Here is a 48,271-nt window from a genome sequence, read left to right on the forward strand (position 1 = left end):
CGCCGGCCATGGATACCGCCAGCCGCATATTGCCTGCTTCGAGGGTCCGGACGAGCATCGTCTATCCATTCTCGGGAACTCAGGAGAAAACGATGAGCGAACGAATAGGTTGCCCGACCGGTTCCGCCGGCGTCGCTGCTCACCGCCGCCCGTTCTCCAGCAGTGGCCAGTGCTCAAAGAACCCAGCCTGCTCGCTCAGCCGGCTGGACCGTCACCCGGCGGGAGGAGGGGGCCACTCTCGCCACCGGCCTGTTGGTCCGCCTGGCGGAACAAGCATTTAATCCTGACGTTAAAATGTCGAGCGGTCCCGCAACGGGCGAATGGGCTGTCGCGAAGTCGTCGCGGCGATTTGCAATTAGGACAATGCAGGGAGATCCAGATGCCGCTTACGGCCTTCGCACTCAATTGCTCGCTCAAAGCTTCGAACGACAGAGAAAAATCCTCCACCGATCGGTTGCTCGCCGATGTCCTGGCGGCGCTGATGCAATACGAGGTGAAGGGCGAGATCGTGCGTGCGCTCAGCCACGATATCAAGCCCGGCGTGCTCTCCGACATGGGCGAGGGCGACGATTGGCCGAAACTCAGGAAGAAAATACTGGCGGCCGACATTTTCGTGCTCGGGCTCCCGATCTGGCTTGGCCAGCCCTCGAGTGTGGCCAAGCGCGTCCTGGAGCGGATGGATGCGTTTCTCGATGAGACCGATGACAGAGGGCGCATGCCGGCAGCAGGAAAGGCGGCCTTGGTAGCCATCGTCGGCAATGAGGACGGTGCGCATCACTGCCACGCGGAATGCTTTCAGTCACTGAACGATGTTGGCTTCACCATCCCGGCCAATGGCGGGGTCTATTGGGTTGGCGAGGCCATGCAGGAGGTCAACTACGTCGACCTGCCGGCAACTCCGGAAAAAGTCTCGGGTGCGATCGAAATGGCAGCCTCAAACGCCGCCCATCTCGCTGGATTGCTGAAAGAGCGGGACTACTCGGGCGTCTCGGGGTGACCTTTGTTCGCCTAAACACTACCTTAGCAGCGTCGATGAGGTCTCAGTCGGGAACAGGAAGGCTTGTAGCGAGTTCATATTCTCATCAGCCGGCGATCGCCGCTCCGTCTATACGGCGCGAAGCCGCAAACAGGAGAGCAAGTCATGGGTCTCGGCACGATTCTTATCATTATTCTGGTCATTGCATTGCTTGGCGGTTTTAGTGGTCTTGGCGGCGGGCCTTTCTACGGCACCGGTTACTATGGCGGCGGCGGTCTCGGTCTGCTGCTGCTTGTAGTCATTATCTTAGTCGTGCTCGGGCGTCTCTAGCCGAGTCCGCGATGCGGGTGGCAGAATGTATCACCTGCCGCTTGCGGTCCTTCTGGGTTGCTTTGAATCCATAGCAGTCCAGCAATGACGGTCCGCCCTCTAGAGGGCGGACCACTCGTTGGAGATGTTAGGTCAAAATCAGGACGATCTTGAACGTATCCGGATCAACGATGACGATCCGGCCGTCCGCAAGCACGAAATACTCGTAACTTTCGTAAGCGGGAACGATCTTGACGATGCGAGCCGGCAAACGATGCAGCCTGACCTTCTGCCGTGGGACTTCGACGCCGACGGTGATGTCAAAATCGATATTGGACACAGGCTCGACCTTCGTCTCCCGGATGATCTGAGTGACCTGGGTTTTCTGCTCCACCGTCACGTTGTTGATGGAACCGGTCGACGTCGTATCCTGTGTCGAGGCCTTGCCCTGAGCCTGCTCGTCGGTCTGCATCTTGGTCTTCTCCCGAGCCTGCTGGTCGGTGGTGGTGCCAGCCTTGCCCTGAGCCTGCTCGTCGGTCTGCATCTTGGTCTTGTCCTGAGCCTGCTGGTCGGTGGTGGTGCCGGCCTTGCCCTGCGCCTGCTCGTCGGTCTTCAGCTTGGTCTTGTCCTGAGCCTGCTGGTCGGTGGTGCCGGCTTTGCCCTGCGCCTGCTCGTCGGTCTTCAGCTTGGTCTTGTCCTGAGCCTGTTGGTCGGTGGAGGTGCCGGCCTTGCCCTGCGCCTGCTCGTCGGTCTTCAGCTTGGCTTTGCCCTGGGCCTGCTCGCCCATCTTGGAACCGCCCTGGCAGTCAGCCTGCCCGGAAGCGCAATTGGCGTCTGCGCCAGATTGGCTTTCGAGCTGTTGTGTCTGAGCCATTGCCGTTCCACAGCCGAGCCCGATCGCCAGCATGCTGGTAATGAGAACATGTTTCATGGGGAAATCTCCCTGGGTAAGGTTCGTCCCTTCAGTGCGTAGAACCAGAACCCAAAAAAAATGTTCCGAGATAGTTGAGTGAGGTCTAAAAAAACGACCTCACTCGAGACCACATGATCGCGGGCGGAAGCCGTCGTTATAATGACCTTTTCAACCTTGCCGATTGCCCTAGCTCTCTCCTGAGAGGAGGCCGGATATGGCAATTTATAGTCTGAGGGTGGTCAGCTTCATTTTCGTGGCACTGGCTTTCGTTCCGGCCGCCGCGCATTTCTTCGCGATATTCAACAAGATGAAGCTTGACGGGCCAAACTATCTGGCTGCGCAGCGCGCCTATGATGGATGGAGCCTGTTCGGAATCGTGGTGCTGGGAGCATTGCTCTCTACGGCCGCCCTGGCGATCCTGCTCTACCGAGCGAGTGCATCTTTCGGCTTGGTTGTCGTCGCCTTTCTCAGCATCGGCGCCACGCAATTTGCCTTCTGGACGCTGACCTACCCAATCAATCAGGCGACCCGGAACTGGACTGTCCTGCCTGAAAACTGGGAGCTGCTGCGGCGCCAATGGGAGTATTCACATGCCATCGCCGCCGGCCTCAATGCCTTGGCGTTGCTTGTGCTTTTCCTATCGGCGCTTCGCGCTGCGGTGCGTTGAACGACCACGTCTTCACCAGCACGGCCGCCGAGCGGGCAGGAACCCCAATGAAGCGAAATCACTGACCCGCCCGATGTTTCCAGCGTGGCCCGAAAATGAAGCGGTACTATTTCGATCTTCAAAACGGTGACGGCGCGGTACCCGACGATGACGGGCAGCTGTTCGAATCCCGGGAACAAGCCAGAGCGGAAGCAATTCGTATTTTGCAGGATGTTGCCCAAGACGAAATGCCCGACTGCGATTTCGTCAAGGTAACCGTCAAAGTACGCGATGAGATCGGTGCGCAGATGTTTGAGGCGTCGCTTGTTCTGACCTCCGGATGGAGCGTGTGATGCCGCAGTGCTAGCGGCGATACCGCACCGGGATTTGCACGACGTTCTCCGATCCAGGCAGATCAAAGGCCATGGCCAGTTGACGTACGGAGGCCATCTCCACGATCAGTTCTTCGATCGAAAAATCCGGCAGGCCGGTCTTCACCCTCTGCCTCACCTTGGCCGCAAGTTCATGAACCCGCACCGGGACGAAAAGCGGGCTGTCGTCCAGCAGCTTGCTGATTTCGATGACCACATCGGCGTCGATGTCTTTCGGCAATTCCCGCATGGGCGTCACCTCCTCTCGAAGCAATAGCCCGTCATGTCGATGCGACGGGCGATCAGGCGTTGAGCGCCGGGCAATGGGATCGGAGAGGGACGTGCTCGGCGCTGGCCGATAGCCAGATTCATAAAGCTGCGGGCATCGGTGTGTCACGAAAAAATATCGGTACGAAAATTACCAAGCGGCTCATCCCACGCAATCCACAAGCGCCTTCCCCGAAATCGCGACTCCGGCAGCGCTGTTCCCGACAGAGGAGGAAAAATATGGGGAGGAACAAAAAATATGGCCCGGAATTGAGACTGACGAATTGGAGGATCTAGCCATGGACAGCAGGGAAGAAAAGATCAAACGGCGAGCCCATGAAATCTGGGAGCAAGAGGGCCGGCCGGCTGGCCGCGAGCAGGAGCACTGGGACCAGGCCGTGCAGGAGATCGAGGCTGAGGGTTCGGAGACTGAACGTGGCCCGGTTTTGCCTGATCCGACAGTTGCAGCCGATTCCAATAGCTCAAAGCGTTGATCGTCAAATCCATGGCGTCTTGAGAGTACGATCAGGCAACCAAATTGGTGGAACCTCGTTTGCCGGACAGCAACCAGAGGAGGTTTCGATGAAGAGGTTCTTTTTACTCCTGGTCCTGGCCGCCGTCCTTGCGCTCGGCGCCTGCGACAACAATATCGAGCCGATGAAAGCCAACACCGGCACCATCAACAAGAACCCACAGATTGACCAGGCCGCCAGACCAGAGTCCACGACTGGTGGTGATCAGCCAGCCACTGTGCCTCAGGGCAAATGAACTCGGTCTCACATTGCGACACACCTCTGCTGCGCGTCGCCTATCTCGATGGTGGACCGCGAGACGGCGCCCCGGTTATCCTGCTGCATGGCTGGCCCGACGACGCGACGACATACGCTCGCATTTCGCCAGCCCTTCATGAAGCTGGCTTTCGGACGTTTTCGCCTTGGATTTTGCCGATGCGCTTGGCCTCAGCCGCTTTGCGGTTGTCGGACACGATTGGGGCGCCCGGATATCCTATCTGCTCGCGTCGGTTTTCCCGGACCGCATCAAGTGCTGTGCTGCGCTGTCGCTCGGCTGGCAACCAGGCAAACCAGCAACGCCGGCGCCCGGACAAGCGAAAGCATTTTGGTATCAATGGTTCATGGCGACGGCCCGGGGCGCTGAGTTCGTACGAAACAATGGCAAGAAATTCGCCAGATACCAGTGGGATAGCTGGGGCCCATTAGGCTGGTTCGACGACGCTATTTTCGATGGTGTCGCGAGCTCGTTCGAAAATCCTGACTGGGCGGATGTGACGTTGCATTCCTATCGGGTCAGATGGGAAGAGGCCGAGCCCGATCCACGCTATGCCGAACTCGCCCGCCGGCAAGCAGCGGTCAAGATCATCACGGTGCCAATCCTGACGCTTCATGGTGGCGACGACCGCGTTGTGTTTGCCCAGTCCTCAGAGGGGCTCGAAAAGCATTTCACCGCGTTCTACAGGCGGGTGGTGCTGGATGGCATCGGACACTTCCCGACGCGTGAGGCTTCTGATCAGGTTTCGCGATTGTTGGCTGCGTTTCTCGATAGCCATGGCAAGCGCTGAAGTGGGGTCGTCATTCGACCTCATAGTACAGACCGGAACCTGACGCATCGCCGTGCATTTCGTCTCCATGCATGACGAACCGAAATGCGGTCTCGCAATCAATCGGCAGCCAGGGAGAATTTGAATGCAAGCTTCAGGCGCAATCTCAACACACCATGCTGGCCAACTGGCCATAGAACCGTTTGCCGGCACGGTGACGGTACGATTTTCCGACGCCATAGTCGCTGCCACGGAACGGGCGAAAGTGCTTCAGGAAGAAGGACATGAGCCCGTGTTCTACATCCCTTTCGAAGACATCTATTTCGACCTTTTCGAAAAGACGAACACCACCAGCCGCTCCCCTTTGAAAGGCACCGCGAGCTACTGGCGCGTCCATGCGGTGGGCAGCTCGGCTGACGATGTCATGTGGGCATACGAGACGCCTGAAACCGCGGCGCGGCCCATTGCACGTCATGGTGCATTCGATCCGGAAAAGGCGCGCATCGATGCCGAGCCCGCGGAGGACAGACGGCACACGCCCCACGTCCCGGAGTAGATTGCCCGTTCGCAGCGGGGCGATCTGAATTCAAGGCTGGTGCTGACGGCGCGGAAACTCGTCATCAAGGATGCATAGTGCCTCCTCATATTTGACAGTCGATGCCCCGACCTGTCGTGCCTGCCAGATATTGTCCGCCAGATCCGCGCGCTTCACCGGCAGCGCCAATGGATTCGATGCCGCTCGTCGCACAAACGCGAAGTAATCCTCACCGGACCTGCGCGACATGGCGTCGACGGCCGAAGCGATCGTCGGGCCAAAACCGGCCTCTTCCAACTTGGTCCGGTCCCAGCCTTCGCCCTTTTCGAGGACGTCATGGAGATAGGCGACGACCTTCTGGTCCTTGGTTTCGACCGCGTCAACGATACGGCGGCAGTGCTCGATATACGGTCGCCCGGTCTTGTCGCGCTGTGCTGCGTGGACCTCTTCGGCAATCTTGGCCGCCCGGTAAAACATGCTCATCTGGCTTGTCCTTCAGACCTGGTTTCACCATCGCTCCTCGGTATCGTGGTGCGGCAGGTCTATTCCGCAGCAAACCCAGCCAAGTCGCTGCCTCGATCCATAATTGTAGCGCGGTTCCAGGCGAGCCGGATCGTCGAACGTTCCGATATGCAGCGCGACCTCTCCGGGCGATGCGTCATAGGCAAGGCTGAGCGGTGACCCGCAGGCGGAGCAGAAGCCCCTCCGGGCAATCGGCGAAGACCTGCGATAGGTCGGCATCGCATTGGTCCAGGTCACGCTTTGGGAAGGCACCCAGGCCAGAACCGCGAACGCACTGCCGGTCGCCCGCCGGCACATATCACAATGGCAGTAATGCACTCTCGGTTCGCTTCCAACGCGGAAGCGGATCGTGCCGCAGAGACATCCTCCGCTCAGTTCCATTTTGGCGCCCCGGCTGACTTGCCGCTCCAACGCCTCTCGCGCGGTCTCATGCGAGCACCTCCATTCATCTCAGCGGAAACGCCAGCCATTTACGTCGGTTCCTGTGGCTATCTCAGGAACCAGTGCTTGCGCGCGGCGTTGCGTGTCTTTGCCGACAACGGGAGGAAACAGGGAAAATGCATCGCCGGTCGGAGAAGCGCTGATGTCGATGCCGGGGCTGGCATACGGTCCTCTCGGCGATCGATGCATGCATATCTGCGTGGATATGCAGCGGCTATTTGCAGAGCCGTCTGAATGGGCAACACCCTGGATCACCCGGGTTCTCCCGCAGATCGAGAGGCTGGTCGAAAGACGCGCGCCACAGACGGTCTTTACACGCTTCCTGCCCGCCGGGAAGCCGGGGCAAGGGGTCGGCACATGGAAGCGCTATTATCAGCGCTGGGCTTCCCTGACGATCGAGACGATCGGGCCCGAAATGACCGAATTGTTGCCGTCTTTAGCCGGCTACTGCCCGCCAGCGGCGATCGTCGACAAGCACATCTACTCGCCCTGGTTCGAAGGGCGTCTCAGAGCGCTCCTGGTGGAGCGCGGCATCGATACGCTGGTCATCACCGGCGGCGAAACGGATGTTTGCGTTCTGGCTACGGTGCTCGGGGCCATCGATTTCGGCTATCGCGTGGTTCTCGTCACGGACGCGCTGTGCAGTTCTTCCGACGCAACCCATGATGCACTGCTGACCGTTTACCACCAACGTTTCGCGCAACAGGTCGAGACGGTTGAGATGGAAACGGTTCTCTCGAACTGGACTTGACGTCCGCTAACCCGGCCCGGGTGGGAAGTGTCCATGCTTCCTTGCGCGGTTGGGCTGCCTATCTGTTAAGAGAATGACGGACACCAGAACAGGTAGCAGGACGTGACGCAACGATCGGGAAGTGCTGATCTTCCACTCCATGGCGGGCGCGTGCCAAAATGGCTCGGCGACCGCATGACGCGTCTTGGCGCTGTGATGTGCGAGGCGATCATTCATCACTATGGTCGAGACGAGTTGCTGCGGCGGCTGGCGCATCCATTCTGGTTCCAGTCCTTTGGTGCTGTCATGGGCATGGATTGGCACTCGTCAGGAATCACGACCAGCGTCGTGGGCGCTTTGAAGCGTGGCCTCACGCCGCTTTCCGGCGAGCTCGGCATTCATGTCTGCGGTGGCCGCGGCGCGCATTCGCGCAAAACCCCGCATGAGCTGGAAGCCATCGGCCAACGCGTCGGCTTCGACGGAGCGGGCCTGGCAACCGCCAGCCGGCTGGTCGCCAAGGTCGACAGCGCCGCCGTCCAGGACGGTTTCGATCTCTATCTGCATGGCTTTATCGTCGCCGATGACGGTCACTGGGTTGTGGTGCAGCAAGGCATGAACGGCGACAGCAAGGTGGCGCGCCGCTACCATTGGCTCTCCGAGGGCCTGAAGAGTTTTGTCGACCAGCCGCATGCCGCTATCGAAGGGGCCAATCAAGGCGAGATCGTCAACCTGACCGACCGGCGTGCCGAGGCGTCCCGCCAAGGGCAACTTGACCTTTTGCAGAATCTCGGACCGGATCGCATCCTGGGCGAGCTGGCGGCATTGGAGCGAGGCGCGGAGCCGACGCGCCGGCAGGAACCGGAACAACCGCTGCTGCCGCATTTGGTCATGCCGGCCCACCATGACGTTCGCGAAAGCGATGTCGTCATGCATCGCCTACACGGCAATATCGCAGCCGCCGCGGACCGCGGTCCCACCGATTTCGCCGAGCTCCTTCTGGTCCCCGGCGTCGGCGCACGCACAGTGCGCGCGCTGGCCCTCGTTGCCGAGGTGGTGCATGGCGCTCCTTGCCGTTTTTCCGATCCCGGCCGCTTCTCGCTGGCGCATGGCGGCAAGGACAGGCATCCATTTCCGGTACCGCTGAAGGTCTATGACGAGACGATCGGGGTTCTGAAGTCGGCCGTGCAGAAGGCAAAGCTCGGTCGCGATGAAGAAATCGGCGCCTTGAGGCGGCTCGACGATCAGTCGCGGCAAGTCGAGCGATACGTGACCGGCCCCAGCCTGAAGGAAATTGTCGCGGGAGAATTCGACCAATCGCATCTGCTTGGCGGGCGCAGCGTGTTCGGGTGGGAAGCTGCGCCGGACACAGCGCCTGCTGAGCGGAGCAAAAAAGCGTGAGAACGAGACAGAGGGCTGTAGATCAGTCGGCCAGATCGATCAGCGCGACACCGAGGTCCGGACGCTTGCTGCGGCGCAGATGACCGGGCGCTTCCACCAGGGTGATTTCGAGCGTTGGTCGAACGATGCCGTCAAGCAGATGTCCACCCCGGGTGGTGCCGTCGCTCAATCCAAGCACCGCATGGACGTGCAGGCTGGGCTTGTCATCATCACCCAGTGCAACATCGCCGATCGCGCTCAGAACCTCGCACTGTTCGCCGATGGGGATTTTGCGGTAGGTCTTCGCGGTCGGATCAAACCAGCCCACGGTGGCTTTTTCGAAAGCCCCTATGGCGGTCAAGGACGCACTGCCGATCTCCTGGTCGACCGCGAAGGCGGTCAGTGCCGCGAACGCTTCTTCGCCTGGGTCGAGCACCACGACGAATGTCCGTTGTCCGCCGATCTCATTGACGAGCTGAGATTTCATCCCTGTGCTTCCATCGTTCGGCCCAAGGCCGTCGCCAAGATCAATGGGCGCGGTGTTCCGCATTGCGCTTGCGGGTCGCTGCAGCTTTCTTTGCCGATTCGGATCGGCTTGCGGCAGACCGTGATGCCGATGCCTTGCCGCCGCTTTTACCGCCTTTGTGCGCCGCGAGATGGCCCGTGTGTTTGCCGCGGCCCGAACCGCCTTCCTTCTTGCCACCGCCATCGTCCTTGTTGACGGTAGCCCATGCACGCCGCTCTGCTTCCTTGTCCGAAACCCCGCGCTTCTCGTAGCCTTCGGCAATGTGGTCGGCCTTACGCTCCTGCTTGTCAGTGTATTTCGATTTGTCGCCTCGTGGCATGGCCTGCTCCTATTGAATAAGGGCTGAACGTCGATTTGACGCGCTGGTTCCAACAGAAGTTCGCGTAGCCAATGCCATCGCCCGGCATGGCCAAACACCGCCGCGCGCAGGCTAACGCTTTTCGGGCCGGGGAGAGCGCAGCAGCAGGCGAGGGGAATTGGTTCAGCCGATTGCCAACCTCACGACGAGGGCCAGGATCACGACACCGACCAAGCCGGCTATGAAGATGACCCGACGGGTGCGCGTTCGCAGGATGATCTCGCCTTGTCTCGCCTGCTCCGCAGAGAATACAGGTCCATTGTCGCCGTCCTTGCCATGCCGACCATCGCTCATGATCGCCTCCTTCCGGCTCTTGGCACACAACCATCGCTTGACCGGGGAGGTTCCGATTGCATCGATCCGGCCAGCAGAAAAAGGATCACAGGCTCGTGAGGAGGGAACTTTGCCCTCCGCGAGTGGTTTGGGCCGCTTGAGACCCAGCCAGCCCGGAGCCAGCCATGTCCGATGCCAAAATTTCCAGCGGCTTGAGCAGACGCATGTTCATGACGGCCTCTGTTTCGGCGGCGGCGGTGATGCCGCTTGTGAATTCCCCAACGAGAGCTGCCCAGCCCGCGTCCGCAAAACCGGCCGAACCGCGCGATTTGTCGGCGGTTTCGATGCGTATCAACAAGCAGACCTACAACCTCGCGCTCGACAATCGAACCAGCCTGCTTGACGCGCTGCGCGACCATGTCGGCCTGACCGGCACCAAGAAAGGTTGCGATCACGGTCAGTGTGGTGCCTGCACGGTGCTGATCGACGGAAAGCGGGTACTGTCGTGCTTGAGCTTTGCCGTCATGAACCAGGGCCGGGAGATCACAACGGTGGAAGGCCTGGCTTCGGCGGACGGGGACCTGCATCCGGTCCAGCAGGCCTTCGTCGACCACGATGCCTTTCAATGCGGCTATTGCACACCGGGTCAGATCATGTCCGCCATCGGTTGCATCAACGAAGGCCATGCTGGATCGGAAGATGATATTCGCGAATATATGAGCGGCAATCTATGTCGCTGCGCGGCCTATCCCAACATCGTTGCGGCGATCGTTCAGGCACGCGACGAGACCAGGAGGGCTTAGGATGCGCCCGTTCGTATATGAAAGACCAACCAGCGTCTCCACGGCAATCGCCATGGCGTCCCGTCCCGATGCCGTGCATGTTCCGCCAACCGGCGCCGACACGCAGTTCATCGTCGGCGGCACCAATCTGGCCGACTACATGAAGCTCGGTGTCGCGCGGCCGGAGCGACTGCTCGACCTCAACACTCTTGCCGAGCCGGCCTTGCGGCAGATCAGGATAGACGATGATAAGATCCGGTTTGGTGCGCTGGTCCGTATGGGTGAAGCAGCCGACAACAATGATGTCAGGCGCCGTTGCCCGGTCCTCGCCGACAGCTTGAAATTCGCTGCCAGCGGTCAGCTTCGCAACATGGCGAGCCTGGGCGGCAATGTGCTGCAACGTACGCGCTGCGAGTATTTTCGAGAGATATCTTGGCCGTGCAACAAGCGCGAACCGGGCTCCGGCTGCGCTGCGATGGAAGGGTCCAATCGCCAGCATGCCGTGCTGGGTACGAGCGATGCCTGTATTGCCACGTATCACGGCGATTTCGCGCAGGCGCTGGTTGCGCTGGACGCCACCGTCGATGTCGAAGGTCCGCGGGGAAGGCGCACGCTCACTTTTGCCAAGCTGCATAAACGGCCGGGCGAAACGCCCGACATCGAGACGGATCTGGCCGCCGACGAGCTCATTACCGCCATCGAAGTGCCGCTGGCACAGTGGAGCAGCCGGTCGCGCTATCTGAAGATACGCGATCGCGAATCCTACGCGTTTGCGCTGGCGTCCGCGGCTGTCGCGCTCGACATGGATGGCGAGACGGTAAGGAGCGCGCGCATTGCGCTTGGCGGAGTGGCGACGGTGCCGTGGCGTGCGCGCGAAGCAGAGGACGTGCTACAGGGCAAAGTGCTTGACGAAGCCACGGCGCAGGAGGCCGCCGAGGCTGCTTTCGCCGATGCCAGACCGCGCGAGCATAACGCATTCAAGATACCGCTCGGCAAGCGCACGCTGGTGCGGGCGCTGCTCGAAACCCGGGATATGAAGGGCTGAGCCATGAACCAAGCTGCACCCGCTCCAAGGGAAAACCAGGGCGATCCCGTTGTTCGCATTGACGCCCGGCTAAAAGTTACCGGACAAGCCGGCTATCCCGCCGACATCGTTACGGCCAACGTCGCCTACGGTGCCCTTGCCACCAGCAGCATTGCCCGGGGCAAGGTTTCCGAACTTCACACGAAAGACGCCAATGCCGTACCCGGTGTGCTGGACATCGTCACCTATGGCGATCTGGACAAGACCGACATGCCGAAATTCGGCAACACCGGTGCAAGTTCGATTGGGCCCTTGCACGACAAGACGGTTTTTCACGATGGTCAGATCATCGCTCTGGTGGTCGCTGAAACCTTCGAGGCGGCGGAGGAGGCAGCGATGTTGGTCCGCGCCGACTATGAGGACGAACGGCCCAGCGCCAGCTTTGATTCCAAGGGCGTGAAGATGGAACCGGCTGCCGGCAAAAGCCCGATGTTCAAGGAGGATGCGAAGGCCGGTGACTTCGACGCCGCTTGGGCGGATGCGACGGTGAAGATCGACGAAAAATATTCGACGCCGACCCAGCATCATAATCCGATCGAGCTGTTTTCGACCACCGCCATATGGCAGGGCGACCAGTTGACGATACACGAACCCAGTCAAAACGTTACGGGCTGGAAGGTGGAACTGGCACGCCAACTGAAGCTCGATCCGGCCAATGTGCGGATCGTCAGTCCCTATATCGGCGGCGCCTTCGGCTCCAAGGGGCCGATGACGGCACGCACTGCTATCGTTGCCGTCGCGGCGCGGCGCATCGGCCGGCCGGTTCGCTGCGTCGTCAATCGCATGCAAGCCTTCGGTACGCAGACCTATCGCGCCGAAACGCGGCATCGGATCCGCATGGGCGCCGGCAAGGACGGCCGCATCACGGCGTTCGGACATGAGGCCTGGGAGGTGACGTCACGCCCGGACCCTTATGTCGTCGGCGGCACGTCCGCCACCGCGCGCATGTACGATTACGGCTCCGTTCTGACGCATGTTTCGCTGGTTCATGCCGACCGCAACACGCCTGGCTACATGCGATCGCCGCCGGAGACGCCTTATGTCTACGCGCTGGAAAACGCCATGGACGAAATGGCCGTGGCCCTCGGTATGGATCCTGTCGAGTTTCGTCGCATCAATGAACCGGAGAAGGAGCCGATCGGAGGCAAGCCATTTTCCAGCCGCTCACTCATCAAGTGCTACGACCAGGCGTCCGAGGCCTTTGGCTGGTCGAAGCGCGATCCCAGGGTCGGCTCGATGCGCGACGGCGATTGGCTGGTCGGAATGGGCTGTGCGACGGCAATCTATCCGACTGCCGCCGCACCTTGCGCGGCCCGGGTTCGTCTCACCGCGGATGGCGAGGTTCGGGTCCAGTGCGGCTCCCATGAAATTGGCACCGGCGTTCGCACCATCGCCGGCCAAATGGCGGCCGAAAGGCTGGGGGTCGGCATGGACAAGATCAGCGTGGAGATGGGCGACAGTGCCTTGCCGCCGGCTCCCGTGTCGGGCGGATCGATCTCGACCGCCAGCGTCTGCTCCGCGGTCATGAAAGCCTGCGACGCGATACGCGAAAAACTGTTTGCCGCCGCTGCGGGCAAGGGGGCTCCGCTGGCAGGTTCGGCCAATGCGAAGCTGGATTTGAAGGACGAAGAGGTCGTCACCGAGACCGGCAAGTCCGCCAAGCTGGCCGATGTCTTCAAGGCCATGCAAGTCGGCGCCATCGAAGAATATGCCGAGTTTGCGCCGAAGGGTTCTTCGCCTGAAGCCCTGAGGAAACTCTATGCCGGACAATCGGAGTTTCATGGTGGAGAGAACGACGAAGATTCGGTCAAATATGCGTTTGGCGCCGAGTTCGTCGAAGTGCGCATCAACAGCTATACACGCGAAATCCGGGTGCCGCGCATGGTCGGAGCCTTCGCTGCCGGGCGCATCATGAACACGCGCACCGCGCGCAGCCAGCTGATAGGTGGCATGATCTGGGGCATTGGCCAAGCGTTGCACGAGGCCACGGAAATTGATCAGCGACACGCGCGCTACGTGAATCGCGACCTGCAGGACTATCTCGTGCCGGTCAACGCCGACATCAAACAGGTCGACGTTATCCTGGTCCCCGAAATCGACCACCAGGTCAATCCTGCCGGCGTCAAGGGCTTGGGCGAACTCGGCAATGTCGGAACGGCTGCTGCCGTGGCGAGTGCCGTCTATCATGCCACCGGCAAGCGCATTCGCGATCTGCCGATCAGAATAGATGATTTGATAGGCTGACGATCAAGAGCTCTGGACGGAGCATGGAACTCGTAACCCATAGGAAATTCAAAAACGGCAGGTTGATGCCGTGGGGAAAAGGCACGGTCGTCACCGGAGCAAAGGGATTTGTCTACCTCTGCGGCAATACGGCAACCGCCGAAAATTACGATCCTGCCGGAAAGAGAGGAGGGGCTTCCCTGGCGATGCGGCGGCACAGTGGCGCGCAATTTTGGCGAACATCAAATCAGATCTGGAAGAACTCGGCAGCGCGCTCGACTATCTCATCCGGCTGACCTTCTTCATCAAGGGGCCATTTCCCGATGGCGGCGTTCTAAGTTCACCCAATTTTCGTCTCGACGTACGGGACGAGTTCTTTGCCGAGCATTGCGCGAAGCACTGCAGCTATAACAACCCGCCGCCCTCCGAGGTGATCGGGATTGCAGCGCTTGCGCAAGCCGACATCGATTGTCGCGGTGGCGGCGTTGCCTGACTGAAAAAGTTTTCGCGTGCAGCGATAGCTTAGTTGCCTTGGCTCTCGAGTGTCACTCCGGGGCTGTGGCCGGAGCCGTGTAACGTCGGCGCACAGCGTCAAGCACCCGCTTGCGGCTCTCCTGCGCCGACAGGGTCTTGTCCTCTTCCGCCTCGGCGGTTTCGCGCGCCAGGTCCTTGTCCCTGATCTGATGTCGAAACCATTTGGAATAGTCGCCGGTGCGCAAGTGAAACTCCCAAGTCTTGTCGTCTATGCCCTCGGCGATCTGAGCGAAGATCATCAGATTGTGAGCCCTGAGGTTCATCGCATTGTCAGGGCCATGGAAATAGAAGCTGCCGGCTTCGTCGAGCTGGCCTTCGGCATATTTCCGGCTGTGCCGCTTGAGTGACTGACGTGGTTCCACCACCTTGACCGTCTTGACTTTCTTGCCCGCCTGCGGCCGCCAGAACAGCACGCGCGCGCCCTTGGGGCTGGGGATGTCCTTTGGCGGCTCAATGCCAGTCTCCTTGCAGAAGACCTTCACCACGTCCTTCGCCTTGGGGCCAAGCGCAATGATGGCTGTCACAAGGCGCAAGGCGTCTGTCGAGATCGCCTCGGGGTGAACGGTGATCAAGATTGTGCCCGGCAATTCCAATGAAAGGACCGCCCGCGTATCGTCGCGCCGCTTGGGCAGAAGATGGTGCGCTTCATCGATGACGAGCCAGTGCGGTCTCGCGGTGCGCCGGCGGAAACTGCTCAGGCCAGGCAGCAGGTCGGCAAAGAAATCCGGCCTCTCGTCGACGCGCAGGGCCAATCCGTTGACGACAATGTTGCTGTCGGCCTTGGCGATCAGATCCAGCACCTGCGCCTTTGTCGGCGCGCTTGAGCCGTCTCCCAGGCGAACGGCGCCTTCGAGGCCGTCATAGTCGCCTTCGGGATCAAAGACGCAGAACTGAAAACCACTTTCGACGAAGCGTTCCGTCAGCGCGGTGGCCAAGGTGGATTTACCAATGCCGGAACTCCCGGCAATGAGGATCGTGTCGCTCGGCGACAGGTAGACATCATCGCCGCCAGACGACCCAAGAACGATGCCGTCATGGCGCTTCGGCACTATCGCGTGATCACGCTTTATCAGCTTTGCGATCAATTGCTCCACGCCCTTGCCGCGGGCGCCACGCATGACCAGGTTGGCTGTATCCTTGACCGCCGGAATTGCATTGTCGACGGCGGCGCTGCAGCCACAGGCTTGCAGGAACGCGTGGTCGTTCTCGGCGTCGCCGACGCCGACGACGTTGTGCGGCGAAAGTCGAAGGTCCTGAAGGGCCGCAGCGAGCCCGGTGGCTTTGTTGATGCCGCTCGGCAGGATCATCACCGCGCCCTTGTTGAAGATGATTTCCAGTTCGAGACCCATCTTCTTGATGATATCGAGCACGGTCGCCTGATGGGGTTCCCAGGTCGCGACGATCGATCGCCCGACCGAAAGCGGCTTGACGCCCTGCCGCTTCAATCTGGCGACGAATTTGGGCTCGGGCGATGGGGCGATCACCCGCTCTTCCTCGCTGGCCGGCGTGTAGATCATCGCGCCATTCTCAGCGACGACCTTGTCGAAGAGGCTAAGCTCGGGAAAGACGCGCTTGAGATCGGGCAGTTCACGCCCGGTGACGAGAACCAGCTTGCGGCCGCTTTTCTTGAACCGCTCAAGCGCGGCGAGCGTCTTCTTGGCGACGATCCCATCATGAGCCAGCGTGCCGTCATAGTCTGCCGCCAATGCAATGAAATACATTCCGCCGACCCTTCTCGTTCCGGTTGCCCTGTGGCTAGAACGTGTGATCGAGACAAAGGCTCCCCACCGACCGAATCGTAGGTGGAGGAGGGGCGGTTCGCCCTCGGAAATCAGGAACTCCTTCGGTGCCGGTACGTTGACCAGACAAGCCGGGAACCGTCCCGGTCTTTGCTGGCGGCGTGCAAACCCCGTCGCCGAAATCCACACCAAGCGCAATGAAAGGTAAGGCCATGGGCTTCTTTTCGAAGGACATCAAGACACTCGACGATCTCTTCGTGCACACGCTGCGCGACATCTATTACGCCGAAAAGCAGATCGAGAAGGCGCTGCCGAAGATGATCGACAAGGCAACCGACCCGCAATTGAAAGCCGGATTTGAAAAACACCTCGACCAGACGAGAGGCCATATCGAGCGCGTCGAACAGGTGTTTGAGTTGCATGGCGTCAAGGCCAAGGAGGTCAACTGTCCGGCAATCGACGGTATTCTCGAGGAGGCCGACGATGTGAGCGGTGACGTCGATGACAAGGAGGTTCTCGACGCGGCGCTGATTGCTTCGGCGCAGGCCGTCGAACACTATGAGATGACCCGCTACGGGACGCTCATCGCCTGGGCCAAGCAACTCGGCCGCACCGACTGCGCCAATGTGCTGGCCAAGAACCTGAGGGAAGAACAGGCGACAGATCGCAAGCTCACCGAAATGGCGGAAAGCAAGATCAACCTGCAGGCAGCCGAATAGGGCTGCAATCCGGCCGGCTGGTAACTCGGCCGGCCGGATTGCTGGCAGGTTTCCACTCCGTCAGCGAGACGGGTCGACGCCCAAGGCCGTTGATTGCTTGCGCAGCGCCTCATCGTCATCCTGCGGCGCATGCCGAGCAGATCCTGCGATTTCCGTGTAGATGCGGTACGCTATACAAGTGAGCGCCACCATGAAAAGCAGACGGCCCATCCATCCTACTCCTTGCTCATGGATTTCATTCCGGCCATCCTCAGTACCCTCCGACGACCGGCAAGATTTCGCCGGTGATGTAGCTCGAGCAATGCGGCGAAGCGAGGAACACATAGGCCGGCGCGAGTTCTTCCGGTTGCGCGGGTCGTTTCATTGGCGTGTCCGCGCCGAATTTCGAGACGTCGTCGGCTTCCTTGTCCGACGGATTGAGCGGCGTCCACACCGGACCCGGTGCGACCGCATTCACCCTTATGCCCTTGCCGATGAGATTGCCCGACAGGGCCCGCGTGAAGGCATGGATGCCGCCCTTGGTCATCGAATAGTCGACCAGTTGTTTTGAACCGTCGATACCGGTTACCGAACCGGTGTTGATGATCGCCGAACCTGGCTTCATGTGCGGCACCGCTTCCTGCGCCATATGAAAATAGCCGTAAAGATTGGTCTTCAGCGTCGTGTCGAAATGTTCTTCGGTCAGCTCGCCGAAATCGCTGGAATGGATCTGGAACGCAGCGTTGTTGACCAGCACGTCGATGCGACCGAATTTTTCAACGGTCTCCATGACCGCCTTGTGGCAGTGGCTGCGTTCGCTGACATCGGCCTTGACCAGGATGCAGCGTCGTCCCTCCTTTTCCACCGCTGATTTGGTCTCTTCAGCATCCTTGTCCTCGGCCAGATAGACGATCGCGACGTCGGCGCCCTCGCGGGCGAACAACACCGCCACCGAGCGGCCGATGCCGGAATCGCCGCCCGTGATGAGTGCTACCTTTTGGTCGAGTTTTTTCGATCCGAGATAGTACGGCGCATCGTACAGCGGCTCCGGCTCTAGCGCCCATTCGTGCCCCGGTTTGGGCTGATGTTGCTCGGGGAAGGGGGGCTCGGGATATTCACGGGCGCCAGCCTGCATGGCGCCTTGCTGCTTCCCACCGCCTTTCGATTTGTCCTTGGCATCGACGCCACGTTGGATATGGCGCTGCTTGGCCGCTTCACCGGCTATTTCCGACTTCATCTGCATGATCGTCTCCTTGGCTTGGAGAGGAAACAACGCATGTCAGGCAAAAAGGTTTGCGCAAAAGATCGACTTGCCGAGAGGATTCCGGCCAGCGTTTGGCAACGCGTAACGACGACATCGCCAGCTGCACCAATTCAGCTGCAATGCAGCCGCGCCAGCCACCGCCGCGATGGGATCGAGCACCGGGGCTTGCCCGCTGCCTGCGCCGCCTTGGCGGCGAGCCAAACGTAATGATGTGGATTGGGAAGCTATTGCGTCAAACTGGCAAAGCAGCGCCATCCGGTCTACTCCGGGCGTAGCCGCCGGAATTCTATCTTGGCGACAGCCCATCGAGCAGGAAGTCGAGGCCTTTTCGGAAGGCGCCATCCCAATCGTTGTCCAACAGCAGACGAGAGCGTTCGATTGTCGGGTAGTGTTCGCTGAGATGTGTAAGACGCTGCTGTGCGGCTGCCCTGTCTTCTTCCGAGAGGTCGAAGCTTGCCCGGGTGAGGGTGGCGCCCATCACATAATTCCAGAGCGACCATATCGCGGCGTTCAGATTCGCGTCGGCAACACCGGCTCTGGACAAGGTCTTGCTCAACATTTCCAGGCGGCTGAGAATGTTCGGGCCGAGCGCCCGGCGCGGCAACAGCGATGCCGACCAAGGATGGCGCAACATTCTGGCGCGCCAGTCTTCGAGCATATGAACGACGTCTCCACGCCAGTCCGGAGACTCACCTGTTTCAGGCGATCCGCGATGTTCGAGCACCGAATCGAGTGCTAGATCAAAGACATCCTCCTTGTTGTCAACGTGCCAATACAGGCTCATCACACCCGAGCCGAGGCGATCGGCCAGCCGACGCATTGTCAATCCGTCTATGCCCTGGGCGTCCAGCAGTTCCACGGCGATCGCCACGATACGCTCTCGAGACAGCGGCGGCTCGCTGCTCGCCTCCTGGATGGGTTGAAGCTTTGTCCGTTGCGATCGTTTGCTGGCACTGCGGGGTTTGGCTGCCATCTGTCTTCCTTGCTGGCCGAACGTCGATTTTGGCAGGCACCGTCAGGAATGTCGACGCTGATCGCTTGACTAGTACGATGTACCATACGATGACTCGTACATCGCACGATTCATCGTATGAGCGATCTGGTTTAAAGTTCATGCCGGCGGCGAGTGCGTTATTCGCAGTCAGCAGAGCCAGGAGAAATCATGTCACGCGCAATCAAGCATCTGCTTATCGGAGGGCTAATCATCATGACCATTGCAGTTCCCACTGCGTCGCCGGCGAACGAGTTCAAGCTGACCATCATCAATCCACAGACGCTCTACGACCCGTCGCCGAATGGCTACAGCACCGCCGTGATCGCACCGCGCGGAGCTCGGATTGCCTACATTTCCGGGCAGGGCGGCCAAGACAGCACAGGAGCCTTGTCACCCGATTTCGCCGTCCAGGTTAAGCAGGCCTACGCAAATTTGCATGCGGCGCTCGGGGGCATCGGCGCCAAGCCGGATCAGGTGGCGAAGCTCACGGTCTTCGTGGTCGACCACGACATGTCCAAGCTCGATGTGTTAACCAGGAACGTCAAGGACATGTTCGGCGAGGCGTTGCCGGCGCAGACACTGGTTCCCGTTCCCAAGCTTGCAATCGACCCCATGCTTTTCGAGGTGGAAGCCACCGTTATTCTGGAATAGGGAGCCTGATCGCCCCAACTGACATGGGGTCGAGCACGCCGCCGACAGCCGCGCGTTGGAACCACCAATTCATTTTGGCTCCCACGAAGCAAAGCCGTCACGACGCATACACTCTATTGCTATTGCCGCCGCATCCAAAAGTCGCATAAGATAGATTATGGAACTAACGCATCGGTCAAGAACTGGAAATTGCCGCTGATTCTCATAGGCTTGAGCCGATTGTGCCGTATTGCCTTGAGCGGATGGCCAACGCTAGGCTGTCGAAATGAAGATGGCAAACAGCGAGATCGAAGCGGCGATCGAAGTGTTCGTGCATGGCTTCAGCGCCGACAGAAGCCGCACCTTTCCTTACGAGGCCAGCCGCGTTGGACGCTTGTGGCTGATGCGCGATGCCGAGCGCAAGAATCTTCGTGACTACCGCGGCGAAGAATGGGTCGTCCATGACGTCGCCGCTCAAGAAGCCGATGCCGTCGTGCGGCAGCATGCACGGCCGGGCTTTGCCATTTCCGTTGTGATCGCGAACGAGGATCCGGACGGGCCGACACGAACCGCCTACAAAGCTCTCGGCTACCGGCTGCTTCGGACCGAAGGTTTTTTCGTCCACCGGTTGCGCCGGATTCCGAGCCCGCCAGCGGTTGCGGGCGCTTCGGTCGAACGCGTGCAGACAGCCGAACGGGCGGCGGCGCAGTTGGGAAAGATCATCCGCAGACAGCCGATCCCGGATCATTTGCTCGGCGACAGCGCGCCGTTGCGCCAGTATGTGGCAGTCGATGGCGCCGATATCGTTGGGCGCGTGCGCAGCTTGGATGCCGTGGAAGCCACGTGGTGTTCGAGCATGTATGTCGAGCCTTCGCACCGGCGTCGCGGCATTGGCCAGGCTTTGATGTCGAAAATGTTGCACGACGATCGGGCGCGTGGGTCGAGGTGCTCGGTGCTGGCTGCAACCCACGCCGGGGCTCTGCTTTATCCCCGGATGGGCTACGAACGGATCGGAACGCTGCTGATATTCGCACCAATGAACCGAAAGCCTGTATGAAAGTCTATTCGCATCACGCTGATTCGTAAGGGATTTCAATCGCCATCCCATCATAGGCCGGCTCGACGTTGGCGGGTGTCTCGGCCATCACCGTGGCGTAGTCGAGCGGCACGTGCATATGTGTCAACACCGCATGTATCGGCGCCAGCCGCTCGATCCATTCAAGCGCTTCGCCAAGGGACAGGTGACTGGGATGCGTCCGGTACTGCAGCGCGTCGATGATCAGCACGTCGAGGTCGCGCAGCCGTTCGGCGGTGGGTTCCGGAAAGTCGCTGATGTCGGGACAATAGGCGAGACCGCCAATGCGGAAACCGAGCGATACGATGTCGCCGTGGATCTGCGGCAGCGGCTCAAGGGTGAGGGTACCCCCCTCTCCTTCGATGACCACCGGCCTGGTGTGGTCGATGAGATGCGGCCTGACGATCGGCGGATAGGAACTGCCTTGCGGCGTCTCGAAACAGTATCCGAACGCTTCCCGCAACCGAAGCATCGTCGCCCTGTCGGCATGGACGTCGATCAGTTGGCGCTGATCGAGAACGAAACCGCGCAGATCGTCGATGCCATGGATGTGGTCGGCATGCGGGTGGGTATAGACGACCGCATCGACACGTTTAACGCCGGCCAGCAGCATCTGCTGCCGAAAATCCGGCCCCGTGTCGATGACGACAGTCGTGCGGCTGCCGTTCGCCGCGATCCGCTCGACGAGTGCGGCGGCACGCGTGCGCCGGTTCTTGGGGTTGTCGGGGTCGCAATTGCCCCAGTCGCCGGTGATGCGCGGCGTACCTGGGGACGAGCCGCAGCCGAGAATGGTGAGGCGCAGCCGGTCGGTCATCGTTCAGGCACTTTGCTCTACAGGCCGCGGCATCTTGCCGAACAGCCGGAAGAAATTATCCGTCGTCAGATCAGCGATTTCAGCTTCGCTGACGCCGATGGTTTCGGCCAGCACCTTGGCCGTGTGCGCGACATAGGCGGGCTCGTTGCGTTTGCCGCGAAACGGCACGGGCGCCAGATAGGGCGCGTCGGTTTCGACCAGCAGCCGGTCATGCGGCACATCGGCGGCAATGGCGCGCAACTCAGCTGAATTCTTGAAGGTGAGGATACCCGAGAACGACACGTAGCCGCCGAGAGCGACGCCAATTTCGGCGAGCCGATGTCCGGAAGAAAAGCAATGCAGGATGAAGGGGAAGGCGCCCTTCCCCGTTTCGGCCTTGAGGATCGCTGCCATGTCGTCGTCGGCGTCGCGCGAATGGATGACCAGCGGTAGGCCGGTCTCGCGCGCGGCTGATAGGTGGGTGCGAAAGCCTTGCGCCTGCGCATCGCGGGGCGCTTTGTCGTAGAAGTAGTCCAGCCCGGCCTCGCCGATGGCCACCACTTTCGGGTGCGCGGATAGCCGCACAAGCTCCTCGACCGTGATATCCAGCTCTTCGGCCGCATTGTGCGGATGAGTGCCGACAGAGCAATAGACTTCGTCGAAAGTTTCAGCGATCTCAAGTACTTGCGGAAACCGCCTCACGCGTGTCGAGATCGTCACCATACGGTCGATTCCGGCGGCTAACGCGCGGGCGACGATGGCCGCCCGCTCCTCGGCGAAGTCGGGAAAGTCGAGATGGCAGTGACTGTCGACGAGCATCAGACGTTCGCGTCCGGCTGTTCGACATAACGTGGAAACACCCCTTCCGGTACGGGCAACGCAGTGCCGGGCACCAGCGCATGGTCAGCATGGACATGCGCGAAAGCGCGGCTCTCCGCCGGCACCGCCAACAGGTCGAGCAGTTTCGCGGCCGATCCCGGAGTGAAGGGCTGACACAGCACCGCCACGCGGCGCACGACTTCGGCGGTCGTCCACAGCACCGTTTCCATGCGCGCAGGGTTGGTCTTTTTCAACGCCCATGGTGCCTCGCCGGCAAAGTAGCGATCGGCTTCCGCCACCACGCCGAAGATCGCCGCCAGCGCCAGATGGATGCCCTGCTCGGCCATCGCCTTGCGCGCGATGTCGAGAGCGGCGACGGCCTGATCCAGGATTGCTCTGTCTGCATCCGTCAGGTCGCCGCGCTGCGGCACCACGCCGCCGCAGTTCTTGGCGATCATCGACAGCGAGCGTTGCGCAAGGTTGCCGAGGCCGTTGGCAAGATCGGCATTGGTGCGGTTGACGATCGCGTCATGGCTGTAGCTGCCGTCGTTGCCGAAGGGCACCTCGCGCAGGAAGAAGTAGCGCACCTGGTCGAGGCCGTAGTGCTCGACCATCGCGAATGGATCCACGACGTTGCCAACCGATTTCGACATCTTCTCGCCGCGGTTGAACAGGAAGCCATGCGCGAAAACGCGGCTCGGCAACTCAATGCCCGCCGACATCAGAAATGCCGGCCAATAGACCGCATGGAAGCGGACAATGTCCTTGCCGATGATGTGCGTGGCCGGCCAATAGCGCCATTGCTCGGCCTTTGTGTCGGGATAGCCGGCGGCGGTGATGTAGTTGGTCAACGCGTCGACCCAGACATACATCACATGTTTGTCGTCGCCGGGCACCGGCACGCCCCATTTGAAGGTGGTGCGCGAGATCGACAGATCCTTCAGCCCGGACTTGACGAAGCTGAGCACCTCGTTGCGGCGCTCGGTGGGACCGATAAAGTCTGGCTGGCTCTCATAAAGGGCCAGCAATTTTTCCTGATAGGCGGAAAGCCGAAAGAAATAGCTTTCTTCCTCGTTCCATTCGACGGGCGAGCCGAGCGGTTCGCGACGCACGCCATCCTCGCCGAGCGTCGTCTCGCTCTCGTCGAAATAGGCTTCCTGGCGCACCGAATACCAACCGCTATAACGGTCGAGATAGATGTCGCCATTGGCGGCCATCGCCTTCCAGATCGCCTGACAGGATTCGTAGTGGCGCGGTTCCGTCGTGCGGATGTAGTCGTCGTTCGAGCCACCCATCGCCTCGGTCATCGCGCGGAAAATCGCCGAATTGCGGTCGGCCAGCGCCAGCGGCGTTATGCCTTCCTTCTCGGCCGTTTGCTGCATCTTCAGGCCGTGTTCGTCGGTACCGGTCAGGAAGAAGACGTCCTTGCCGTCCAGGCGCTGGAAGCGTGCCAGGGCGTCGGTTGCAATGACCGTATAGGCGTGGCCGATATGCGGCTTGCCGTTCGGATAAAAGATCGGGGTGGTGATGTAGAACTTGTCGCGTGACATGAAGGAACCGTCATGAATGTCTGAATGGAAAGGCGTGGCGGTGGATATCGTATCGAGGCAGCATTTGCCATCCCGATCCAGGAAACCCAGTCACATTCGCATTGCAGAATTCAGGCGGTCGATCATGATCAGGGCGTGCTGCTTCTTGTCGAGATTGTAGGTATCGGTCTCAGATATAGCGTCCAGCGCCTCATGCCAAGTGTCGGACAACGTTTTGGCCCGTGCGAGATCGCCCGCCAGTGCTGCCTGACTTGCCGCGTCCGACAACAGGTCCAGCGCCCGGCGGTTGAAGATATCGAACTGGATCGCCTGATCGCGGCCAGCCACGGCTTCGGCGAGGCGAAACGCGCCGCCGACATCGCTCTTTCTGCCGGTGACCAGAGCGTCGAGCGTGGAGGCGATCTCCAGCCCGCCATACTGCGTCAACAGGATCGCGTTCCGGGCGCTGCCCCCTGCCCGCCCGACCAGTGCCGCGCGAGCCGCCGGATCGTCAGGCGGCGCGGGCTCGGTCGTTTCCAGCACCGTCATCAGGTCGTTGGCGTCGAGCGGGTTCAATCGCACCACCTGACAGCGCGACCGGATCGTCGGCAGCAGGCTGCCCGGCGCGTGGACAATCAGGATGAACAGAGTCCGTGCCGGCGGCTCTTCAAGATTTTTCAGCAACGCATTGGCCGCATTGGTGTTCATGTCATCGGCGGGGTCGACGATGACGACCCGATAGCTGCCGTCGTGCGAGGTCAGCGACAGGAAGCGGCTGACCTTGCGTATCTCATCGACGGTGACGACTGTCTTGAAACTCTTGGTCTTGTCGTTCAGCGGCCGGGTCAGATGCAGCACGGAAGGATGCGCCCCGGTGGCGATCTGGCGAAACAGCGACGAAGCCGGATCGGCAGTGGCAAGGCTTTCCGGCGCCTGCGCAAAATCCGGGTGCTTCAGCAGATGATGCGCAAGGTGGAAGGCGAGCGTCGCCTTGCCGATGCCGACTGGCCCGGAGAAGATCAGCGCATGCGGCAGCTTGCCCGCACGATAAGCGGCGGTGAGCACGCCTGCAGCTTGGCTATGCCCGACCAGAACGGGCGTTTCGGAGGGCTCCGGCACGCCGTCGAGCGTGTCGTGCTGCTCGGGTGCGATGCGTTCGAAGATCATGCCGGCGTTGCCTGCCTGTCGCGTGCCGGCGTTCTCGCCGCCAGTGCCGCGAACACCGCCGCGGTGACGACGTTCTCGACCGCGTCGAACTCGGCGGCTGCGTCGACGACGATGCAGCGCTCCGGCTCGGCCTTGGCGATCGCCAGAAACGCCTCGCGGCGGGCCTGATGGATCGCCAGCGTCTCCTTTTCGAAGCGGTCGGCGACTGCCTCGGTGCCGCGCCGCAGCGTTGCGCGCCTCAGGCCTTCCGCCGGATCGATGTCGAAGATCAGCGTCATGTCCGGCATCATGCCGTTGATGGCGACCTGCTCCAGCGCATCCATGAACGCCGAATCGATGCCGCCGGTGACGCCCTGGTAGACGCGCGAGGAATCGAGGAAGCGGTCGCAAAGCACGATGGAACCACGCTCGACCGCCGGCCGGATGAGCTGCTCGACATGATCGGATCGCGCGGCGGCGAAAAGCAGCGCTTCCATCTTCGGTCCGAACGGTTCGGCCGCGCCCGAAAGCAGCACATGCCTGACGGCTTCGGCGCCCGGCGAGCCGCCGGGTTCGCGGGTAAGCAGCACATCGTATTTCTTGGCGCGCATCTTCCTGGCCAGCCGCTCGATCTGCGTCGACTTGCCTGCCCCCTCGCCGCCTTCGAAGGTGATGAAAAAACCGCGTGCCAACCGAGAGGCCTTCTTGTCCATGGCTGAATGGGATTGTAGCGCTCTAGATAGTCCGCGTTCGGCCAAACGTCCATGCCGTCAATTTTTGCCCTTGTGCAGTCGCCCCCAAAACCATGGCTGGTTTTGAGTGATATGCGTTATCGCAGCCAGCCGACCGCCAGTTCCTTGACGGCATCGAGTGCGCGCTGCGGCAGCGTGCCGACGCCGATCGATTCGGCGGCGAAAAGCGGTGTCTCCTGGCTGAGCGTATCGCCGATCCAGACGCGCAGCGCACCCACCGGCTGCCCCTCCTCCACCGGTGCAGCAACCGGGCCGTTGTAGACGATCCTGGCCGTCAGCTTGTCGCGGTTGGTGATCGGCAGGAAAATGTCGATCGGACCCTTGGCCTTCAGCGTCACCCCGGATTTCGCTCCGCCGAAAACCTGGGCTTCTCCAACCACCTCGTCCTTGGCGAAAATTTCAGTCTTCTCGAACGAGCGGACACCCCAGTCGAGCAGCTTTCGCGCTTCCTCGGCGCGCTCCTTGTCCGAGGCCAGCCCGCTCATCGCCGCGATCACGCGGGTACCATTGTGGCTGAGCGAACCGACGATGCCGAAACCGGCTGCCTCGCTCGCACCGACCGCCAGGCCGTCGGCGCCGATGTCCATCGCCAGCAGCGGATTGCGGTTCCTCTGTGAGATCTTGTTCCAGGTGAAATCCTTCTGGCTGTAATAGCGATAGAGATCCGGATAATCGCGCCACAGGTGCAGGGCGAGCTGCGCCAGCTCGCGCATGGTCGTCTGTTGGCCATCCGCCGGCAGGCCGGTCGAATTGACGAAAGTCGACGTCTTGAGGCCGATCTGGCGGGCCCGTTCGGTCATCTGCGCGGCAAAATTGTCCTCGGATCCCGACATGCCTTCGGCGATGACGATGCAGCCGTCATTGGCCGCCTGCACGGTCACGCCCTGAATCAGGTCTTCGAGCCGGATCGACGACTTGAGCTTGGCGAACATTGTCGATGTTCCCGAAGGCGCGCCACCCTTGCGCCAGGCGTTTTCGCTGACAACGAACGTATCGTCGAGCTTCAGGCGACCGGACTTGATGGCGTTGAAAACCACTTCCATGGTCATCAGCTTGGCCATCGAGGCCGGCGGTATCGGCTTGTCGGCATCCTTGGAAAACAGCACCGTCCCGGTCTCGGCGTCGATCATGAAGGCCTGTGCGGCCTTGGTCTCGAACAGCTGCGCACCGGCCGGAGCCTGGAAAAACAGCAGCAGGCCAAAAACCAGAAGCCCGGCGAGCGGGAGCAAGCGCAATTGCATGATGTTCGACCCGTTGGCCGGCACCGCCGGCAAGCCCGCAAAAAGTATCGGGCTTTTTGCACGGCGGATCAACCGCGTAGCGGAAATCCAGCCTGGCTTGTGCTCAGTTGCGCACAGCCAGCGCATCGGGAGCGCCATGCGACCAGGCAGCCTGCAGCAAATCATCCAGGTTGTGATGGCCATCGGGATAGAGATTGACCGAATACCAATCCTCGCCGTCGAGTTCCGAACGCTGGATCTCGATCTTGCCGAAGGCGGCAAGCTGAGCGGCAATACGCTTGGCTTCTCCGGCATCCTCGAACGAACCGGCAGCAACGTAGTCGGTGGACGGACCGGCCGGTGGCGGCTGCCGCTTCCACGATTGGAGCACGTCGGCCGGCGACATGCCGTCGCTACCCATTGCGGCGAAGGCATTTGAGGCGCGTTCGACCCGCTCGTCGGCATAGGACAGCGAGGCCACGGCAAACGGTGATTGCGGCGGCAGATTGATCTGCGGGCGCTCCGGCACGATCGGGCCGAAATCCGGAAGCGCCAGATCGCCATAGGCCGAGGACTGCGTCGACATGACCGGCTGGACAGCGCCGGAATCGGTCAACTGGCCCGGAAACGGCACGGCGGCGGCGCCCGCAGGCAGGCTTGGCGACGGCCCGTTCATGGCGACCATGACGCCGGTCGGCAGTCCATCCGACGGGTCTGGCGCCCTGTTGCCGGGATGGTAGGAAGCCATCAGATACTGGTCGTCATCGCCGTCGAGCGGCGCGCGGCCGACATATTCGACCTTCACCTGAGCGGTGCCGGTGTTGGCATAGTCAAGCATCTGGGCAGCGCGCTCCGAGACATCGATGATGCGGCCTTCGTGATATGGGCCGCGATCGTTGACGCGAACGATGACCGAACTGCCGGTCTTGAGATTGGTGACGCGGGCATAGCTCGGCAGCGGCATGGTCGGGTGCGCCGCCGTTAGATGGGTCATGTCGTAGACTTCGCCATTGGCGGTAAGCCGGCCATGGAAGGCGTCGCCATACCAGGAGGCCAGGCCGACCTTGGCGTAGCGCTTGTCTTCCCGGGGGTAATACCACTTGCCGCGGACCTGATAGGGTTTGCCGAGCTGATCCCTGCCGCCGCCACGTTGGATGCGCCCATTCTGGGAGATCACACGCGGGCTTGCCTTCACGCCATATTCGGATTCGGCGAAATATTCTTTGGAGCGGGTCTTCTTGTAGACCATCGCTTTCGGCTCGGGCTGCGACGCACAAGCCGCCAGCAAGGCGGCCGACATGGCGAACAACGCGACTGCAGCAGCGCGACGAAGACGCGGTTGCGTCACAGCCTGCATTTTCCTGATGTCCCCTTCAGTCTTGACCTAGACGTCGTGTCCAACCGTCGAAGAAGCCGAAACACTCACCCGACCAATACAACGACGCCTTTGAACCCCGATCCTTTGTGCGCAGGAATTGCTTATCACGGTATTAACCGATTGTGGCTGCAACCGGGCAAGATTGTGGCGTCTCCACCGTGAAAGCCTTCTGAAAAGTAACGGTTTTCGTGCTTCCACGCGAGAGATGTGATGCCCTCTGCCACAAAGAGCCTGGCTTCGCTCCTGCCGCCCATGCCTGCCGTTGACCAAGCTTTGACGGGCAGCGGACCGACCGTCGGAACAAAGAAATGCGCCGCTAGTTTCTTCCGCAGGGCACTCGAACAGAAGGACGAGCATGATGAAAATGGCTTCATTGACAATCGCGATCGCAATGTCACTTTCTGCCGGGTCTGCGATCGCCGCATGCCCGGACAAGTCGGCTTCCAACGCAGGGACGGATTCCGAACAGACCGCCGGTATTTCGAAAGATGGAACTCATGCGCCTTTAGAGACCCCAAAAGCGTCGGACAGCACGGGCAAGCCAGCCGCCAAGGATGGCGCCACGATGCCGTTGGCGGGCGCCGAAGGCGGCGGCGACAAGAATCTTGCAACCTCGCAGCAGGACATTGAGGCGCAGCAGCATGGTGATAAGGCCGCGGCGGCAAAGGCGGACGAAAGCTGCAAAGACTGAGGAACACGCAGGCCGGAGCCGATTTGCAGCTTCGGCCTTCCTCACGAGCAGCTGTTCCCTTGGCGAACTGAATTTTTTGGGGAAATGCCGCAGCTCTCCCAAGAGGTTGACCTATAGGGATTAACCCGCCCCGCCCGGTTGCAAGGATGGTTCTGGCGATAGCTGGACTGCGCCCTTGCCTGGGGCGCTGCATGGAAGCACTGCAGCGCCTCACAATCTCGGGCAACGCCCGCGGCGGGCTTCTTCTTCATGCACCATTGGACCGCGATGGTCCCGGTGCTCGATCCCGACAAGCTCAGAGTCTGCCCAGGACAGCAGGAAGCGACGCAGCGGCGGTTGACGCAGCCCTCAATGCCGCTTTACAGGAATGAGGCGTGAACCAGCCGGGAGCGCCTTCGGTGCCAATCCGGTGCCAACAGGCCAAACGGGTTGGCCCCCGCGCTACCCAAGTGGTTGAAAAATCACGATGGAGGAATGGCCGAGCGGTTTAAGGCACCGGTCTTGAAAACCGGCGTGGGTGCAAGCTCACCGTGGGTTCGAATCCCACTTCCTCCGCCAACTGGCGCCCCTGCAAGATCCGCCAAAGGCGCATAAGCGCGACGGCACCTGGTACCTCGTTCGCCGTGTTCCGAAGGAATTCGCCGAGCTCGATCGCCGCGTCCTGGTCCGCATCAGCACCGACATTCCGATCGTAAACGATCCCCGTGGCATTCGTGCCAAGGAAGTAGTGCAGCGCCTCCACGTCGAGCTCGATGCGTATTGGGGAGGGCTTCGCGACGGTCAATCTGGCGAAGCTCGCTTGCGTTTCGAGGCGGCCCAGCAGCGGGCGAAAGCCCTGAGGCTGGTCTATCAGACGAATGCCGAGCTCGCTGAAGGCGCGCGCGATGATATTGTCGACCGCATTAGACTGCTCCTCGACAGGAACGTCATTGAGGACGAGCGGGAGGTGGCGGCCGCCCTGGGTGGTGAGGAGCGGCCGGCGATCCGCCTCACGGGGCTGGTTGCAGAATTCGAGAAGATCGAGGCCCAAAGCCTCAATGCCATGTCCCCGAACCAGCTCCGAAAGTGGCGCAATCCGAAAAAGCGCGCCGTTGGCAACCTTATCGAGGTTGTGGGCGACATGAACATAGCCGCCCTCACCCGGAGCCACGCCATACAATTTCGCGAGTGGTGGCAGAAACGCATACGCGTGGAAAGTCTCGACATCGGCACCGCAAACAAGGACATTGGCCACGTGTCGAAGATGCTGACCACTGTCGACATGGCACATCAGCTGAATTTGCCGCCGGTGTTCAAGAAATTGCGGCTATCGGGACAGGTCGCGGTCCAACGAGCGGCTTTCGAAGCGGCTTTCGTCCAAGACAAGATCCTTGCCGACCGCGCGCTGGCGGAACTCAACGAGGAGGCCCGTCACCTTGTGCTGCTGATAGCGGACACCGGCATGCGTTTGTCGGAGGCGGCGAACCTTCTGCCGCACCGCATCTTGCTAGATCACGCGGTGCCACATGTGCAGGTGAGGCCCGATGGACGCGTGTTGAAGACAGACCACTCCCTGCGCGACATTCCGCTCGTGGGTTGCGCGCTCGCCGTAATGAAGCTCCACCCCAAAGGGTTTCCGCGCTATCTCGACAAGGCCGACTCGCTCTCTGCCTTGGTCAACAAGTTTCTTGACAATGCGAATCTCCTGCCGACTGATGACCACTCTCTCTACAGCCTGCGGCACACATACGAGGATCGGCTGACGGCCGTGGAGGCGCCCGAAAAGGTCGTGGCCATGCTGATGGGCCACAAATGGCATCGGCCAAAATACGGTTCTGGCCCGACGCTCGAGCAAAAGCAGTTCTGGCTGAAGAAGATCGCGTTCAAACCGCCGGCGCATCTTTGACCTCCCGCGCATCATTGCGGTGAGGACCGCCGCGTTATCATCGTGGCGCGCTTGAGCTCGACGGCGCGCTCCAGATGCTCGAACAACGGCACGTATGCGCTCTCAGGGGTACAGTCACGCTTGTATATGCGGTGCTCTCCGATTAATGGCCGTGAGCCGAGAACAAATCCGAGAGGCCGAAGGATGTATGGCGATGTCGTTAGGGAAGAACTCAATCTCCAGCCTTCGGCCCTCATCCGCTCCGAAGCTGAGTACATCCTCGACTTCCGTGATGCTGACGCCCTCTGAGCTCGACTTGCTTCGGCAACAGTCGAAAGAGACGGGCGACTTCGCGCGAAAAGCCTTCGAGGGTCTACGCCCCAAGGCAGCGAAATCGGCCTATGCGGCTGGGGTGCCGTCGACGGTGACACCGAGCAGACGCGCCTGAGTTTGGAGCGACCGGACGGACACCGCCGGCGGCTACTACACGCCTAGAGACGCAATCGTACCGCGCTGGACAGCGGCCGGCCCAATGCGGCCTACCACGAGGCGTTCCACCGCCTGCAGGCGCTGTTTCTCACCGATGCCGAGCCTCGGCTAAGATTTCTACGACGCTGGACGGGATCGAAGCGGCCCGTGCTTTTGCCAGCTCTGGAGAGCCACCATTTTTACGTTTACCTGCTTACGTCTCCGTACCAGACCAGTGGGGGCTGCTGTCAGCTCCCCGATGCTCATGCCATTGCAGAGAGCCGCCTAAATGAAAAACAGCTGTCATTGGCTCGAACTGTCCTTATCGAAGATCGTTTTGTCATCTACGATCCAAAGACTGAAGAATATTTCATTATCGACTGGTTCAAAGATAACCCGCCGTGAAAAACATCGGCTTGGCCTGATAATGCAAATCGACAAGAATGTAAGCAAGCGAGTTCGTGGAGCGGCGCTATCCGAGCTTGAGCGGCTTTGCCCAGTAAAGCTAAAAGATGAATCAGAGGTACTCCCATTCAAATCGGGTATTCATAATACCGCAATCGTCCGAAATGCTGGGTCTTTGAAACGCTCTCAGTGAGCCATCCTATCGAGACCCTGTCGCTGCCCTACCCTATCGATACCTTATCCATACCCCATCGATACCCTATCGATACCCTATCGACACAGAGACAGAGATAGAGACCATACAAGACGGAAATCCAACGAAACAAAAAATCTTACCTAAACCATTTTGAAAAATGTTTGCCGCGAGCGGCGAAGCTACCCTGTTCCGCGTTGGAGCGAAGGATCGAACATGGAGGACAGAACCAGTTGGCCCAAGACTACACCGAGACATGCGAAGCTAAAACTAGGAGGGGGACGGAATGCAGAAACGCAGCTGTGCCTGGAAAGCTCAGATGTCGGTTTCATGGTGGGCTGAGTACAGGCCCCACATCCCAAGGAGGAAAGGATAGGATAGCCGAAGCGCAGCGGTATCGTTGGGAGAGGTGGAGAGCTGCGGCTGATTCCTAGCAAATTGGCTTGGCAATCGTCGGCGCTCAACGAATGACTTGACTCCTCAACGGACATATTCGGACGGGTTTGAATGGGTCAACAATCCGCTTGAATGAATCAAGATGCAAACGGTGCCACTCCATGGGGTGTTACGATTATGTTGACTTTTGTTGACCTGAAAATCGTTTCGGTGAACGGGTTTCCAGGCACATGCTGAAGCGCACGTAGTGGCCAGGGGGCATTGAGGCGCGTGAGGCTTGCCCGGCGCAGCCAGGGCAAACCAGGCTCACGGACGTTTTGCACGGCAGACCAGGTCTCAATCATCTGCTGCTTTCGCGCGCTATGCCTTTGAATTGACCAACGATGGGGTTGGGGGTCAAAGCGAGATTGATCCCAAGCGCGGCCTTAGGGCCTCATAGAACTATCACCCTCATCTTTGTTGGGGTTTTGGCCAACTAAGCGAAGATCGGGCTAGGCCGAAGACGGCCGATCGAGGTCGACTCGCGCGACGGCGTAGGCGTCAAGCGAGATGAATTGGTCATCCAGCGGTCTTGCGGAAATTTCCATGAAGTTGGGATCGGTTGCCGCCTGCTCGAACTGCTCGGCGCCGAGAAGAGCAATACGGGCGCTGCTCGGCGCATCCGAAAGCCGCACAGATTGCGTCTTGGCGGTGAGGTTAGCGACCCACAGGGTCACGCCCCGATCGTTTTCAGCTGCGATCGTCACAACGCCGTCAGCGCCGAAAGTTCCTACGGACAGCAAGGTGGCTCCGCCGAGCTTTGAGAGACCAGCCAAGACATGGAAAGCGGGATAGACCGTTCGGGAATCCTGCTGGTCAAACCATGGCTGCACGAAGTCAGCCTTCCTATGGATTTGGCCAAATGGACCGGTGAAGTCACCGAAGACGACGGCCTCGATGCCCTCGCGAGCGCATGCGGCGAAATAGCCGACGATCCAGGCCGCATTGAACAGCCCGCGCTGACGAGGATCGATGCGCGATAGGCAGACGCGACCATTCGCTTCGTTCTGCGCCGTGGAGGCACCGTAAGGGTTCTCGCGGCAGCCGAGCTGACTGGGACCCACACGCAGCGGCAACCCGCCCATGAAGGAACGGGCAGAGCGGATCAGGTGGGGAATGGCCTCAAGCGTCTCCATCACTGACACATCGTCGGCAGCGTGCACGCTTGGACAGGTGGTAAAGGTCGCGTAGTCGAGCGCCTCGCTTGGCGGGCGCTTGCGATTGAGCTCGGTGAAGTACGCGGCCATGCCGCCGCCGACCGGTACACCCGGGAAAGCCCGGCGCGCTGCCGAGTAGCTTTCCTGGAAGCTCGGCATGGCCGGCCATGCTGCTCCCGGCTGTACCGATTTCATGTCCTGCGCCGGAAAGACGCAGATAGCTTCTAGATTGAGGCCGAGGCGACGGACAGCATCCGCGACCGGCTTCAACTCGCCGAAGGGATCCAGCGTTCCCCTGGTTATGATCTCCAGCACGACGCTTGCACCAATCAACCGGGTCAGCGCTGCGTACCGTTCAAGTTCATCGTGGCCGTGCCCGAGACGGAGATCGACCTGGCAGGCTATCCACTGCGGAGCCAATTGCCGAATTAGATCGGAGTTTCCAAGGGCGTGCCTGGCCTCGTCGGCGGCGACGCCGACGCCAATGCGAGGCACTCGGCCGGCCGGTCCGCCAATCGTCACTTTGATCGGCGGGTCAGGATTTTCAGACATCGGCGCAAGAAGCGTCCCCGACATATGCAGCCGGACGGCCTGGGTGAATTTCTGGCCCTTGGGCAGTCTGTAGGGCCACGGGCGACGCAAGGGACGAACATAGGTTTTATAGGATGCGTCAGACCAATTGCGTTGATCCTCCATCTCAAAGGCATCACCATCCATGGTGCAGGTGGCCCAGATCCCAGGCGCGATCTCATGTGACAACGCGCGCACGTCGGTGAACGGACATTCCGGATCAATAAAGTCCGGAAAATGCGAAAGCCTTTCGAGACCATCTTGATGCAGGACCCGCACCGGCTTGCCGGCCAAATCTGCTATGGGATGCAGCACGACGAAGCCGGTCCGGTTGGTCAAAAGGTCGGTCTCAGGCTCTGCTTCTGTCACAAACGACAGCGCACCATCGCTACTGCCCGAGACGCGTGCCCGGTAAACCAGGCGGCCGGATGTTGCGGCACATGTTGCACGGTATTCAATGGCGAACGCATCCGGCCTCTCGTCGATCCGCAGATCATCGAGAACGGGGGTACATGTTCCCCAGTTTTCGTCCCGTACAAGAAACGAGATTCCGCGCAAGATCTCGATCGTCCCGATGCGGATGTAGCGCAACGCCCCATTGTCGAACGCGACCGACAAGGATCCGGCGCGCAGTGTGCGCAGCGGTGCCTCGTGCTGTTCGGTGCCACATAAGCGGACTGCCAGGGAAGCTGTCGAGGTCAAATTGCCCGCTCCGTCGTGGCGTCGAAGATCGAGGCCCGGTTCATGTTGATGTCGATCGCAAGCTTCTCGCCCGGACGGCTGACGTCGTGCGCCTGCAGCTCAGCCATCACCGGCGCGCCAGCCAGTCGGAATGTCGCGTAGCTGCGCGAGCCGGTCGGCTGCAGCAGGTCGATCGTTGCCTCATAGCGAAACGTGCCCTGCTCCGGTGTGGCAGTGTGCGCCCGAGTGAGATGTTCTGGCCTCAACCCGAGCAGCACCTGCTGTCCGTCTGCGACGCCCTTCAGCCCCCTGCCCGGCGCTAAGGGCAGCAGCGCGTCCGCGAGCCGGATGGCGGCGGCGCTTCCGTCCAAGGCAAGGTTGCCTGGCAGGAAGCTCATCCGCGGCGAACCCAGAAACCCAGCGACGAAGGTTGAGGCCGGGTGCTCGAACAACTCGAGTGGCGCGCCCTGCTGCTCTATCAACCCGTCGCGCATCAGCACGATGCGGTCAGCCAACGTCATCGCTTCGATCTGGTCATGGGTGACGTAGATCATCGTTGTGGCAATGTCCTGGTGAAGGCGTTTGATTTCGCCGCGCATTTCGTCGCGAAGCTGTGCGTCGAGATTGGACAGTGGCTCGTCGAACAAAAAGATGAGGGGGTTGCGGACTATGGCGCGGCCGATGGCGACGCGCTGACGCTGGCCACCGGACAGCTGACGCGGAAAACGCCCCAGCAAGGGAGTGATGCCAAGCATGCGTGCCGCCTCGGCCACGCGCACCTCGACCTCTGGCTTCGGCATCTTGCGAGCCTTGAGGCCGAAGCCAATGTTCTTGGCCACGCTCATATGCGGATAGAGCGCATAATCTTGAAACACCATTGCCACGTCGCGATCGCGCGGCCGGAAATCATTGACCACTTCGCCGCCAATCTCGATCGTGCCTTGTGAGCTCTCCTCCAGTCCTGCGATGGTCCTCAGCAGAGTGCTCTTGCCGCATCCGGAGGGTCCAACCAGGACAGTGAACTCGCCGTCGGGGATGTGGAGGTCAATGCCGCGCACCGCATGGAAGGCGCCGTAGCGCTTGTGCAAGCCGGTGATTCTGACTTCGGCCATGCCTTCCCTTCCTATCCGCGAACGGCGCCGAGCGTCAGCCCGCGCACGAGATGTCGTTGAGCAAGCACTCCAAGGGCGATCGATGGCACAAGGGAGACAATGGCAAGGGCTGCGGCTTCACCATATTGTGCGCCCTGGAAGCCGATGAAGGCTCGGAAGACCGTTGGCAGCGTAAAGGCAGTTCGGCTGGTCAAAATCAGAGCGAAGAAGAACTCCGTCCAGCAGGCAATGAAGGCGAAGACAGCCGCCGCGACGATGCCTGGTGCTGCGAGCGGCACGGCAACGCGCCAGAACGCCTCCCATCTCGTGCAGCCATCGACGAGGGCCGCCTCCTCCATCGACTTCGGCATGCCGCGGAAATAGGCAAACATCATCCAAACCGACACCGGTAGCGTGAAGACCGTGTAAGCTAGGATCAGCCCGATATGGGTGTCGTACAGCCCGACGCCACGATAGATAAGGAATACCGGCAGGACGATGCCTATCGGTGGCAGGAAGCGCTGCGACAGGACCCAGAAGGACAGATGCCGGCCGCCCGTGTTGTAGCGCGCCAGACTATAAGCCATCAGCGTGCCGATCAGTGCCGAAAGCACCGTCGCCGAAAGCGAAATAATCAGGCTGTTGATAAGCCCGTCGAGACCGCGATAGGTGAACAGCGCAGCTTCGTAGTGGACAAGCGTCGGTGCGGCAGGGAACCAGACAGGCGGTACGGTGAGGTAGTCGTCGCTGGGCTTGATGGAGGTGTTGAACATCCAGTAGAGCGGCCACAGCACAAACACCAGGAAGAACCCCAGCAGCAGAATTCGGCCGATCGGCAACGACCGGCGTTTCCTGCGGCGGGCGGGCGCGACGGCGGCCATTAGACCGGTTCTACCTTCAAGAGCCGACGCACCAGCAACGTCACGATGAGCGCCGTAAAGATCAGGAACAGCCAACTTCCTGCTGTTGCTTGCGATAGATGAAACTGCGTGAAGCCGACGGTATAGAGATAATAGGAGGCCGTGTAAGTTTGTGTTCCCGGGCCACCGCCTGTCATGATGAAAATGGTATCGAACATACGGATTGCGTCGAGCAGACGGAAGGTCAGGGCCAGCAGCATCATCGGCCCGAGATGCGGGAGCGTGATCGCCCAAAAAGCCTGCCAGGCGTTGACGCCGTCAAGTTCTGCCGCCTCATAGAGATTGGGTGGGATTGCGGTCAGCCCAGCGAGCAGGATGACGAACATGAACGGCGTCCACTGCCAGACATCGGCGATGATCAGCGAGATATAGAGCCACGGGCGCTCCGTCATCCATCCTATCGTAACCTCCTGCCCCAATAGTTGCGTCAGGATATAGTTGGTCGGTCCGAAAGGCCGCTGTAAAAGCAGCGTCCAGGCCTGGCCGACGATGACCGGGCTGATGAACAGCGGCACGATCAGGATCGACATGATCACACCGCGGCCCGGAAAGCTGCGCACCATTGTCAGCGCCACCAGGAGACCGAGCACGAATTCGATAGCGACGCTGATGCCCGACAGCCATGCTGTCAGCAACAGCGACCAACGTGCTACTGGATCGAACACGACCCGCTCAAAGTTCTTCAATCCGACAAAGGCGTGGCCCGGCACCTGGAAGTCGTAGTTGATGAAAGATACCACCAGCGAGAACAGAAGCGGATAGATCGAGAGCGCCAATATCAGCAGCACCGCGGGCGCCACCAGCAGCCACTTGAAGTGACGGTCTGCCCATTGGGCAAAGGCAGACAGCCGGGGCGGTGCGCCGGCGGCCTTCAAGCGACGGATCGTGGCGGTGGGCTGCATAGGCGTATCCAAAAATCGCCGCTTAGCGGGGAGGTGTTGCGAGCCAAGCGCCCGCAACACCAATTGCTCCAGACAGCATGCCTCCCCTCAGAGGGTGACCGCCATGCCAAGTTTTTCCACCGTGTTGTCGGCAGTGGCGCCAGGCAGTTTCAAGAACTCGGTGTAGAAGCCTTTCTGCGAATCCACACCCAGTCGGTCGGTCGTCTCGTTCCACTCGGCGGCGGCCGTTTCAAGCGACGCCTTCGCATCCGCCCCAGCCCACACCGCGGTGCACATGCGGTCGATGCTCAAGAAGTAGTCCTGCGCGCCTGGCATGATCGGATCGAGCAGACCGACATTTGCCGAGTTGTTGAGGTTGGCAAGGTACTCCTTGGCACTGGGGAAGAGCGCGCCGTAGAGCTCGGACTTGAAGTGCGAGATGCGGTATGGGTCGCGTAGCGCATAGGGCAGCATGCAACGTGCCAGCGAGACGGGTGGCGAGCATACCCATTGCATGAACAGATATGCCGCCTCTGGGTTGGGCGAATCCGCGGACAGTGCCTTGTTGTAGCCGGTCGCATGTTCCGGATTTCCCGGAACGACGGCATAGCCGACCTTGCCAGCGATCTGCGACTGCGGAATGAAGTTGATTGCCGTGGCGGACTGCGAATAGTTCGCCGCCATACGGCCGCTAGGAGGCCAGGAATAGATCATCGCGACTTTGCCGGTCAGGAAAGCCGCCCACAAGGAAACGGCGTCGAGCTCGTTGTTGCCGGGGATCGAGGCCTTGTTTGCGGCGAGCATGTTTGTCAGCGTCTTGACGCCGGCATCCGACACCAAGCCGGCCTTCATGTCGTCTCCGAACAGTTTTCCGCCGTTGGCGCGGTACTGCTGCAGAAAGTCGAACTGATTGCCAGGGCTGCCCGCCTTGCGGAAATGTCCCGCGCCATAAACCTTTGGCGCCATCTGGTCGGTAATGAACTGGGCGATCTGGGCATATTCTTCCCAGGTCTTCGGCGGTCCAAGCTTGGCGTTGAACTTCGCCTGGTAAGCCTCCACCATTTTCGGATCCTCGAAGATGTCCTTGCGGTAGTAGAGAGCGAACATGTCGCCGTCGTCGAAGAACCCCCAGATCTTTCCCTTGTAGGTCGGCAGCGCCTTGTACAGGGGATGATAGTCCTCGAGGTCTGCCGGGTTCATGTATTTGGCGATGTAGTCGTCTAGAGGGGCAATGACGCCGCCATCGGCAAGCGACGGTGTCCAGGCCGGCGAGATGTCGAGAACGTCATAGGCACCCGAGCCGGCGATGTGCTCGGCGACTGCCTTGGAGTACTGGTCAGGGTTCGACAGTTCGACGACATTCGACTTCATCCCGGTAAGCTGCTCCCACATCGGCCCACTGAAATTGCGCGGATCGAGTGCCTGCAGGCCAGCCTCGTAGGTCATGTTGAGGGTGACGCCCGAATGCGCCTTGGCCGCCTCCGCCGCGCGAAAGGCGGAACCGTCCGCCGGCCCTTCCTTCGATGCTTTTAGGGCTGCGGCCTGCGCCTGGCCGAGCGGCGACGTGGCGTCCGCCAATTCCAATGTTTGCTGCGCCATCGCCCAATCCGTCATCATCCCCAGCATCGGGCCGGACACGGCCAACATGCCGGTCATCTGACCGAAGCGGGTGATGAAAGTTCGGCGGGTGGTTTCGCCGCTCATGAAGGCGTCGACCTCTGCTTCGAGACCTGCCTGAAAGTCACGTTTTTCACGATCGTTCATAGTGCTTGGTCCTCCCATTTCCATTTGCTTCACTCGTCCGCCGGCGCTGCGGTCAAGCATTTCCTCCCGTAAGGTCGCCGCAAAGGGGCCGCGGCGGCGCGCCCAAAAATCAGTGTCCTCCTAGGTTCCGAAGCGGGCGGCGAGCCCCGACAGCCTGGTCTTCCACAGCTCGCTCGAAAGAACCTCGCGATTGACCACGCCGCGCGGCTCCCGACCGCGCTGCACCTCCATTACCGCTTTGACGTCGGCGGCACCGTTGCCGGCAAAGCACTGGTCGGTCCAGCAAAGTGCGTGCGGCGCCAGGATGACATTGTCGAGTTTGAGGATCGCATCGTCTGCGTCGGGAGGCTCTTGTTCCAGCACGTCGAGACCGGCGCCGGCGATGCGGCGCTCCTGCAGCGCTTGCGACAGCGCTTTCTGGTCGACGATCGGGCCGCGCGCGGTGTTGATCAGGTAAGCTGTCGGCTTCATCAGGGCGATCCGCTCAGCGTTGACGATGTGGTGGGTCTGAGGCGACAGGGGGCAACTGACCGACAGCACGTCGGCGCGGCGAAACAGATCCTCCAGCCCGACCAGCTCGACGCCCAGGTCGGCAGCGACCCTCTTGTCGGCAAACGGGTCATGGGCAATGAATTGCATGTCAAAGGGCTTCGCCAAGCGGAAGACCTCGGCACCGATGTTGCCGATGCCCAGTGACCCAAGCGAACGCCCGACGAGGCCGACCCCCATGTGATCGGAGCGCTTCTCGAAACCAACAGACCCTTTGCGGGTGAGCGCGTCCTTTGTCAGCAGTTTGCCGGTCAGTGCCAGCATGAAGGTGATGACGGATACGGCGACGGGGCGTCGCACGCCATCGGGCGTGATGACCAAGGCAATGCCGGCTGCGGTGCAGGCCTCAACGTCGACAGTGTCGTAGCCGACCCCGAAGCGGGCAACGACGGCCAGGCGCCCGCTCCTTGGGATGCTCGTGGCATCGAAGCGATGGGCGAGGAGGATCAGCGCATCGAAATCCTCAAGTTGGTCGGCGCGAAGCGGACTGTTTGACTCTAGGAACACCATCTCGACGCCTGTCGCATTGCGCAGTGGCACCAGATCGAAATCTGGGTAGGTCGGCGAGCCGTCCGGCTTGCGGAAATCACCGGAAAGCGCCACCCTGAATTTTACGCTGTCCATCGTCTCCTCCGCTCCTATTCGCACCCGGCCCGGATCTTGGAAACCGCGTCGGCGATCGCGTCGTGCAGAACCCAAACGTCGCCTGAATAACAAATAAAATCAAAACCTTGTGCGTAGAAGTCGTGTCCCTGCGCGACGTTGGGCACCAAGCGTCCAAGCGATTTGTTGTGCTTCTTGGCGGCGGCAACGATTTTGGCCATTGCAGCAGTGAAAGTGGGGTGGGCGAAGTCGCCAGGAATGCCGAGCGAGACGGACAGGTCGAAATGTCCGACCCACAGACAATCGACCCCGTCCAGTCCCGCGATGCCGTCAATGTTCCTGACGCCGTCGGCGGTCTCTATCAGGCAGATGAACGTCGAGCGCTTGTTGGCGGCTGAGAATTTATCAGTGACCGAGCCCGGACGGTAGCGGTCATGAGCGATCTGCAGCGCCACGCCGCGGACGCCGGCAGGGTGATATTTCATGGAATTGATGATGTGCTGCGCCTGCTCGACGGTACTCACCATCGGCGCGATCAGGCCTTCGGCCCCCATATCCATGGCGCGGGCAAGGAAATGGTAGTCCTGCGATGGCACACGCACCATAACCGGCAGGTCGGCCGCCTCGAAATAGCGGATCGCACTCTTCACCGTCTCCAGGCTGAAGCCCGAATGCTCCATATCGAAAAAGACGAAGTCACAGCCAGCGGACTTCAGGATGTGACCTATACCCGGCGTCGCGAACTCGGCGACGAGCGTACCAAGTTTGACCCGCCTGTGAGAAGTTAACGCCCTGAGACTTGGCTCTGACATGCACTTCCTCCCGTTCGCCCAAAAGGGCCAATCCGCCTAGTTCTCGTCAATGCGTGGCCTCAAGAACGAGGTCGCAGGTCATCACCAACTTGGTCACGACGAGCGGCGCGCTCTGCGTATTGAATTCGTCGAAGTGAGCGGTGCGGCAGTGCTCCTCGAATGCGGCCTCGCTATCGTAAATCTCATAGAGCAGGACCCGGTCCGGTTCGCCGCGCGCCTCCGTCACGTCAAAGCGGCGGCAGCCGGCCTCGCTGCGCATCGACGCGGTTGCATTGGCGTCCACAAGTTCGCGGAATCTGCCCCGGGCACCCGGCTTGAGGCGGAAATCGACCCAGACCACGAAGCCCCTCATCACTTGGCACCTGCAATTTCCAGATAGCGCCTGGACACATATTCCAGATGCCTGCGCATAGCCGCTTCGGAGGCGTCTGGATCGCGCGCGGCGACGGCATCAAAGATTTCGCGATGAGCCTCATAGGCCTTGCGGTCTTCACCTTTGGCCAAAGTCGTGCGCCGCTGTTCGAGCAGCCATTCGGCCAACGCCGCGTGGATAGCTGTGAAGATTCGATTGCGGGTGATCACCGCCAGCACGTAGTGGAAGTCCACGTCGGTGCGCTCGAAGCGCGTCAGGTCCCCGATCGACTGTCGGTTGATTTCAAGCGCCTCTTTGAGACTTTCAATATCTTCTGGGGTGGCATTGATGGCGGCGTTGCGGGCAAGACCGACTTCGAAAAACAAACGCGCGCTCTGGAAGTCATGAACCCCGCCGGGGGCCGAAATCATGTGACGCGCCGGCCCCGAGAGGGCGTCGATCACGAATTGGGGCGTTGGCCGAGTGACGCGGGCGCGCTCGCCGGATTTCACCTCGACAAGGCCCATCTTGCTCAGATGCAGCAGGGCTTCGCGGATTGAAGGGCGCCCGACCCCAAACTGCCGCATGAGTTCCCGTTCGGATGGGAGCCGGTCGGCTTCGGCCAGCTCTCCCTCGCGGATCATCCGCTCAAGGTGCGCTGCAACCTCGTCCGAAAGCTTCCGCGGCTTGATCAGAACTCCGATCATTGGCATACCTGTTATACCAATACGCTATGGCCCCAGAGCGCCTCTGTCAACGATCCTTCTACCAACAGACGCTCGTGACCAAGTGAGAACGGTCATTGTTCTTCCTGTCAAACGAGTATCTATCGGCGTTCGCCCAACTGAGACGCCGCACAAAGTTGGAACGAATCTGGCGTAAAATTGGCTGGGCGCATCGACGCCGGCATCGAGGAGGCGCTCGCCCGCTTTGGCATCGATACTCGTGGCGCAGCAGACGGCTGGGGAGCGACACTCGACAGCGTATATGACGGAGCGATTGAGGCGCTGACCTCCCTTGATGCTAGCTTTGCAAAGGCACTAGCGATCATCGCCGAGGGCTGAGCATGGCAGACATCGATGCTACACAGCGCGTCATCGAACATCTTTTGACGCATTTCGCCTGACCAAAAGCGGGCGCAAGCAGTCCGGCGGCAACGGGCTGTAACCGACTGTCAGGTCTCGGCAGGCATTTGAGATAGCTGCCGTTCTCCATACGATCCCCAGTTGGACGATAAGACCAAGCGTCCCAACAGCCAGAAGCGGACATCGTCAACGAGTTTAATTTACGCAGCCAGGATCGACCTCGCAGTTCGGGCCGATGCGACACCCATCCGGAACGCCATAGCTCAAAACCCCTCAAGCGCTTCAGCGCAGCGTTGCAAAAGGTCGAGCTGCGTTGCGGACCTCGGGTCTGCCGTTCGTTCTCCTCCGTCACGGCTGGTATACGGAGAACCACACGCCTTCCGTGATCCCTGACCTCTCTGGGCAGCATGATCCCGACCGCTTCCTGCAACGGAGGGCGATCATTTCCACTAAATCCAATGCTTTATGAGGAAAGCCGGTGGTACCGTTGGCTGGGATCAGTTCGCCCATCAACCAACTGTTTTTGTCACGTTTTTCCTTCCTGCGGGGTGTTGTTTGTATCACAATATGTATCACAGCAGGCAGCACAATCTCGCCGCGGATATTCCGCCGGCGACACGGACAGATGGCAACTTGCATCGGCGTACGAGGGGGCTGCGCAATTTTTTGCAGAAGCAGGAACATAGCTGCATCGCCCAAGTTAAATACCGACGGCATTGGATCACGGCTTCATTCTCGCATTTCCAGTCTGCCAGAGTGCTCCGGGATTCTTTGATGCTCGAACGAATGGGCAGGACAATGTATCGCTGTCAGCTTTTGCTATCAGCCTTTGGTCTGGTGTTGTTGACGGGTGGCCTGTTCCCACAGGGCCAAGCCATGGCACAGGCGCCCTGCCCGGCCGACCACGATAAGCTGCTCGCTGTCCTCAAGGCCAATGTGAAAGCAAGCGGCGGACCTGCCAACGGTGGCTTTGAGACCAACGAATGGGCCGCTATCGTCGCCCGCGACGGCGCCGTATGCGCGATCGCTTTCAGCGGTCCCACCGCCGATTCGCAATGGCCAGGCAGTCGCCTCGTCGCGGCAGAGAAGGCCAACACGGCCAATGGACTCAGCCTGGCGCAGATGGCCCTATCGACGGCCAATCTCTACGCGGGGGCGCAGCCGGGCGGGCCGCTTTTCGGCTTGCAGGAGACCAATCCGGTCAACCAGGCCGCGGCCTATGCGGGCGATCCCAAAACGTTCGGAAGCGCCAGCGATCCCCTCGTCGGCAAGCCGATTGGAGGCGTCGTTGTGTTTGGCGGCGGACTTGCCCTCTATGACGGCAAGAGCATCGTCGGAGGGATCGGGGTTTCCGGAGATTCCTCATGCGCCGATCACAATGTCGCCTGGCGTGTTCGCGCGGCGCTCGGCCTCGACAAGGTTCCCGCCGGGGTCAATCCCAATCGCAAGGACGCCATCGTCTACGATCTCGATCCCGGCGGCAAAAGCGCCTCGGGCTGGGGTCATCCGCTTTGTGCCGGCACCGAGGCTGACATCGCGGCGGAGCTCGGCGCCGGCGTGGGAGGCTCGATCCACAAATGAAAGGCATGCTGCACCCGGCACCGGCGCGCGTTGACGCAGGACAAGGCGCCCGCGCATTGGCGACCTGGAATTCTTTTCGCACCTGCATACTCCCGGTGATGCTGCTGGCATGCGGCCCATTCCTGAGCGGTGCCTCGGAGCCCCCATCGGCGGCGGCTATTGCGCCGCCCGCCGCGGCCGCGCCACCCGATGACGGGCAATGGACAATGCCGGCCAAGAACTACGCGTCGACCCGCTTCAGCGACCTGACCGAGATCAACGAAGGCAACGTCAAGAACCTGCAGGTCGCCTTCACCTTCTCGACCGGCGTGAACAAGGGCCAGGAAGCAGCGCCGCTGGTTGTCGGCAGCAGCATGTACATCGTCACGCCCTTTCCCAACATCGTCTACGCACTTGACCTCTCCAGGCCAGGCGCGCCGATGAAATGGAAGTACGAGCCCAACCCCGAGCCGGCGGCACAAGGGGTGGCCTGCTGCGATGTCGTCAACCGCGGCGCGGCCTTCGCCGACGGGCGCATCTTCTTCAACACGCTGGACGGCCACACGATCGCGCTCGATGCCGATACGGGCAAGCCGATCTGGAACGCTCATATCGGCAACATCAACATCGGCGAGACAATCACCATGGCGCCGCTGGTGGTGAAGGGAAAAGTTCTGGTCGGCAATTCCGGCGGCGAAATGGGCGTCCGCGGCTGGGTGAAGGCGCTGGATGCCGGAAACGGGCATGTTGTCTGGACGGCTTATGGCACTGGACCCGACAAGGATGTGCTGATCGGCCCGGACTTCAAGCCCCACTATGACATGGACAAGGGCACAGACCTTGGCGTGACGACATGGCCGCCCGAAGCCTGGAAGATCGGCGGCGGCAATATGTGGGGCTGGATCTCCTACGATCCGGACTTGAACTTGATCTTCCACGGCACAGGCAATCCAGGACCGTGGAATCCGGATTTGCGGCCAGGCGACAACAAATGGACGTCCGGTATTTTCGCGCGTGATCCCGATACCGGAGCGGCGAAGTGGTTCTATCAGTGGAGCCCGCATGACCTCCATGACTATGACGGCATCAACGAGCAGATCCTTCTGGACATGACCTGGCAAGGCAAGCCGCGCAAGGTCCTAGTCCGACCGGAACGCAACGGCTACCTCTATATCCTCGATCGAACCACTGGCGAGGTGCTGTCGGCCACAGCCTATGGCCCGGTCAATTCCAGCAAGGGCGTCGACCTGAAGACCGGCCGGCTGATTGCAAACCCCGACAAGAGAACCGGCACCGGCAAGGTGGTGCGAGACATTTGCCCGACAGCGTCCGGCCTCAAGGACTGGCAGCCATCGGCCTTTTCGCCGAAGACCGGCCTGCTCTACATCCCCCACAACAATCTCTGCATGGATGAAGAAGGCGTCGAGGTAAACTACATCGCAGGCACGCCCTATGTCGGCATGAACGTACGCATGATCCCCGGGCCGGGCGGCAATCGTGGTGCCTTCACCGCCTGGGATGTTGCCGCCGCCAAGCCGGCCTGGGTCCTGAAGGAGAACTTTCCGGTGTGGAGCGGCACCGTCGTCACTGCCGGCGATGTCGTCTTTTACGGCACCATGGAAGGCTGGTTCAAGGCGGTCAGCGCCAGGACTGGCGACCTCCTTTGGCAATTCAAGACATCGTCCGGCATCATCGGCCAGCCGATAACCTATCGCGGCCCCGATGGGCACCAATATGTCGCAACTCTGTCAGGCGTCGGTGGCTGGGCCGGTGCCATCGTTTCCGGCGACCTCGACCCACGCGATGCCACCGCGGCACTTGGCTTCGTCAACGCGATGAAGGATCTAAAGAACGCTACCACGGCGGGAGGCACGCTTTATGTGTTCCGGCTGCCTTGATGGATTGGACTTGACCGTACGTCCGGCGCGAAAGGCGTTCCAACGGGTGGCCATCGGCATGGCCGGGCTCGCCTTGTTGCTCTTGCCGGCTATTGCCAATCCACGTGAGTTGAGAGTGTGCGCCGACCCGAACAACATGCCGTTTTCCAACGCGGCCGGTCAAGGCTTCGAGAACAGGATCACGGAAATTATCGCCACTGATCTCGGCGCCAAGCTGACGTATACTTGGTGGGCGCAGCGCCGTGGCTTCATCCGTAACACGCTGAAGGCAGGCCTTTGCGATCTCGTGCCCGGCACGCCTGCCAATCTCGAAATGCTGCGCACGACCACGCCTTACTACCGTTCGTCCTATGTCTTCGTGACCCGCCAGGACGGCCCGGACGTGACCTCCTTCAACGACCTGCGGTTGCAAGAATTGCGTATCGGTGTTCAGCTCATCGGCGACGATGGCGCCAACTCGCCGCCTGTCCAGGCGCTTGGCCGCCGCGGCATCGTCGGGCACCTCATCGGCTACCCCGTCTATGGCGACTACTCCGCTCCCAACCCTCCGGCGCGCATCGTCGAAGCTGTCGCGAACGGCGAGATCGATCTTGCCGTGGTCTGGGGTCCGCTCGCCGGCTATTTCGCCCAGAGGCAAAAGGTGTCGCTCCGGATCACGCCGGTCACGCCTCGCATCGACGGACCGCAACTGCCGCTAATGTACGACATCTCAATGGGTGTTCGGCGCGAGGACGATGCGCTGCGTGGCGATGTGAATAGCGCGCTTGCCAGACACAAGGCCGAGATCGACGCGGTTCTGGCGCAATACGGCGTACCGCGTCTGGACATGGCCGGGAGTCCGGCGCGATGAGGCACGCTCTGGCGTTGTTACTGCCCTTGACGCTGACCCTGGTCGCCTGCCAGCGCGAGGAGCGCGACACGCAACCGCAATCGGCGCTCGGCTCAGGTGAGCAGCCGACGCCTGTGACCACGTTGGAGCCGGGCGGACAGCGCCCCTCCCCCACCGACAACAAGGCGGCGAGCTTCGAGGCCAACGCCTTCCACATGAGCGAGGGCAAACGCCTGTTCAACTGGTTCAACTGCTCGGGCTGCCATGCCAATGGCGGTGGCGGCATGGGCCCGGCGCTGATGGACGAGAAGTGGCTCTACGGCAGCTCGATCGAAAGCATCCACGCCACGATCCGCGACGGCAGGCCGAACGGGATGCCGAGCTTCGGCCAGAAGATACCCGACGACCAGATATGGGAGCTGGCGGCATATGTGCGTGCACTGGGCGGCAACGCGCCCTCCTCCGCCGCGCCGCAACGCAATGACGGCATGATGGTGCATCCCTCGGAAAACCGCCTGCCGGATGCCGCGACACTGGGCAAATCACCGTGAAACGCCTGGCTTCGATGACCTTCGCCCTCTGTGTCCTGCTTCTTCTGCAGGGATGCGCAGGCTGGCAGTCGGCGCTGGATCCGAAAGGCCCCGCAGCCGGCGAGTTGGCTTGGCTGATCTGGTTCTTCACCGCGCTTTGCGCGGTTGTGTGGGTGCTGGTGATGATCGCGCTCGCAGCACCGCTGGTTATGCGATCGCGTCCCGGCGATGAACCCCTCTTACTCGACGAAGCGGCCGAACGCCGCAAGATGCGCGTGGTCGCGTCCGCCGTCGGACTGACCGCCATCATCCTGATCGGACTGACGCTGCTAAGCTTTTTCGCCAACAGGACGCTGGCTGCGATCGGCTCGGAGGCTGTGCTGACAATCAGGGTGACCGGGCACCAGTGGTGGTGGGAGTTGCGCTACGAGGATGCTACGCCGAGCCGCATCCTGACGACGGCAAACGAGATCC

General features: G+C 60.9%; 54 protein-coding genes and 1 tRNA gene (1 of these 55 cut by a window edge). 27 read left to right on the forward strand and 28 right to left on the reverse strand.

Annotation, left to right across the window (positions count from 1 at the left end; translation table 11 throughout):
* Window positions 1-58 carry the 5' end (the start) of an alpha/beta fold hydrolase gene (locus NKJ37_RS23150; protein WP_352775163.1) on the reverse strand. 782 nt of this gene lie to the left of the window's left edge, so only the first 58 of its 840 coding nucleotides appear in the window; its start codon is at window positions 56-58; its stop codon lies off the left edge, out of view.
* A gap of 321 nt (window positions 59-379) precedes the next feature.
* On the opposite strand from NKJ37_RS23150, the gene NKJ37_RS23155 reads away from it, so the two are divergent.
* Together NKJ37_RS23155 and NKJ37_RS23160 are read left to right on the forward strand one after the other, a co-directional pair.
* Window positions 380-997 carry a flavodoxin family protein gene (locus tag NKJ37_RS23155; RefSeq protein WP_352751022.1) on the forward strand — a complete coding sequence of 206 codons (618 nt, stop codon included), beginning with the start codon at window positions 380-382 and terminating at the stop codon, window positions 995-997.
* Window positions 998-1,141: 144 nt separating this feature from the next.
* On the forward strand, window positions 1,142-1,306 hold the full coding sequence (locus tag NKJ37_RS23160; RefSeq protein ID WP_023811982.1) for a DUF3309 family protein: 165 nt from the start codon (window positions 1,142-1,144) through the stop codon (window positions 1,304-1,306).
* 127 nt (window positions 1,307-1,433) lie between these two features.
* Here the strand turns inward: NKJ37_RS23160 and NKJ37_RS23165 are convergent, their stop codons facing one another.
* Entirely contained in the window at window positions 1,434-2,216 is a 783-nt protein-coding gene (locus tag NKJ37_RS23165; RefSeq protein ID WP_352751019.1) for a DUF1236 domain-containing protein, read from the reverse strand.
* A 235-nt stretch (window positions 2,217-2,451) separates the two neighbouring features.
* Between NKJ37_RS23165 and NKJ37_RS23170 the strand changes: the two genes are divergently transcribed.
* Entirely contained in the window at window positions 2,452-2,865 is a 414-nt protein-coding gene (locus tag NKJ37_RS23170; protein ID WP_245273244.1) for a hypothetical protein, read from the forward strand.
* A 95-nt stretch (window positions 2,866-2,960) separates the two neighbouring features.
* Window positions 2,961-3,197: a DUF6894 family protein gene (locus tag NKJ37_RS23175; protein ID WP_023811979.1), complete on the forward strand. Its 237-nt coding sequence runs from the start codon at window positions 2,961-2,963 to the stop codon at window positions 3,195-3,197.
* 10 nt (window positions 3,198-3,207) lie between these two features.
* Here NKJ37_RS23175 and NKJ37_RS23180 read toward each other — a convergent pair whose 3' ends face one another.
* Window positions 3,208-3,465 carry a hypothetical protein gene (locus tag NKJ37_RS23180; RefSeq protein ID WP_023811978.1) on the reverse strand — a complete coding sequence of 86 codons (258 nt, stop codon included), beginning with the start codon at window positions 3,463-3,465 and terminating at the stop codon, window positions 3,208-3,210.
* A gap of 316 nt (window positions 3,466-3,781) precedes the next feature.
* On the opposite strand from NKJ37_RS23180, the gene NKJ37_RS23185 reads away from it, so the two are divergent.
* From NKJ37_RS23185 to NKJ37_RS23200, 4 genes are all read left to right on the forward strand, one after another.
* Window positions 3,782-3,976: a DUF2934 domain-containing protein gene (locus tag NKJ37_RS23185; protein WP_023811977.1), complete on the forward strand. Its 195-nt coding sequence runs from the start codon at window positions 3,782-3,784 to the stop codon at window positions 3,974-3,976.
* 88 nt (window positions 3,977-4,064) lie between these two features.
* Window positions 4,065-4,250 carry a hypothetical protein gene (locus NKJ37_RS23190; protein ID WP_023811976.1) on the forward strand — a complete coding sequence of 62 codons (186 nt, stop codon included), beginning with the start codon at window positions 4,065-4,067 and terminating at the stop codon, window positions 4,248-4,250.
* Between the two features lie 166 nt (window positions 4,251-4,416).
* Window positions 4,417-5,058, forward strand: coding sequence for an alpha/beta fold hydrolase (locus NKJ37_RS23195; protein WP_352775167.1), 642 nt, complete (start codon window positions 4,417-4,419; stop codon window positions 5,056-5,058).
* 124 nt (window positions 5,059-5,182) lie between these two features.
* Entirely contained in the window at window positions 5,183-5,593 is a 411-nt protein-coding gene (locus NKJ37_RS23200; RefSeq protein ID WP_023811973.1) for a DUF427 domain-containing protein, read from the forward strand.
* Between the two features lie 30 nt (window positions 5,594-5,623).
* On the opposite strand, the gene NKJ37_RS23205 is transcribed toward NKJ37_RS23200, so the two are convergent.
* Together NKJ37_RS23205 and NKJ37_RS23210 are read right to left on the reverse strand one after the other, a co-directional pair.
* The gene (locus tag NKJ37_RS23205) at window positions 5,624-6,055 is read right to left on the reverse strand and encodes an HD domain-containing protein (RefSeq protein WP_023811972.1); all 432 of its coding nucleotides are present in this window, start codon (window positions 6,053-6,055) and stop codon (window positions 5,624-5,626) included.
* Window positions 6,056-6,079: 24 nt separating this feature from the next.
* Window positions 6,080-6,475, reverse strand: a complete 396-nt coding sequence (locus NKJ37_RS23210) for a GFA family protein (protein ID WP_023811971.1) — start codon at window positions 6,473-6,475, stop codon at window positions 6,080-6,082.
* Window positions 6,476-6,677: 202 nt separating this feature from the next.
* Between NKJ37_RS23210 and NKJ37_RS23215 the strand changes: the two genes are divergently transcribed.
* Window positions 6,678-7,286, forward strand: coding sequence for a cysteine hydrolase family protein (locus tag NKJ37_RS23215; RefSeq protein WP_023811970.1), 609 nt, complete (start codon window positions 6,678-6,680; stop codon window positions 7,284-7,286).
* Between the two features lie 102 nt (window positions 7,287-7,388).
* Window positions 7,389-8,663, forward strand: a complete 1,275-nt coding sequence (locus tag NKJ37_RS23220; protein ID WP_023811969.1) for a DUF763 domain-containing protein — start codon at window positions 7,389-7,391, stop codon at window positions 8,661-8,663.
* 22 nt (window positions 8,664-8,685) lie between these two features.
* Here NKJ37_RS23220 and NKJ37_RS23225 read toward each other — a convergent pair whose 3' ends face one another.
* The 3 genes from NKJ37_RS23225 to NKJ37_RS23235 all read right to left on the reverse strand — a co-directional run bounded on the left by NKJ37_RS23225 (window position 8,686) and on the right by NKJ37_RS23235 (window position 9,820).
* Entirely contained in the window at window positions 8,686-9,129 is a 444-nt protein-coding gene (locus NKJ37_RS23225; protein WP_023811968.1) for a PPC domain-containing DNA-binding protein, read from the reverse strand.
* Between the two features lie 40 nt (window positions 9,130-9,169).
* The gene (locus tag NKJ37_RS23230) at window positions 9,170-9,487 is read right to left on the reverse strand and encodes a hypothetical protein (RefSeq protein WP_023811967.1); all 318 of its coding nucleotides are present in this window, start codon (window positions 9,485-9,487) and stop codon (window positions 9,170-9,172) included.
* A 162-nt stretch (window positions 9,488-9,649) separates the two neighbouring features.
* Window positions 9,650-9,820 carry a hypothetical protein gene (locus tag NKJ37_RS23235; RefSeq protein WP_023811966.1) on the reverse strand — a complete coding sequence of 57 codons (171 nt, stop codon included), beginning with the start codon at window positions 9,818-9,820 and terminating at the stop codon, window positions 9,650-9,652.
* 209 nt (window positions 9,821-10,029) lie between these two features.
* Between NKJ37_RS23235 and NKJ37_RS23240 the strand changes: the two genes are divergently transcribed.
* From NKJ37_RS23240 to NKJ37_RS23255, 4 genes are all read left to right on the forward strand, one after another.
* On the forward strand, window positions 10,030-10,602 hold the full coding sequence (locus tag NKJ37_RS23240; protein WP_245273254.1) for a (2Fe-2S)-binding protein: 573 nt from the start codon (window positions 10,030-10,032) through the stop codon (window positions 10,600-10,602).
* 1 nt (window position 10,603) lies between these two features.
* The gene (locus NKJ37_RS23245; RefSeq protein WP_023811964.1) at window positions 10,604-11,626 is read left to right on the forward strand and encodes an FAD binding domain-containing protein; all 1,023 of its coding nucleotides are present in this window, start codon (window positions 10,604-10,606) and stop codon (window positions 11,624-11,626) included.
* Window positions 11,627-11,629: 3 nt separating this feature from the next.
* Complete coding sequence (locus NKJ37_RS23250) at window positions 11,630-13,909, forward strand: xanthine dehydrogenase family protein molybdopterin-binding subunit (RefSeq protein WP_023811963.1); 2,280 nt, start codon at window positions 11,630-11,632, stop codon at window positions 13,907-13,909.
* Between the two features lie 211 nt (window positions 13,910-14,120).
* On the forward strand, window positions 14,121-14,381 hold the full coding sequence (locus NKJ37_RS23255; protein ID WP_352721431.1) for a hypothetical protein: 261 nt from the start codon (window positions 14,121-14,123) through the stop codon (window positions 14,379-14,381).
* 52 nt (window positions 14,382-14,433) lie between these two features.
* On the opposite strand, the gene NKJ37_RS23260 is transcribed toward NKJ37_RS23255, so the two are convergent.
* Window positions 14,434-16,143, reverse strand: coding sequence for an HAD family hydrolase (locus NKJ37_RS23260; RefSeq protein ID WP_023811962.1), 1,710 nt, complete (start codon window positions 16,141-16,143; stop codon window positions 14,434-14,436).
* A 230-nt stretch (window positions 16,144-16,373) separates the two neighbouring features.
* Here NKJ37_RS23260 and NKJ37_RS23265 point away from each other — a divergent pair, with 230 nt between their 5' ends.
* A complete protein-coding gene (locus NKJ37_RS23265; protein WP_023811961.1) occupies window positions 16,374-16,880 on the forward strand; it encodes a YciE/YciF ferroxidase family protein in 507 nt (168 codons plus the stop codon).
* A gap of 60 nt (window positions 16,881-16,940) precedes the next feature.
* On the opposite strand, the gene NKJ37_RS23270 is transcribed toward NKJ37_RS23265, so the two are convergent.
* From NKJ37_RS23270 to NKJ37_RS23280, 3 genes are all read right to left on the reverse strand, one after another.
* Complete coding sequence (locus NKJ37_RS23270; protein WP_352775172.1) at window positions 16,941-17,090, reverse strand: hypothetical protein; 150 nt, start codon at window positions 17,088-17,090, stop codon at window positions 16,941-16,943.
* A 40-nt stretch (window positions 17,091-17,130) separates the two neighbouring features.
* Complete coding sequence (locus NKJ37_RS23275; RefSeq protein ID WP_023811959.1) at window positions 17,131-18,102, reverse strand: SDR family oxidoreductase; 972 nt, start codon at window positions 18,100-18,102, stop codon at window positions 17,131-17,133.
* A gap of 307 nt (window positions 18,103-18,409) precedes the next feature.
* On the reverse strand, window positions 18,410-19,096 hold the full coding sequence (locus NKJ37_RS23280) for a TetR/AcrR family transcriptional regulator C-terminal domain-containing protein (RefSeq protein WP_023811958.1): 687 nt from the start codon (window positions 19,094-19,096) through the stop codon (window positions 18,410-18,412).
* Between the two features lie 189 nt (window positions 19,097-19,285).
* On the opposite strand from NKJ37_RS23280, the gene NKJ37_RS23285 reads away from it, so the two are divergent.
* The gene (locus NKJ37_RS23285; RefSeq protein WP_023811957.1) at window positions 19,286-19,768 is read left to right on the forward strand and encodes a RidA family protein; all 483 of its coding nucleotides are present in this window, start codon (window positions 19,286-19,288) and stop codon (window positions 19,766-19,768) included.
* Window positions 19,769-20,150: 382 nt separating this feature from the next.
* Window positions 20,151-20,804 (forward strand): GNAT family N-acetyltransferase, encoded by a 654-nt coding sequence (locus tag NKJ37_RS23290; RefSeq protein ID WP_245273240.1) that lies wholly within the window; start codon window positions 20,151-20,153, stop codon window positions 20,802-20,804.
* Between the two features lie 13 nt (window positions 20,805-20,817).
* Here NKJ37_RS23290 and NKJ37_RS23295 read toward each other — a convergent pair whose 3' ends face one another.
* The 7 genes from NKJ37_RS23295 to NKJ37_RS23325 form a co-directional block, all read right to left on the reverse strand.
* Window positions 20,818-21,636, reverse strand: a complete 819-nt coding sequence (locus NKJ37_RS23295; RefSeq protein ID WP_023811955.1) for an MBL fold metallo-hydrolase — start codon at window positions 21,634-21,636, stop codon at window positions 20,818-20,820.
* A gap of 3 nt (window positions 21,637-21,639) precedes the next feature.
* A complete protein-coding gene (locus NKJ37_RS23300; RefSeq protein WP_023811954.1) occupies window positions 21,640-22,434 on the reverse strand; it encodes a TatD family hydrolase in 795 nt (264 codons plus the stop codon).
* Window positions 22,434-23,984, reverse strand: a complete 1,551-nt coding sequence (gene metG, locus NKJ37_RS23305; protein ID WP_023811953.1) for a methionine--tRNA ligase — start codon at window positions 23,982-23,984, stop codon at window positions 22,434-22,436. Before metG ends, NKJ37_RS23300 begins: the two co-directional genes overlap by 1 nt.
* 90 nt (window positions 23,985-24,074) lie before the next feature.
* Entirely contained in the window at window positions 24,075-25,130 is a 1,056-nt protein-coding gene (locus tag NKJ37_RS23310; RefSeq protein ID WP_023811952.1) for a DNA polymerase III subunit delta', read from the reverse strand.
* A complete protein-coding gene (tmk, locus tag NKJ37_RS23315) occupies window positions 25,127-25,801 on the reverse strand; it encodes a dTMP kinase (protein ID WP_352775177.1) in 675 nt (224 codons plus the stop codon). The genes NKJ37_RS23310 and tmk overlap by 4 nt, the downstream gene beginning before the upstream one ends.
* A 137-nt stretch (window positions 25,802-25,938) precedes the next feature.
* Window positions 25,939-27,102: a D-alanyl-D-alanine carboxypeptidase family protein gene (locus NKJ37_RS23320; RefSeq protein WP_164892962.1), complete on the reverse strand. Its 1,164-nt coding sequence runs from the start codon at window positions 27,100-27,102 to the stop codon at window positions 25,939-25,941.
* 103 nt (window positions 27,103-27,205) lie between these two features.
* Window positions 27,206-28,438, reverse strand: coding sequence for a septal ring lytic transglycosylase RlpA family protein (locus NKJ37_RS23325; RefSeq protein WP_023811949.1), 1,233 nt, complete (start codon window positions 28,436-28,438; stop codon window positions 27,206-27,208).
* Between the two features lie 376 nt (window positions 28,439-28,814).
* Here NKJ37_RS23325 and NKJ37_RS23330 point away from each other — a divergent pair, with 376 nt between their 5' ends.
* From NKJ37_RS23330 to NKJ37_RS23345, 4 genes are all read left to right on the forward strand, one after another.
* Window positions 28,815-29,150, forward strand: coding sequence for a hypothetical protein (locus NKJ37_RS23330; protein ID WP_128304492.1), 336 nt, complete (start codon window positions 28,815-28,817; stop codon window positions 29,148-29,150).
* Between the two features lie 468 nt (window positions 29,151-29,618).
* Window positions 29,619-29,708: transfer RNA gene (locus NKJ37_RS23335), tRNA-Ser, on the forward strand.
* A complete protein-coding gene (locus tag NKJ37_RS23340; RefSeq protein WP_352611758.1) occupies window positions 29,668-31,035 on the forward strand; it encodes an integrase in 1,368 nt (455 codons plus the stop codon). The genes NKJ37_RS23335 and NKJ37_RS23340 overlap by 41 nt, the downstream gene beginning before the upstream one ends.
* 1,278 nt (window positions 31,036-32,313) lie before the next feature.
* On the forward strand, window positions 32,314-32,514 hold the full coding sequence (locus NKJ37_RS23345) for an HGGxSTG domain-containing protein (protein WP_352461333.1): 201 nt from the start codon (window positions 32,314-32,316) through the stop codon (window positions 32,512-32,514).
* Between the two features lie 453 nt (window positions 32,515-32,967).
* On the opposite strand, the gene NKJ37_RS23350 is transcribed toward NKJ37_RS23345, so the two are convergent.
* The 9 genes from NKJ37_RS23350 to nanR form a co-directional block, all read right to left on the reverse strand.
* Window positions 32,968-34,944 (reverse strand): D-apionate lactonase family protein, encoded by a 1,977-nt coding sequence (locus tag NKJ37_RS23350; protein WP_352630691.1) that lies wholly within the window; start codon window positions 34,942-34,944, stop codon window positions 32,968-32,970.
* The gene (locus NKJ37_RS23355) at window positions 34,941-36,035 is read right to left on the reverse strand and encodes an ABC transporter ATP-binding protein (RefSeq protein ID WP_023811943.1); all 1,095 of its coding nucleotides are present in this window, start codon (window positions 36,033-36,035) and stop codon (window positions 34,941-34,943) included. Before NKJ37_RS23355 ends, NKJ37_RS23350 begins: the two co-directional genes overlap by 4 nt.
* A gap of 11 nt (window positions 36,036-36,046) precedes the next feature.
* Window positions 36,047-36,853: a carbohydrate ABC transporter permease gene (locus tag NKJ37_RS23360; protein ID WP_245273237.1), complete on the reverse strand. Its 807-nt coding sequence runs from the start codon at window positions 36,851-36,853 to the stop codon at window positions 36,047-36,049.
* 41 nt (window positions 36,854-36,894) lie between these two features.
* Window positions 36,895-37,896 carry a carbohydrate ABC transporter permease gene (locus tag NKJ37_RS23365; protein ID WP_245273236.1) on the reverse strand — a complete coding sequence of 334 codons (1,002 nt, stop codon included), beginning with the start codon at window positions 37,894-37,896 and terminating at the stop codon, window positions 36,895-36,897.
* Window positions 37,897-37,923: 27 nt separating this feature from the next.
* Window positions 37,924-39,579, reverse strand: coding sequence for an extracellular solute-binding protein (locus tag NKJ37_RS23370; RefSeq protein ID WP_127296120.1), 1,656 nt, complete (start codon window positions 39,577-39,579; stop codon window positions 37,924-37,926).
* Between the two features lie 120 nt (window positions 39,580-39,699).
* Window positions 39,700-40,752, reverse strand: coding sequence for an NAD(P)-dependent oxidoreductase (locus tag NKJ37_RS23375; RefSeq protein WP_352442883.1), 1,053 nt, complete (start codon window positions 40,750-40,752; stop codon window positions 39,700-39,702).
* Window positions 40,753-40,766: 14 nt separating this feature from the next.
* Window positions 40,767-41,543 carry an HpcH/HpaI aldolase family protein gene (locus NKJ37_RS23380; RefSeq protein WP_352442884.1) on the reverse strand — a complete coding sequence of 259 codons (777 nt, stop codon included), beginning with the start codon at window positions 41,541-41,543 and terminating at the stop codon, window positions 40,767-40,769.
* Window positions 41,544-41,589: 46 nt separating this feature from the next.
* Window positions 41,590-41,895 carry a putative quinol monooxygenase gene (locus NKJ37_RS23385; protein ID WP_023811937.1) on the reverse strand — a complete coding sequence of 102 codons (306 nt, stop codon included), beginning with the start codon at window positions 41,893-41,895 and terminating at the stop codon, window positions 41,590-41,592.
* Window positions 41,895-42,602, reverse strand: coding sequence for a transcriptional regulator NanR (gene nanR, locus NKJ37_RS23390; protein ID WP_023811936.1), 708 nt, complete (start codon window positions 42,600-42,602; stop codon window positions 41,895-41,897). Before nanR ends, NKJ37_RS23385 begins: the two co-directional genes overlap by 1 nt.
* 177 nt (window positions 42,603-42,779) lie before the next feature.
* Between nanR and NKJ37_RS23395 the strand changes: the two genes are divergently transcribed.
* The 6 genes from NKJ37_RS23395 to NKJ37_RS23420 form a co-directional block, all read left to right on the forward strand.
* Window positions 42,780-42,959, forward strand: coding sequence for a hypothetical protein (locus NKJ37_RS23395; RefSeq protein WP_128304509.1), 180 nt, complete (start codon window positions 42,780-42,782; stop codon window positions 42,957-42,959).
* A 486-nt stretch (window positions 42,960-43,445) separates the two neighbouring features.
* Window positions 43,446-44,561, forward strand: a complete 1,116-nt coding sequence (locus NKJ37_RS32000) for a heme-binding protein (RefSeq protein ID WP_502895870.1) — start codon at window positions 43,446-43,448, stop codon at window positions 44,559-44,561.
* Window positions 44,558-46,438, forward strand: coding sequence for a methanol/ethanol family PQQ-dependent dehydrogenase (locus NKJ37_RS23405; RefSeq protein ID WP_352775182.1), 1,881 nt, complete (start codon window positions 44,558-44,560; stop codon window positions 46,436-46,438). The genes NKJ37_RS32000 and NKJ37_RS23405 overlap by 4 nt, the downstream gene beginning before the upstream one ends.
* A complete protein-coding gene (locus NKJ37_RS23410; RefSeq protein ID WP_352775185.1) occupies window positions 46,419-47,288 on the forward strand; it encodes a substrate-binding domain-containing protein in 870 nt (289 codons plus the stop codon). The genes NKJ37_RS23405 and NKJ37_RS23410 overlap by 20 nt, the downstream gene beginning before the upstream one ends.
* Window positions 47,285-47,818 (forward strand): c-type cytochrome, encoded by a 534-nt coding sequence (locus NKJ37_RS23415; protein ID WP_352775188.1) that lies wholly within the window; start codon window positions 47,285-47,287, stop codon window positions 47,816-47,818. Before NKJ37_RS23410 ends, NKJ37_RS23415 begins: the two co-directional genes overlap by 4 nt.
* A partial coding sequence (locus NKJ37_RS23420; RefSeq protein WP_502902009.1) for a cytochrome c oxidase subunit II occupies window positions 47,815-48,271 on the forward strand: 457 nt, incomplete at its 3' end. The genes NKJ37_RS23415 and NKJ37_RS23420, both read left to right, overlap by 4 nt.

It is taken from the genome of Mesorhizobium sp. M0140 (assembly GCF_040322475.1).
GTDB lineage: Bacteria > Pseudomonadota > Alphaproteobacteria > Rhizobiales > Rhizobiaceae > Mesorhizobium.

Bases quoted from the DNA above. Each gene is read 5' to 3' on its own strand.
- NKJ37_RS23210 (WP_023811971.1), bottom strand. From the start codon at position 6,475: ATGGAACTGAGCGGAGGATGTCTCTGCGGCACGATCCGCTTCCGCGTT.
- NKJ37_RS23165 (WP_352751019.1), bottom strand. From the start codon at position 2,216: ATGAAACATGTTCTCATTACCAGCATGCTGGCGATCGGGCTCGGCTGT.
- NKJ37_RS23295 (WP_023811955.1), bottom strand. From the start codon at position 21,636: ATGACCGACCGGCTGCGCCTCACCATTCTCGGCTGCGGCTCGTCCCCA.
- NKJ37_RS23280 (WP_023811958.1), bottom strand. From the start codon at position 19,096: ATGGCAGCCAAACCCCGCAGTGCCAGCAAACGATCGCAACGGACAAAG.
- NKJ37_RS23215 (WP_023811970.1), top strand. From the start codon at position 6,678: ATGTCGATGCCGGGGCTGGCATACGGTCCTCTCGGCGATCGATGCATG.
- NKJ37_RS23290 (WP_245273240.1), top strand. From the start codon at position 20,151: ATGCGCGATGCCGAGCGCAAGAATCTTCGTGACTACCGCGGCGAAGAA.
- NKJ37_RS23265 (WP_023811961.1), top strand. From the start codon at position 16,374: ATGGGCTTCTTTTCGAAGGACATCAAGACACTCGACGATCTCTTCGTG.
- NKJ37_RS23320 (WP_164892962.1), bottom strand. From the start codon at position 27,102: ATGCAATTGCGCTTGCTCCCGCTCGCCGGGCTTCTGGTTTTTGGCCTG.
- nanR (WP_023811936.1), bottom strand. From the start codon at position 42,602: ATGATCGGAGTTCTGATCAAGCCGCGGAAGCTTTCGGACGAGGTTGCA.
- NKJ37_RS23380 (WP_352442884.1), bottom strand. From the start codon at position 41,543: ATGTCAGAGCCAAGTCTCAGGGCGTTAACTTCTCACAGGCGGGTCAAA.
- NKJ37_RS23230 (WP_023811967.1), bottom strand. From the start codon at position 9,487: ATGCCACGAGGCGACAAATCGAAATACACTGACAAGCAGGAGCGTAAG.
- NKJ37_RS23285 (WP_023811957.1), top strand. From the start codon at position 19,286: ATGTCACGCGCAATCAAGCATCTGCTTATCGGAGGGCTAATCATCATG.
- NKJ37_RS23325 (WP_023811949.1), bottom strand. From the start codon at position 28,438: ATGCAGGCTGTGACGCAACCGCGTCTTCGTCGCGCTGCTGCAGTCGCG.
- NKJ37_RS23330 (WP_128304492.1), top strand. From the start codon at position 28,815: ATGATGAAAATGGCTTCATTGACAATCGCGATCGCAATGTCACTTTCT.
- NKJ37_RS32000 (WP_502895870.1), top strand. From the start codon at position 43,446: ATGAGGAAAGCCGGTGGTACCGTTGGCTGGGATCAGTTCGCCCATCAA.
- NKJ37_RS23180 (WP_023811978.1), bottom strand. From the start codon at position 3,465: ATGCGGGAATTGCCGAAAGACATCGACGCCGATGTGGTCATCGAAATC.
- NKJ37_RS23300 (WP_023811954.1), bottom strand. From the start codon at position 22,434: ATGCTCGTCGACAGTCACTGCCATCTCGACTTTCCCGACTTCGCCGAG.
- NKJ37_RS23175 (WP_023811979.1), top strand. From the start codon at position 2,961: ATGAAGCGGTACTATTTCGATCTTCAAAACGGTGACGGCGCGGTACCC.
- NKJ37_RS23355 (WP_023811943.1), bottom strand. From the start codon at position 36,035: ATGGCCGAAGTCAGAATCACCGGCTTGCACAAGCGCTACGGCGCCTTC.
- NKJ37_RS23250 (WP_023811963.1), top strand. From the start codon at position 11,630: ATGAACCAAGCTGCACCCGCTCCAAGGGAAAACCAGGGCGATCCCGTT.
- NKJ37_RS23205 (WP_023811972.1), bottom strand. From the start codon at position 6,055: ATGAGCATGTTTTACCGGGCGGCCAAGATTGCCGAAGAGGTCCACGCA.
- NKJ37_RS23410 (WP_352775185.1), top strand. From the start codon at position 46,419: ATGTGTTCCGGCTGCCTTGATGGATTGGACTTGACCGTACGTCCGGCG.
- NKJ37_RS23200 (WP_023811973.1), top strand. From the start codon at position 5,183: ATGCAAGCTTCAGGCGCAATCTCAACACACCATGCTGGCCAACTGGCC.
- NKJ37_RS23235 (WP_023811966.1), bottom strand. From the start codon at position 9,820: ATGAGCGATGGTCGGCATGGCAAGGACGGCGACAATGGACCTGTATTC.
- NKJ37_RS23275 (WP_023811959.1), bottom strand. From the start codon at position 18,102: ATGCAGATGAAGTCGGAAATAGCCGGTGAAGCGGCCAAGCAGCGCCAT.
- NKJ37_RS23225 (WP_023811968.1), bottom strand. From the start codon at position 9,129: ATGAAATCTCAGCTCGTCAATGAGATCGGCGGACAACGGACATTCGTC.
- NKJ37_RS23240 (WP_245273254.1), top strand. From the start codon at position 10,030: ATGACGGCCTCTGTTTCGGCGGCGGCGGTGATGCCGCTTGTGAATTCC.
- metG (WP_023811953.1), bottom strand. From the start codon at position 23,984: ATGTCACGCGACAAGTTCTACATCACCACCCCGATCTTTTATCCGAAC.
- NKJ37_RS23415 (WP_352775188.1), top strand. From the start codon at position 47,285: ATGAGGCACGCTCTGGCGTTGTTACTGCCCTTGACGCTGACCCTGGTC.
- NKJ37_RS23260 (WP_023811962.1), bottom strand. From the start codon at position 16,143: ATGTATTTCATTGCATTGGCGGCAGACTATGACGGCACGCTGGCTCAT.
- NKJ37_RS23270 (WP_352775172.1), bottom strand. From the start codon at position 17,090: ATGGGCCGTCTGCTTTTCATGGTGGCGCTCACTTGTATAGCGTACCGC.
- NKJ37_RS23245 (WP_023811964.1), top strand. From the start codon at position 10,604: ATGCGCCCGTTCGTATATGAAAGACCAACCAGCGTCTCCACGGCAATC.
- NKJ37_RS23370 (WP_127296120.1), bottom strand. From the start codon at position 39,579: ATGAACGATCGTGAAAAACGTGACTTTCAGGCAGGTCTCGAAGCAGAG.
- NKJ37_RS23155 (WP_352751022.1), top strand. From the start codon at position 380: ATGCCGCTTACGGCCTTCGCACTCAATTGCTCGCTCAAAGCTTCGAAC.
- NKJ37_RS23310 (WP_023811952.1), bottom strand. From the start codon at position 25,130: ATGATCTTCGAACGCATCGCACCCGAGCAGCACGACACGCTCGACGGC.
- NKJ37_RS23385 (WP_023811937.1), bottom strand. From the start codon at position 41,895: ATGAGGGGCTTCGTGGTCTGGGTCGATTTCCGCCTCAAGCCGGGTGCC.
- NKJ37_RS23375 (WP_352442883.1), bottom strand. From the start codon at position 40,752: ATGGACAGCGTAAAATTCAGGGTGGCGCTTTCCGGTGATTTCCGCAAG.
- NKJ37_RS23160 (WP_023811982.1), top strand. From the start codon at position 1,142: ATGGGTCTCGGCACGATTCTTATCATTATTCTGGTCATTGCATTGCTT.
- NKJ37_RS23405 (WP_352775182.1), top strand. From the start codon at position 44,558: ATGAAAGGCATGCTGCACCCGGCACCGGCGCGCGTTGACGCAGGACAA.
- NKJ37_RS23190 (WP_023811976.1), top strand. From the start codon at position 4,065: ATGAAGAGGTTCTTTTTACTCCTGGTCCTGGCCGCCGTCCTTGCGCTC.
- NKJ37_RS23185 (WP_023811977.1), top strand. From the start codon at position 3,782: ATGGACAGCAGGGAAGAAAAGATCAAACGGCGAGCCCATGAAATCTGG.